General features: G+C 52.8%; 43 protein-coding genes and 1 other RNA gene (1 of these 44 cut by a window edge). 27 read left to right on the top strand and 17 right to left on the bottom strand.

Going from position 1 to position 43,041, the window contains the following annotated elements:
* Positions 1-171: 171 nt before the first annotated feature.
* The 4 genes from ACL7TT_RS07365 to ACL7TT_RS07355 form a co-directional block, all read right to left on the bottom strand.
* Complete coding sequence (locus tag ACL7TT_RS07365) at positions 172-498, bottom strand: hypothetical protein (protein ID WP_413394333.1); 327 nt, start codon at positions 496-498, stop codon at positions 172-174.
* Positions 499-506: 8 nt separating this feature from the next.
* Complete coding sequence (locus ACL7TT_RS20510) at positions 507-953, bottom strand: TreTu family toxin (protein ID WP_459564486.1); 447 nt, start codon at positions 951-953, stop codon at positions 507-509.
* A 205-nt stretch (positions 954-1,158) separates the two neighbouring features.
* Positions 1,159-1,614, bottom strand: a complete 456-nt coding sequence (locus ACL7TT_RS07360; RefSeq protein ID WP_413394331.1) for a hypothetical protein — start codon at positions 1,612-1,614, stop codon at positions 1,159-1,161.
* Positions 1,615-1,627: 13 nt separating this feature from the next.
* Positions 1,628-2,185 carry a hypothetical protein gene (locus ACL7TT_RS07355; RefSeq protein WP_413394329.1) on the bottom strand — a complete coding sequence of 186 codons (558 nt, stop codon included), beginning with the start codon at positions 2,183-2,185 and terminating at the stop codon, positions 1,628-1,630.
* A gap of 168 nt (positions 2,186-2,353) precedes the next feature.
* Here ACL7TT_RS07355 and ACL7TT_RS07350 point away from each other — a divergent pair, with 168 nt between their 5' ends.
* A complete protein-coding gene (locus tag ACL7TT_RS07350) occupies positions 2,354-2,659 on the top strand; it encodes a SymE family type I addiction module toxin (protein ID WP_413394327.1) in 306 nt (101 codons plus the stop codon).
* Positions 2,660-2,787: 128 nt separating this feature from the next.
* Here ACL7TT_RS07350 and ACL7TT_RS07345 read toward each other — a convergent pair whose 3' ends face one another.
* The 3 genes from ACL7TT_RS07345 to ACL7TT_RS07335 all read right to left on the bottom strand — a co-directional run bounded on the left by ACL7TT_RS07345 (position 2,788) and on the right by ACL7TT_RS07335 (position 12,820).
* Positions 2,788-3,198 (bottom strand): DUF6896 domain-containing protein, encoded by a 411-nt coding sequence (locus ACL7TT_RS07345; protein WP_413394325.1) that lies wholly within the window; start codon positions 3,196-3,198, stop codon positions 2,788-2,790.
* Positions 3,195-10,649 (bottom strand): RHS repeat-associated core domain-containing protein, encoded by a 7,455-nt coding sequence (locus ACL7TT_RS07340; RefSeq protein ID WP_413394324.1) that lies wholly within the window; start codon positions 10,647-10,649, stop codon positions 3,195-3,197. Before ACL7TT_RS07340 ends, ACL7TT_RS07345 begins: the two co-directional genes overlap by 4 nt.
* A gap of 1,751 nt (positions 10,650-12,400) precedes the next feature.
* Complete coding sequence (locus tag ACL7TT_RS07335) at positions 12,401-12,820, bottom strand: hypothetical protein (protein ID WP_413394323.1); 420 nt, start codon at positions 12,818-12,820, stop codon at positions 12,401-12,403.
* Between the two features lie 28 nt (positions 12,821-12,848).
* Here ACL7TT_RS07335 and ACL7TT_RS07330 point away from each other — a divergent pair, with 28 nt between their 5' ends.
* The 4 genes from ACL7TT_RS07330 to arsB are packed head-to-tail and all read left to right on the top strand — an operon-like array spanning position 12,849 to position 15,233.
* The gene (locus ACL7TT_RS07330; RefSeq protein WP_301416997.1) at positions 12,849-13,217 is read left to right on the top strand and encodes an ArsR/SmtB family transcription factor; all 369 of its coding nucleotides are present in this window, start codon (positions 12,849-12,851) and stop codon (positions 13,215-13,217) included.
* A gap of 11 nt (positions 13,218-13,228) precedes the next feature.
* Positions 13,229-13,702: an ArsI/CadI family heavy metal resistance metalloenzyme gene (locus ACL7TT_RS07325; RefSeq protein ID WP_413394320.1), complete on the top strand. Its 474-nt coding sequence runs from the start codon at positions 13,229-13,231 to the stop codon at positions 13,700-13,702.
* On the top strand, positions 13,699-14,109 hold the full coding sequence (locus tag ACL7TT_RS07320; protein WP_413394318.1) for an arsenate reductase ArsC: 411 nt from the start codon (positions 13,699-13,701) through the stop codon (positions 14,107-14,109). Before ACL7TT_RS07325 ends, ACL7TT_RS07320 begins: the two co-directional genes overlap by 4 nt.
* A 20-nt stretch (positions 14,110-14,129) precedes the next feature.
* A complete protein-coding gene (gene arsB, locus ACL7TT_RS07315; protein WP_413394339.1) occupies positions 14,130-15,233 on the top strand; it encodes an ACR3 family arsenite efflux transporter in 1,104 nt (367 codons plus the stop codon).
* A 233-nt stretch (positions 15,234-15,466) separates the two neighbouring features.
* Here the strand turns inward: arsB and ACL7TT_RS07310 are convergent, their stop codons facing one another.
* Positions 15,467-17,164, bottom strand: coding sequence for an ABC transporter permease (locus ACL7TT_RS07310; protein WP_413394317.1), 1,698 nt, complete (start codon positions 17,162-17,164; stop codon positions 15,467-15,469).
* A gap of 67 nt (positions 17,165-17,231) precedes the next feature.
* Positions 17,232-18,263, bottom strand: a complete 1,032-nt coding sequence (locus tag ACL7TT_RS07305; protein ID WP_413394316.1) for a Fe(3+) ABC transporter substrate-binding protein — start codon at positions 18,261-18,263, stop codon at positions 17,232-17,234.
* Positions 18,264-18,414: 151 nt separating this feature from the next.
* Between ACL7TT_RS07305 and ACL7TT_RS07300 the strand changes: the two genes are divergently transcribed.
* The 5 genes from ACL7TT_RS07300 (at position 18,415) to ACL7TT_RS07280 (ending at position 21,799) form a co-directional block, all read left to right on the top strand.
* The gene (locus tag ACL7TT_RS07300) at positions 18,415-18,846 is read left to right on the top strand and encodes a hypothetical protein (RefSeq protein ID WP_413394314.1); all 432 of its coding nucleotides are present in this window, start codon (positions 18,415-18,417) and stop codon (positions 18,844-18,846) included.
* A 123-nt stretch (positions 18,847-18,969) separates the two neighbouring features.
* Positions 18,970-19,248 (top strand): PepSY domain-containing protein, encoded by a 279-nt coding sequence (locus tag ACL7TT_RS07295; RefSeq protein ID WP_413394312.1) that lies wholly within the window; start codon positions 18,970-18,972, stop codon positions 19,246-19,248.
* Between the two features lie 225 nt (positions 19,249-19,473).
* The gene (locus tag ACL7TT_RS07290) at positions 19,474-20,919 is read left to right on the top strand and encodes a coniferyl aldehyde dehydrogenase (RefSeq protein WP_413394310.1); all 1,446 of its coding nucleotides are present in this window, start codon (positions 19,474-19,476) and stop codon (positions 20,917-20,919) included.
* Between the two features lie 201 nt (positions 20,920-21,120).
* Entirely contained in the window at positions 21,121-21,444 is a 324-nt protein-coding gene (locus ACL7TT_RS07285) for a hypothetical protein (RefSeq protein ID WP_413394308.1), read from the top strand.
* Between the two features lie 70 nt (positions 21,445-21,514).
* Complete coding sequence (locus ACL7TT_RS07280) at positions 21,515-21,799, top strand: high-potential iron-sulfur protein (RefSeq protein ID WP_413394306.1); 285 nt, start codon at positions 21,515-21,517, stop codon at positions 21,797-21,799.
* On the opposite strand, the gene ACL7TT_RS07275 is transcribed toward ACL7TT_RS07280, so the two are convergent.
* Positions 21,796-22,758 (bottom strand): AraC family transcriptional regulator, encoded by a 963-nt coding sequence (locus ACL7TT_RS07275; protein WP_413394304.1) that lies wholly within the window; start codon positions 22,756-22,758, stop codon positions 21,796-21,798. The genes ACL7TT_RS07280 and ACL7TT_RS07275 overlap by 4 nt on opposite strands.
* A gap of 169 nt (positions 22,759-22,927) precedes the next feature.
* Complete coding sequence (locus ACL7TT_RS07270; protein WP_413394302.1) at positions 22,928-23,263, bottom strand: hypothetical protein; 336 nt, start codon at positions 23,261-23,263, stop codon at positions 22,928-22,930.
* Between the two features lie 206 nt (positions 23,264-23,469).
* On the opposite strand from ACL7TT_RS07270, the gene ACL7TT_RS07265 reads away from it, so the two are divergent.
* The 9 genes from ACL7TT_RS07265 to ACL7TT_RS07225 all read left to right on the top strand — a co-directional run bounded on the left by ACL7TT_RS07265 (position 23,470) and on the right by ACL7TT_RS07225 (position 29,267).
* Positions 23,470-24,060 carry a GNAT family N-acetyltransferase gene (locus ACL7TT_RS07265; protein WP_413394300.1) on the top strand — a complete coding sequence of 197 codons (591 nt, stop codon included), beginning with the start codon at positions 23,470-23,472 and terminating at the stop codon, positions 24,058-24,060.
* 372 nt (positions 24,061-24,432) lie between these two features.
* Complete coding sequence (locus ACL7TT_RS07260) at positions 24,433-24,774, top strand: MerR family transcriptional regulator (protein WP_413394298.1); 342 nt, start codon at positions 24,433-24,435, stop codon at positions 24,772-24,774.
* A gap of 57 nt (positions 24,775-24,831) precedes the next feature.
* Positions 24,832-25,695, top strand: a complete 864-nt coding sequence (locus ACL7TT_RS07255; RefSeq protein ID WP_413394296.1) for a PhzF family phenazine biosynthesis protein — start codon at positions 24,832-24,834, stop codon at positions 25,693-25,695.
* An 804-nt stretch (positions 25,696-26,499) separates the two neighbouring features.
* Positions 26,500-26,745: a hypothetical protein gene (locus ACL7TT_RS07250; protein ID WP_413394294.1), complete on the top strand. Its 246-nt coding sequence runs from the start codon at positions 26,500-26,502 to the stop codon at positions 26,743-26,745.
* Positions 26,746-27,294: 549 nt separating this feature from the next.
* Positions 27,295-27,714 carry a hypothetical protein gene (locus ACL7TT_RS07245; RefSeq protein ID WP_413394292.1) on the top strand — a complete coding sequence of 140 codons (420 nt, stop codon included), beginning with the start codon at positions 27,295-27,297 and terminating at the stop codon, positions 27,712-27,714.
* Between the two features lie 338 nt (positions 27,715-28,052).
* A complete protein-coding gene (locus ACL7TT_RS07240; RefSeq protein WP_413394291.1) occupies positions 28,053-28,286 on the top strand; it encodes a DUF5062 family protein in 234 nt (77 codons plus the stop codon).
* Between the two features lie 140 nt (positions 28,287-28,426).
* Positions 28,427-28,690 (top strand): hypothetical protein, encoded by a 264-nt coding sequence (locus tag ACL7TT_RS07235; RefSeq protein ID WP_413394290.1) that lies wholly within the window; start codon positions 28,427-28,429, stop codon positions 28,688-28,690.
* Positions 28,691-28,728: 38 nt separating this feature from the next.
* The gene (locus ACL7TT_RS07230; RefSeq protein WP_413394288.1) at positions 28,729-28,923 is read left to right on the top strand and encodes a transposase; all 195 of its coding nucleotides are present in this window, start codon (positions 28,729-28,731) and stop codon (positions 28,921-28,923) included.
* Positions 28,924-28,970: 47 nt separating this feature from the next.
* Positions 28,971-29,267, top strand: a complete 297-nt coding sequence (locus ACL7TT_RS07225) for a transposase (RefSeq protein ID WP_413394286.1) — start codon at positions 28,971-28,973, stop codon at positions 29,265-29,267.
* A 211-nt stretch (positions 29,268-29,478) separates the two neighbouring features.
* On the opposite strand, the gene dnaJ is transcribed toward ACL7TT_RS07225, so the two are convergent.
* The 3 genes from dnaJ to grpE form a co-directional block, all read right to left on the bottom strand.
* A complete protein-coding gene (dnaJ, locus tag ACL7TT_RS07220) occupies positions 29,479-30,606 on the bottom strand; it encodes a molecular chaperone DnaJ (RefSeq protein ID WP_413394284.1) in 1,128 nt (375 codons plus the stop codon).
* Between the two features lie 264 nt (positions 30,607-30,870).
* Complete coding sequence (dnaK, locus tag ACL7TT_RS07215; RefSeq protein WP_413394282.1) at positions 30,871-32,817, bottom strand: molecular chaperone DnaK; 1,947 nt, start codon at positions 32,815-32,817, stop codon at positions 30,871-30,873.
* Positions 32,818-32,940: 123 nt separating this feature from the next.
* Positions 32,941-33,582: a nucleotide exchange factor GrpE gene (gene grpE, locus ACL7TT_RS07210; RefSeq protein WP_299941795.1), complete on the bottom strand. Its 642-nt coding sequence runs from the start codon at positions 33,580-33,582 to the stop codon at positions 32,941-32,943.
* 226 nt (positions 33,583-33,808) lie between these two features.
* Between grpE and recN the strand changes: the two genes are divergently transcribed.
* On the top strand, positions 33,809-35,479 hold the full coding sequence (gene recN, locus ACL7TT_RS07205; protein WP_413394279.1) for a DNA repair protein RecN: 1,671 nt from the start codon (positions 33,809-33,811) through the stop codon (positions 35,477-35,479).
* Between the two features lie 209 nt (positions 35,480-35,688).
* On the top strand, positions 35,689-36,294 hold the full coding sequence (locus tag ACL7TT_RS07200) for a 1-acyl-sn-glycerol-3-phosphate acyltransferase (RefSeq protein WP_299941800.1): 606 nt from the start codon (positions 35,689-35,691) through the stop codon (positions 36,292-36,294).
* 53 nt (positions 36,295-36,347) lie between these two features.
* On the opposite strand, the gene fur is transcribed toward ACL7TT_RS07200, so the two are convergent.
* Positions 36,348-36,758 (bottom strand): ferric iron uptake transcriptional regulator, encoded by a 411-nt coding sequence (gene fur / locus ACL7TT_RS07195; RefSeq protein ID WP_299941803.1) that lies wholly within the window; start codon positions 36,756-36,758, stop codon positions 36,348-36,350.
* A gap of 279 nt (positions 36,759-37,037) precedes the next feature.
* Between fur and ACL7TT_RS07190 the strand changes: the two genes are divergently transcribed.
* On the top strand, positions 37,038-37,382 hold the full coding sequence (locus ACL7TT_RS07190) for an outer membrane protein assembly factor BamE (protein WP_299941806.1): 345 nt from the start codon (positions 37,038-37,040) through the stop codon (positions 37,380-37,382).
* Positions 37,383-37,398: 16 nt separating this feature from the next.
* Here ACL7TT_RS07190 and ACL7TT_RS07185 read toward each other — a convergent pair whose 3' ends face one another.
* Positions 37,399-37,728 carry an RnfH family protein gene (locus ACL7TT_RS07185; RefSeq protein ID WP_299941809.1) on the bottom strand — a complete coding sequence of 110 codons (330 nt, stop codon included), beginning with the start codon at positions 37,726-37,728 and terminating at the stop codon, positions 37,399-37,401.
* Entirely contained in the window at positions 37,725-38,165 is a 441-nt protein-coding gene (locus tag ACL7TT_RS07180; RefSeq protein WP_299941812.1) for a type II toxin-antitoxin system RatA family toxin, read from the bottom strand. Before ACL7TT_RS07180 ends, ACL7TT_RS07185 begins: the two co-directional genes overlap by 4 nt.
* 193 nt (positions 38,166-38,358) lie before the next feature.
* Here ACL7TT_RS07180 and ACL7TT_RS07175 point away from each other — a divergent pair, with 193 nt between their 5' ends.
* The 5 genes from ACL7TT_RS07175 to ACL7TT_RS07155 all read left to right on the top strand — a co-directional run.
* A complete protein-coding gene (locus tag ACL7TT_RS07175) occupies positions 38,359-39,777 on the top strand; it encodes a sodium-dependent transporter (RefSeq protein WP_413394276.1) in 1,419 nt (472 codons plus the stop codon).
* A gap of 15 nt (positions 39,778-39,792) precedes the next feature.
* On the top strand, positions 39,793-40,272 hold the full coding sequence (gene smpB / locus ACL7TT_RS07170) for an SsrA-binding protein SmpB (protein ID WP_299941818.1): 480 nt from the start codon (positions 39,793-39,795) through the stop codon (positions 40,270-40,272).
* Positions 40,273-40,345: 73 nt separating this feature from the next.
* Positions 40,346-41,692 (top strand): sodium-dependent transporter, encoded by a 1,347-nt coding sequence (locus tag ACL7TT_RS07165; RefSeq protein ID WP_413394273.1) that lies wholly within the window; start codon positions 40,346-40,348, stop codon positions 41,690-41,692.
* A gap of 155 nt (positions 41,693-41,847) precedes the next feature.
* Positions 41,848-42,202, top strand: a transfer-messenger RNA (tmRNA) gene (gene ssrA, locus ACL7TT_RS07160).
* Positions 42,203-42,524: 322 nt separating this feature from the next.
* Positions 42,525-43,041: the 5' portion of a tyrosine-type recombinase/integrase gene (locus ACL7TT_RS07155; RefSeq protein WP_413394271.1), read on the top strand. It continues 110 nt past the right edge of the window; only the first 517 of its 627 coding nucleotides appear in the window; the start codon lies at positions 42,525-42,527; its stop codon lies off the right edge, out of view.

Raw genomic sequence — 43,041 nt, 5'->3', positions numbered from 1 at the left:
TGTCTCATGTCGACCTGCAAACTCAACAACGGTATTCTTATCCATAGCAGCGTATTCCTGGTTGGTTGACTGTTTGGCGACAACAAATCAACCAGATACGCTGCTTTCTTTCAAACCCTCAAACACCAGATTCGGTTATAACTCTATATTTCACTGTGGAATTATTCGCAGTCAGGTGGAGATCCTTCCCTTTTCTCTACATTCTTTCAATTTCAGAATGAGCGCATTTAAAACCTGCTCATATGATCTGGAGCCTATTACTTCCGTAGTATCCTCGACAAGCTCTGCTTCACTTTTATAGTCCATCAATTGAAATCCTAAAAATCCTGAACTCCAAAAATAAACATAACCCCCTAATGTCTCCGAATCGAACTGCACCCCATATAATTCCCCCAAATCGCCACCTCGCTCATCAATAAATTTGAGTTCAAATTCATTACTTAAGCAGGGCTTGAGAGTTGAATTAATCCATTTAAGGCCTTCGGATTTTACGTTCATAGCTCAATCTATTTTGATTCAATTATGTTTGACAGATTCTCAAAAGCAGGATTAGTTACCCCACCCTGTTTCCTTAATTTGAATAACTGCGACCTAGGTGCGTCAGGTCCAATTGTCTTAAACCAATCCACTCTCCCTCCCTGTAGTAAGCTATTTGCAGGGAGATCAAACTCCACATACACACTGCCATTCCTTGCTTGTGAGCGGAAAGAAGAGACCCCTGAATTCGCTACGAAAGTTAAGCCTCCACTTCCTTCTTGAACAACACCAGTAGCCCTCATTTTCGCCAACTCATCTGGCGACATCCATCGTTCAACCCTAACGTACCCTGGACTAGGCCCTGCTGCTGCCCTACCCCTTAGGGGCGTAAGGATTAATAACGCTCCAGCCGCAACCCTTAGATCTGATACTGCCCCATCGGCCACAGGGTTACGAGACTCAACCCAAGCATCCATGCGACCGAAGGAACCTGGCTCGCTATGCACAAAGCGTTCGGTCCAACCGGCAACGCCGTTGACTATATCAGGAATTAAATTGCCGATAGCTTGCGTCGCAGCATTACCAATGGTCTTTAAGGTTTCCCGTCCTATATCCGGGTCATACGTTCCTGCAGTGCTCGTAGAATCACCACTCTGGCCAGACTGACAATCCTGAGAATTATTACCACTTACAACTTGAACTTGAACATAAAGCTAAAGTGTTAAAATCTCCATTCAAGGAAACCCCAAGAAGACCCAATTCATAACTAAAATAAAAATTTACATTCTTTCCGTCCTGTTCGCTATCTATCCTTATATACGGCGTATCCGTTCCCAAAAACTTCAAGACTCCACTACCAGTAACGTTAAAGTCAAAACCTGAAAACTCCCATTTTTTACCTGGAATAGACCTTGGTGCAAAGAAAGAAAAATAATCACTAGAAATCTCACACCAGCCATTATCAGATCCGTATTTAGCTTTCATAGAGACATCTGATATGTTGATCTCCCCATTAGTCACATCTAAGGAAAACAAGCTCTTATCAGAGAATATTTTAGTGTACTCATATACATTAGAGAAAGACTCACTACTGAAAAAACAAAGCCAAAGAACTAGAATACCAGATATAAATTTCATTTATTCACCTTGCCTATAGCTCTCCACGCATGAGCTGTGTTGCCCACTTCTGAGCATCTTGCTCCCAACTTCGGTCCTTCCATTCCTTACTTAAGGTTTCTCTCAAACCGTTCCTTTTCAAAAGTGAATAATTATCTGTATGCAGGTGCCGAAACTCGTGAGCCATAGTATGACCTAGCAAAAAGCTGGAATATGTATTAAGTAATGCAGCCTGCCTATAGAAAGTTATTGACTGCCCTTCAAAACTTGCTTTACCAAATACATCACCATCACTGTCTACATTATCTCTATTTACGAAAGTCAGTGACATAGCATTGTATTTAGCTATTAGATCTGGATCTCTTAGCAAATTTAGTTTGCCTCTAAGTTCCGCTAATCCATAGATAATATTTGCAAGCGCCTTCTGCACAACTGGATCGTTCAACTCATCGATAGATAGATTTGCGTCCGGCAATCTTAATTCAGCTCTCGATCTAGAACGCTCACTCGCTACAGCAGCAGATCTCGTTACTGAGTTATCGTTACTAGCAAGTAAAAAGGCATCCTCACTAAATCCACTGCCCGGCTGCATCGAGCCTGAACCACTCTGGCCAGAAGAGTTGGTCCAACGTACTTACGCCGTTAGTTTCCCTACAACCCCAATGCAATCAACGAGTTAAAGAGCGTTTGCGCCAAGGCGCGTATAGATTATCAGGTTACAGCCCCCAGCTAATCACAACCAACTGCGAGAGAGTTGATTATGACTAAGCCAAAGGATACGTCAGGCCAGCGCCTGCGCCTGCGCCTGCGCCTGCGCCTGCGCCTGCGCCTGCGCCTGCGCCTGCGCCTGCGCCTGCGCAACAGTAAAATTTGTCAGGAACGCTACATTAAAGTCCAGGAGGCCTACTATGAGTACCGCCTCAAGAAACAGTCACCCTATGCTGCCAGCCGTTCCGTGCCATGGATCACAATCAGGGGCCACTGGCTTGAACGGGCCGGCTTTGTGGTGGATACGCCGATCAAGGTCAGGGTGATGGCGGGGTGTCTGGTGCTGACTGTTGAATAAGCCTGCTAAACATAAATCCCGACAGAGGGGTCTGTCGGGAGACTTTGAATTTGTGGTGCCAAGTAAGAATGGGAAGCAGAGTATCGTGTCAATATTTTACTTCGGCCCATTTATTACAAATTATCCGATTATGCATAGAAATACAAGTTACTGTAGGGATGATCTAATTGTGCAATCGCACTGGCTTCTATAGCGTTTTCAAACTCTTTCTTTAGTTTTTTTTCATCCTGGAAATAAGGGTATTTCTTTGCTCTGTTCGATACGTACAAGTTCAAGCGCCACAAATCAAATCCATCACTTCGATTATCAGGGCCAAAATCAAAATCAACTTCATACTCTGGAAAAATCAATACACACCCAATACCATGAAATTCATATTTAACATCGTCCGAAAGCTTGCCTTTCTGAGGAATATCTTTATTGCGCCAAGCAACTAACGGAGGAGTATCCCCAATTTTCGACTTAAATAAATTGATGCCTTTTTGTACTTCCCCAAGGTAATCATCAATAACCGTCTTTAAATTTTCATCGATCATCATCTAGGAGGCCTCAATCTGTCAGGTCCGACTGAATCAGCAGATTTCAAAACATCATCAATACTATTAAAGCTACTTGGGTGATTGGCTATATCATCGACAACATTTACGTTTACTTTTGTACCAGTCCTTCGTGCTGCCGCTGCTCGATGATGGCCATCAATAATAAAGCGCTGACCGTTGTACTCAACAACGTCAATACCGTTGCCAACAAAGCCATCATTACGCATACTTTCAGAAATTTGATCTACTTTTTTCGATGATCTTTTCCCGGAAATACTGTGTGTCCTCTGAAGGGTATTCGGGTCTACCCTCTTTACAATAACTCCTCTCCTTAGAGTCACTGCACCGAAAATACCCATCGCATGATTTCCAAACATGCGGGCATCACCTTCGGTCGCTGCATCTAAAGCTGCTGTACCTTCTGCAATAACTCCTTCATATAGGTTTTCTGGTAGCGTTCCAAGGCCCCATTGAAGCATTAAATTAAAATAGATTTCTTGTGAATGCGTGACGGTATACAAGGCATCCGACGCAAACCTTTGAATTGCCCCCAGTGAAGCATCGGCACCAACTTTCAGTCTTGACCCTAAATCCCCATTACTCTGGCCAGAAATATTGCTACGACTCGATTGCCCCCCAATATCCGGGGCTACGACTGCGCTAAAATTCCCCACTGACGCGGTCGCCGTTCCATTACCGTTGCCGGTTAAGGTTCCAACTTTAACATCTTGCTTGATTCGAGAGCCGGCGGTAACAGCCTGCTTCTGAGTAATGTCAGCTGTCTCCCCTTCCCCTAGGTTACTAACTACATCATTACACCCACCAGGATCTTCCACACTACAAGAGGCGGTATAGCCACTCGGATCCGTACCTGCTAACGGATTATTCATAATGTAGCTATACGGATTCAGACTCTGACTATTACCCGGAGCCTGAATAATCGGATCTACAGAAAGGAACCGGCCCAGGTTATAATCATACGCCCGCCCATTCATATGAATCAACTCAACGTCGTCCAGGTGCTCGTGGTCGGTAAATCCACGGGTGGTGAAAGCGCTGCCGAGAATAGCCGGGGTTTTGTCGAGAATATTGCCCAGCCGCGGTTTACCAAAGGGATCAAAGCTGTGGGTTTCCATCAGGTTGCCCTGGTGGTCTCCGATCGCTGTGGTGGAGCCGAGCCGATCTCTGTGGGTAAAACCGATCTCGTGGCTGGTGCTGCTGCCGGTTTCGGTGGTGGTGACCACGGCAATATCGCCGATAAAGTGCCGGTATTTCGTTTCTGCACCGGTGCTGATCTTCTCGAACAGCTTGTCGATATAGAGCGTGGTCTTGCCACTGCCCTGGTTCACCTGCTTGTAGCGCATCTGGTCGGCGCCGTAATAGAAGACCAGATTGGCGCCGTTGCGATTGATGCGAGTGGGTTTGTTGAAGGCGTTGTACCACACCTGCTGCGCACCGTTTTCGTGGGTGCGGTTGCCATTGGCATCATAACCGTAGGTTTTACTACCACCGCCAACCAGGCTGACGCTCTTAACGGCGCTGGGGCCACCACTGCCGCCGCCGGTGTAGCGGTAGCTGCTGGCAAAGTCATCCTTTTTCAGCAGGTTGCCGATGGCATCGTAGTCGTAGTCGATACTGCGGCCGCCGGTACGGGTGCTGTAGTCGAGCCGGTTGAGGGCGTCGTACCGGTAGGTTTCACTGTTGACGGCGGGACTTTGGCTAGGGATGCCAACAGTCTTGTCGGTGAGGTTGCCAAAAGCGTCGTAGGTATAGGACAGGGTCTGGTGGTTGAGCGCCAGGCTGTCAAAGGCGGTGCCGACCATCTGCCCGGTTTCATTGTGGAAATCACGGCCCATGGTGTAAATACCGCCGGCCATATTGGCAAAGCTCCACTCGCCCCAGGCATCCATCTGAGTGATTTCGCGGTAGCTGTAGCCACTGGCAGCATTGCTGGTACGGAACTGATAGCCCGCGTCATTATAGCCGTAGCGCAGAGTGAGGCCGGAGGGGTAGCTCAATCCCTTGAGGCGACCATAATGGCTGTCGAAATGGCTATACGTGGCAAAGTCTTCGCCGTCGATCGTAGTGGTGACTTTGTAGGGGCGGCTCAGGGCATCATAGCTATAGCTGCGCGCATAGTTGGCATCGCTTCGGCTCTCCCGTGCTGGCAGCCCCTTGCCGTTGGTGGCGCTGTCGTAAATCCAACGGGCTTCCTCTGTGCCATTCACACTGCGGCTATCCATACGCCCGAGGCAGTCGTAGGTAAAGCTGGTGATATCCAGGTTGCCGTCAATCTCGGTTTCCACTTCCCCAAAGCCGGTATAGGTAAAAGACTTGGAGCCCATATTGGGGTCATCCACCCAGTCTTTCTGGCCGAGGGCGTTGTACTTGGCGGTGATGCGATTGCCGGCAGCATCCTGCAGTACGATGGGATTGCCGGCACCGTCATAGGCATAGCGGGTGCTGCCACCGAGGGCATCGACGGTTTCGGTCAGCTGTTGCAGGCCGTTATACGTGCGGCTCATGGTGCGCCCGTTGACCTGGATACTGGTGGTAAAGCCGCTGCCCTGTTCGTGGGTGTAGATCACATCCAGTTGCTGGCCGTTGGTCTGGTTCACCGTTTTGCGCAGGGCGCGGCCGAAGGTGTCGTAATCCAGGTAGCGAGTCCCGTAACTGGTGCCGCTGATGGCGTAGTGCGGTACCGATTCATAGGTGGTCTGGCCCAGGGGGTTATAGGTTACCGTGCGCGCGATCCAGTTGCTGCCGTCGAAAGCCTGTACTTCGGTGCGGATCACGCGGCCCAGCCTGTCGTGATAGGTGATCTGCGTGGGTGTGCCGGCCTGCTGCTGAAGGGTTTTAAACACGGCAGCGGGCGCGCGGCTACAGCCGGAGCTGCACCACTGCAAAGCGGTATGCCTGTCCGGTGCGGTTTTCAGACCGAGAGCGGAAGGCGCGGTAACCTGAGTCGCGCGGCCAAAGGCATCGTAGGTATACCGGGTGGTGAGGCCATTGGCATCGGTGACCGAATCCGGCTGGCCAAACTTTGCATTGGTCGCGGTGGTGACCGTATGGCCCAGGGCATTCTTCACCGTTTTGGGGAAGTAACCATCCGCGCTAAAGGCGGCGGTCTCCACTACCCGTGTCTGCGCCTCCCCTGCTGCGGAAGTGGTAACTTTGGTGGGCAGGCCATAGCTGTTGTAAAGCGTATCCACCTGGGTCCATTTACCGCTGGAAGGAGTGGTTTTTACCCGCTTGGGTTTGCGGGCATTGCTGTCCCATTGCAGGAAATCCACCACCACAGATTGCTGTACATCGGTGCCGGAAGCAATGCTGACGCCGGTTCTACTCTGAATACTGTGTTTGGTTACCGTTTGCCGCAGCGGCCGATTGATCCACCAGTTGATTTGGTCCGCGGCCACATATTGGGTATTGGTGCTGCTGGAGACACGATGTGAACTGTTGGCCTCCTCGTAGCTGCTGCTGGCCGCCAACACATTGCCCCATCGATCAAAGGTGTTGGACTGGGTTTGAGTGTACAGGGCTCTGCGGGCACTGCCGGAGCGATTTAACGTCCGCTGCACGGTGCGCTGCTGGTCGAGGCCGACAAAATAGGGCTCGTTGGCGGCCACCGTCCAGTTATCCGTTAGAGCGTCTACGACAACCGGCGAAGCGTGCCTTCCCTCGGGCCAGAACTGCCACTCGAAATTGGATTCCTTAAACGCGGCGACACCACTGGTATCTGCTGACCGGTCCCCCAACTCCCATTGGCGTTGTTTATAAAGCTTGCCTGCCAGCGGGAATATCTGGTGAAAGTCGGACTGGGTCTCAATATCCGCGGCGAGGTCCTCTTCGATAATGGTGTGGAAACCCTGGAAGCCGCGGCCTTTACTATTAAAGACAGCCCCTTTGTAGCGGTACTGTTTTTTATTCAGGCCATTCACCCCATTGGACTGGCGGTGCTCCGCCACCACGTACATGCTGGAAGCAAACTCTATATACCCCTCTCCCTGTGAGCCGGATACACTTTCAATATAGGAACCGCGCTCATAAAATGGACGGCTCTGAGAATGATACCGGTCATCGTCCGATGACAGAGGACGATAAAACCACTCATCGATGACACCAAGTGCATTTTCCGATGACTTGAGCATATCTCCGGCATTGTAGAGCTCGCTCCCTGTGGCAGACCCCCGATTCCTCGTCAAGTAGGTGCCATCAGGTAAATCCGGGAGTCGATTGGAAAAACGACAGTACCGCGCTGCTTCCGGGCAGCCAACCGTAAACACAAAATCCGAAAGACCATTCCCGAAGGCATCTACAACCGCTGAATCATAGGCAGATCCGATATAGTCTGTTTCGACTCTTTCAGCTTTAAAACTACCATCTGTCTGCTCTACAAACCGAATCGCATCAAACTGGTAAATACTTTTATCCACAAGGTGCACGCGGATATTGGCCAGTGATTCCTTGAAGTCGCTTGGATCAAGATCTATAGATGAATAAAGCCTGTCACCACAAAATTCCGTCAACTCTCCATCATGGTGATTTTTAGTGCAAGCTGTCATTATTCTGGTCGAAGGGAATAGCAGCTCAAGCCGGCCATCGGCGCCAATATCGATTTTTTGTAAGGCGCCATCGTATTTAAGCGAAGTATAGTACGCCGAGTCATTCCCATCAGCTTCGGTATAGCCAAACTGCCGCGTTTCCATGGCGACTTCTGAGCCGGCTGAATGCCAACTGGTATAGTCGCCACCCCCTTTGTTCATCCGGTAATAAAGCGAGTTGCCGGTAGAGCGCCAGTTTAACCAGTCGTCAAGACCGTCACCGTTAATATCCATGCTGTAGAAAAAATCATAACCAGATAACCCGGCATTAGTGCCCGAGGTGATCTTCGAAGCATTTTCAGTTAAAAACGTGACGCCTGCTCCATTGGCTGTGGCATAGTAGATGTATGCCATTATTGGTTGACCAAAATTTGGCGCCCCAACGTCAATACCCACCTCATACTTATCGGCAACCTGGTTAAAAATCAGATCGGGTAACCCGTTTCCATCCATATCCCCCATAAATTGGACATCCCGCCGAAAACACCTGCAATCATCGCGGTAGTCAAACTCAGCAACGCGTTGCCCCGAAGAGCTATAAGGATTATTGGGGTTGCCGGTATGGAGGTAAAGATCGAGATAATTTTCTTGGCGCCGGCTAGCAGCCTTGCGAACAAACAGATCCACCCATCCGTCGCCGTTATAGTCCGCTGCATGAACCACCTGATCGGCATCCACCAGGGCAACCGCGGTGGAAAACCATGCACCAGCACCACCACCACTTTGTGCAAAAGCGACCTGAAAAGAGTTATTATTCTTTCTCCAATAATCGCTCAGACCATCATTATTTAGGTCTACTGACATGCAGAATTTAGTTAGTGTGTATATATTGGTGTTGGCGCAAGCTTTATCCGGGGGCGTAAAGTTGCCGACGCTCTCTCCCTCAGCGTTTACAAAACGTCCCAGCCAATCTCTAACACCATCGCCATTATAGTCCCCAGTGGGCAGCAGTTTTTCAATATCCCTAATATCGCTAAAAAGCGGGGTAATGGTGCGACCATCTTCCACATGATTACTGGCCGAATAGGAGGAGTACCCAAAGGTCTCCAATACCAAAGAGTCTGCCGCATCATTCCAGGAAAAGTTTGTCGGCCTTTGGCATACCCCACCCGCTCCGCACTCCTGAACCGATTGAATCAAGCTGCGACCAGTAGAGGCACTCTGCTTATAATTAAAAATATACTTTCGAATTAGCGATCCTTGAAGGTTCACACGCACTTCAGAGACACGTTTAGTTTGCCGGCTGAGACCGCCGGCCATATAGGCCGATGACAGATCAGGCCTTGCTGCATAGAGGATTTCAACTTCCCGGCTCCCTATTGAAGACGCCGAGCCCGTATAAAAAACCTTACTCAGTAAATGTTCCCCTTGCGAGAAACTTGCATATTCATAAACAATCGTATTATTCGCGGTTGAATCTCTCTCTCGAGTCAAGGCCCAGGACTTGATATAAGCAACACCTGAGTCTCTGTGTCGGGAATCCGCGCTGTAGCCATATTCCCGCACCATGCCATTTTTAAGCTCAACCTTAAACTGGGTGGACGAGCCATTGATCGCGCCAGTTTGAGTGATGCGGGCAAAAGTATCTTGTTCAGTGCGGTACCTTGCCCCGGAGTATCCATACGTTCCGCTGACGAGTATTAACCGCTGGCCATCCAGACAGAGTCGATCAGACACCAGGTATTGGACCGGTTCCATTTGTCCATCCTGGGCAATGGTCTGCGGGCAACGGCTGATGGCGGAACCTGCATTCAGGCCCCACCCCATACCCAGGGTGCCATTCCCAGCACGACTGGAGTAACCGATAGAGATTGCTGGCTGAAGACCATTTCTTCCGGGGGGCAAGGTAATGGGAATGGTATAGGAAGCCGCTCCACCGGTAACCGACCCCGCTCCTTGCAGTGCACCCACAGCGCTATCGTGAGTTTGTGGGGTAGTTGCACTCACCGCGGCATCTTCAGGAACAACGATGCTCTCAGTCAATATCCCTACCCAATCGTGATTACTATACGACACATTGCGATCTTCCAGCTCCAAGCCATCCACCACAGACTCCGGCAAAGTGACCGCAACCGGTGGCAAATAGCCCGTCTCACCACCTACAGCGGTCCCATAAAGGACATAGTTAAGCGCTTCTGCCGATGCAGGCAGCAGAATAGGCGTTATCACTTCACCATGTAAAAGGATAATCTGACGGGGGTACTGAAAATAAAGGTCATCCAGCCCATCACCATTGATATCGCCGCGATAAATATCGTAGCCATTATCGGGTCGATGCTCGGGGTTTTCCAGATCGTACACCTTGATCCAAGGGCTCAATACGGATTTGCATTCAAAACTATTACAGGCATACAACTTGTAGCGATAACTATCGGGGGCACTGGCCCCATCAAAGTAGTGGGTATCCGCTGTACTGTCTACTACCGTCCGCCAGCAGTTGCCATCGGATTCCACAACACAGCCACTCTCATTTTGCCCCAGGCGTATCCGCTTCAGCCGGTAACTGTTGGCGCCGACATTTACCCAAGTGATGGTTTGAGCCAGGTTGTAAAAGTGATCGGGCAGATCACCGGAAAACCTGGGCGTGGGTGGTATAGGTGGGTTGAGTTGTTTAATTGACGACCAGGCACCACAGCCGGAACTGTTACAGGCCCTGGTTCTGAACTTATAGACAACGGCGGTGATATCCCGACCGGTATTCGCCTTGCTGATGGTGACCGATGTGGTTTTCCCAAGATTGGACCCATCGAGACTGCCCACAAAAGGCACATAGCCATAGCCGCTGCCACCCACACTCCACTGCAGCTGATAATGGGTGATAGGGTCCGAGGCATCGGGGTTACCCACAGAACTCCATTTTAATGGAAAACTGGGGCCGGGCAGTGTACTGCCACCGGGCTCCACCCAACTGCCAACCTTGCCTGGAAGATGCTTAACAGTAATTGCGGGAGAAGTGTGCCAACTGCTGTAATTGTAAAAATTACCAACTTTGGCATAGGCGCGAACCCTGTATCTGTACTGGCCGCTAGGCAGGGTGCCAGTAGAGGGGAGCGCTACTGATCGGGTACCAAGACTCACTTTCGGGCAAGTGCTTTCAGCCTGCCATACCCCATTTTTTTCCTGGCACCATTGGTAGCCGCTAACTAGAGGGCCCTGTGAGGATGCCCCCCACTGCAAGGTGTATTTGCCATCGGTATCGGTGGATCCATCCTCTACGGTGCTGGCGTTATAGCCGATGCTAGGCGGGGTGTTCGGTTTAAAGGCAACGTTGACTGTAAGTGTGTCAATTTTTGACCTTATGAACGAGGTTCCAGGACAGGAGCCTGCAGCCTCAGTCTGCAAGTTTGAACCAAACCGGCTATCATCAGGATCGCCTCCAAAGCCAGGATCACCGGGGGGGGGGTTGGGATCTCTCCGACAAGTTTCGTACCAGTACTCGTAGCGGTATTGAGCTGAAGAGGTTACCGAAATTGATTTGCTGAGAGCTCCTTGCGGAGAATATCTGAACAACGAAATATTGCGGGTAAATACTCCATTTTTATACTCTTGAAGATAAGCGCTCAAAGTATAGTAACGGGAAATCGACCCAGTTGGCAGGGTATATGTAAGAGTGTATTTACCATCCGTGTCGTTACCTGGGCCATTCAAACTATCTGCCGAGGCATTCGATACCGAAACACTCAAAAAAAAGATAAAGCAAAATACAATATACTTCATACACCCAACCACTATTTTATTTTTTATCCTTACGCAGATAGGCGGGAATTCTACTTTTATAGAAAGTAAGTTGCAACTTTTCAGTATTTCCAATTTTTTCTCTAAAATGTCGCCATTGGAAAAATTCGCGTGATCTTTGGTTCAATTTTGGCAACTCACCTAATTTTGTGTAACGTTGAGTATGTTTTGAATAGTTATCCCTAGCTTTTTCTTCACCGATATAGGTGAATTGGTACAATTAACTACTAGAAGTCCGCCTTAGACCTTTGCGAAGCTTTGGCCGTGACCACATTAATTTTCTTCTGAATCATATCCAGCGTCAACTGCTTATCCTTGCGCAGAATATCCTCGGCCAAAGAGTCCCCTTTCACCCCCCCCAATCACCACAAACATTCGGAACAACAAGCAGTCATCTCAGCCTTATACACCTCAAAATCGCTTCCAGAATAAACTGATAGTTCGCACCCTGCCCGAGATACATGGCAGGCAGCAGACCAAACCTATCCCCTCCCAATAGTTGTGCATGGATTAACTGAAAGTTGGGATCGGCATAAAAATCGACAGGAGGATCAATTCCGGCAGTATAGATGCGGGTTCGCCAACCTGGCTGGATAATTTCGCCGGCGCTTAAACTGTGGTGAATTGCTTCCGAGAGCTAATAGCCGGGGCTATCTGTAACGTTCGGCACCTCATATCCACCAACCGCAGTGGCAGCGCCTCAGCAACCTTTTGAGCAATCCATACAGGTACACTTGGCATCACGCCGCCCGCCTTTTGGAAAACCTACCGGATATGGCCAGTTTGAGAGACGCAATACAAGACCCGAAAGAGGTATACGTCCGAAGCTTCTGATAAGGCTCTAGTTGGAACTTTTTTGTTTTCTAAATGGCCCGAGCCTCCGATTCGATCAACTCAGTACCGCCATCTCCCCGCCGCCAACTGATGGCGCGCACCAGGGGGGGGATGGACTGCCCACAGGATCTGCCAGCTGTTGCAGCCCCAGATCCCCGCGCCCACTCGCCCTGGCGACGGCTGCCATCGGGGGCGTATTTGAAGCGGTCTCTGGCTGTCAGGGTGCTGTCGTTCTGGCTGCTGCCCAGCACAATCTCCCTGGGCAACTGTCGCGCATTCCAGCGGATCCATTTGTCGTCGCCTGTGGCGGTATCCTCGGGTTCGATGGTGCCGTTGGCATCGTAGTGCAGGCTGTGGGCCACGCCATTGGTGGCCATATGGCTGTGATCTTTTCTGGGAACAGTCAACTTTCCCGCAACTCTGCCAGTTATGTCGATTTCTGTTGACATATTAATATAAGTCCATTATTCTGGACTTATGGACTTAAAAGATACTATCCCCCTATTCGCTGCCCTCTCTCAGGAAACCCGGCTGAGGGCATTTCGCCTGCTTGTGCAGGCAGGTCCAAATGGCCTGCCTGCAGGAGCCCTGAGTGAGAAACTGGGTACGCCGCACAACACTATGTCCTTTCATCTGAATCACCTTTCCAACGCAAAGCTCATTTCCTCACACAAGGAAGGCAGATCCGTGATCTATTCCGCTAACTACGATGCAATTCGGGATTTGATCGGGTTTATGGTCAAAGACTGCTGCAGCCTTGATCTTGCCAGCATCCGTGAAGACAAACGTAAAGGATGTTCAATCATTGAAATGGCTGGTTATTGCTGTGAGCCCCAGCCGAAATAAAGGGTTCTGCTATGAAGCGTCTGCATATACACATTGGCGTCGAAAATATCACTGACAGCATTAAATTCTATAGCGCTCTCTTCGATGCCAAACCTGTAAAAATAAAACATGGCTATGCAAAGTGGCTGCTTGATGATCCATGCATCAACTTTGCAATTTCAACCTACGCAAAAAGCGGTGTCGATCACCTCGGATTACAGGTGGATGATAAGCGTGAACTGGGGTTAATAAGAAAGCGGCTTAAAAAAGCAGAGATGTCACTCTTCGATGAAGGCGAAACCCTCTGTTGCTATGCCCACTCAGACAAATCCTGGGTCACTGACCCTGCCGGAATTGCCTGGGAAGCCTACCAAACCTTGAAAGACATACACTATTTCTCCGGTAATGCGTCTTCGGGAGAGAAGGCCAATGGCAAGTCACAACCCAAAGGTCAGCCAGAGTGCTGCAAAAACCCCTCAAAAGCAATGGACCGTTGCTGTTTATGAAAAGTGTACTCGTGCTTTGCACAGGAAATTCATGCCGTTCGATCATCGCCGAAGCGCTCATCAATACGCTTGCCGAAGAAAAGTACATTGCCAAAAGTGCCGGCAGTACACCTGTTGGAACCGTACATCCCAAATCTATAGAAATCTTAAAACAGCATGGAATTAATACAAAAAATCTCCGCAGCAAATCGTGGGACGAGTTCAAGGGCATGCATTTCGATGTGGTAATTTCCGTCTGCGATCAGAATGACAGTAAACCTTGCCCTATATTTTTTGGGAAGCACAAAAAGCTGAATTGGAATACCCCTGACCCTGACAAGACGGAAGGCACAAGGGAGGAAATCCATATAGCGTTTACAAAAACCTTCATTTTTCTCAAGGGCAAAATAGAAGGAGAGTTGTTGTGAGTGCCGAATCGCCCTCTCCAATGGGTCTATTTGAACGCTATCTTTCCTTATGGGTTGCCTTGTGTATATTAATCGGAATCAGCCTTGGAGCAACCTCACCGGATACGTTTCAGACAATAGCCTCCACCGAATATGCCAATGTTAATCTTGTAGTAGCCGTACTCATCTGGGTGATGATTTACCCAATGATGGTTCAAGTCGATTTTTTTTCGATTAAGGATGTTGGGAAGAAGCCAAAGGGCCTGCTCTTGACATTGACCATTAACTGGCTGGTGAAGCCCTTTACAATGGCGGCGTTAGGTTGGTTTTTCTTTCGTATTGTTTTCGCCGATTTTGTAGATCCCCAAACTGCGACTGAATATATCGCCGGTATGATTTTACTGGGTGTCGCTCCCTGTACCGCCATGGTGTTTGTTTGGAGTCATTTAACCAAAGGAGATGCCAACTACACCTTGGTGCAGGTTTCCGTCAATGATCTCATTATGATTTTTGCCTTTGCACCCATTGCAGGATTTCTTCTCGGTGTTACCGATATTACAGTTCCCTGGACGACATTGCTATTATCGGTTCTGCTGTATGTTGTTATCCCACTAACGGCAGGTATTATAACGCGCAATTTATTGGACACCCCACTAAATCACGCACGCTTGAGCCATTTCGTACACAAATTGAAACCGCTCTCTGTTGTCGGTCTTCTCGCTACTGTAGTACTTCTTTTCGGGCTCCAGGCAGGCGCCATCTTGGCACAACCCATGGCGATTGCCTTTATTGCTATTCCGCTGTTGATACAAACTTACGGAATCTTTGCGGTTAGTTATGGAGCGGCTAAAGCATTGAATCTGCCGCACAATATCGCTACGCCCGCTTGTATGATAGGCACTTCAAACTTCTTCGAGCTGGCTGTAGCTGTGGCTATCTCGCTTTTTGGCCTGCACTCAGGTGCAGCACTGGCTACGGTTGTGGGCGTTTTGGTAGAGGTACCTGTTATGCTCACATTGGTGGCTTTCGCCAATCGCACCCGCCATTGGTTTGATGGGAAGTGCGTTGACTCGACTGTTTCGGACAGATCGGTGCGGAAAATTGATATAAGGGAAAGTGTGTCAACCAGCCTAAGCAGAAAATAGGGTATCTTTACTAACAAGTCGGAAGGGAAGAATACCCTTTTCTCGGGACCGTATGAGGCATGGACGCCAATTACGAGCGTACAGGGAGGTATTCACAGCATGTCCCGAGAGGAGGGTATGCTTCCCTTCCGACCCGGTAGTAATTCATGAAAATACTAATTCTTGTCCTGCTTCTCCTCACCACCCTCGTCTTTATCCGCTCGGCAGGCCGGTGACAGGCCCTGTCTTATGTTCTAAATTGCCGGAGCCTCCGACTCCATCAGTTCGGCACCGCTATCCCCCCGCCGCCAGCCGATAGCGCGGCTGAGCAAAATAACCGGGATCAAACCCACCAGCACAATCAGCAGAGCGCCCAGTGCCGAGCGCTCCAGCATCTCGTCGGCGGCAAACTGGTACACGTAGGTGGCGAGCGTATCAAAACCAAACGGGCGCAGCAGCAGGGTTGCCGGCAACTCCTTCATACAGTCCACAAACACCACCAGCCCACCAGTCAGCAATCCGGCGCGCACCAAGGGGAGATGTACCGCCCACAGGGTTTGCCAACGGTTGCGCCCCAGCGCGCGGGCGGCCCGGTCCATCGAGGGGGTCACTTTCTCCAGACTGGTTTCAATCGCCCCGGTGGAAACCGCCAAAAAGCGCACCGTATAGGCAAAAATAATGGCGAAGACACTGCCACTGAGCAGGAGTCCCACGGAAATACCGAAATGCTCCCGCAGCAGTGCATCCACTGCGTTGTCGAAAGCGGCCAGGGGAATCAAAACCCCAATCGCCATCACGGCCCCCGGCAAGGCATAGCCCAGCTTGGAAAAACCCACCAAAAATTGAACCGGCCTGCGCGGCTGCAAGCGCTTGCCATAAGCCAGTAAAAGGCCCAGCAACACCGACAGCAACGCGGCACCGGCAGACAACAACAGGCTGTTGCGGGCTATCTCAATAAAGTCATCGCTCCAGTAACTGGAGAAATTCCCCAGGGCATAGCCTGCCAGTACCAGCAGCGGCACCACGAAACCACCCATCAACAGAAAACCGCATAAAAGCACCGCAGCCAGGCTGCGCCAACCACCCAGCCAGTAGCGGTCGCGGTTGGCTATTGGCGCTTGCACAAAGTGTCGCTGACGCGCCCGCCCAATACGCTCTAGCGCAATCAATAAAACCACAAACAGCAGGGTGCTGCAGGCGATCTGCGCCGCCCCGCCCAGGTTGCCGCGGCTCAGCCAGGTATCGTAAATACCAACGCTGAGGGTACGCACCGCAAAAAAGTCCACGGTACCGAAATCGTTCAGGGTTTCCATCAATACCAGGGACAAACCCACCGCAATGGCCGGGCGCGCCATGGGCAGGGAGACTCTCAGGAAACTTTGCCAGGGCGAACACCCCAGGGAGCGGCTGGCGGCGCGAATACTGCCGCACTGTTCCAGGAACGCGGCGCGCGCAAGCATATACACATAGGGGTAAAACACCAGTGATAACATGGCGATGGCACCGCCCATACTGCGGATCTCCGGGAACCAGTAATCCCTCGCCGTCTGCCAGCCAAACCAGCCGCGCAGGGCCTTTTGTACCGGCCCGGCGTACTCCAGCAGATCGGTATATACATAGGCGATCACATAGGCGGGCACGGCAAAAGGCAACAGCAGTGCCCACTCAAAAAAAACCCGCCCGGGAAACCGGCACATGGACACCAGCCAGGCACTGCCCACCCCTGCCACTAATGTGAGCGCAGCCACCCCAAAAGCCAGGATCAGGGTTGCGGATACATAGTGCAACAACACGGTGTCCAGCAGGTGTGGCCAGATGTTTTCCTCGGGGAACAGGGCCAGCCAGAAAATGGACAGCACCGGCAGCGCAACCACTATGGCAATAGTGGCAACAAGGAAAAACCAGCGAAAGCCGGATAAATTTGCACGGGAGGCTAAGGGTGTAACAGTCATCGTAAAAAAACGCGGTCCATACCTCTCGGCGGGACCGCATTTTGCCAGTCAGTAAAAGGAGTACACTTTAGAAGTCGAAGCCCACTTCGTCTACCAGTCGCGATGCTGCCGGGACATTAGCCCCGATTTCGGTCAGGCTCAGGTTGTCCTCCTTGAACTCTCCCATATACCTGTTGATCAGCTCGGATCGCGGCGTTTCGGGGCGCACCGGGAACTCAAAGTTCTTCTCGGCGTAAACGTACTGGGCTTCGGCACCGCTGAGAAATTCCAACAGTTTGATGGCATTGTCGCGGTTGGGTGCGTGCTTGGTCAGTGCCGCACCGGAAATAAACATGTGGGTACCGCGGTCGGCCTGGTTCGGGAACACCAGGTTGACGGACTTGGCCCACTCGACTTGTTCTGGCTGCTTCTGGTTGGTAATCATTTTTCCGAAGTAGTAGCTGTTGCCCAGAGACAGGTCACACACACCTTCACTGATGGCCTTTACCTGGGTCCGATCATTGCCCTGGGGCTTGCGCGCCAGGTTGGCCTTGACTCCCTTGAGCCACGCTTTGGTTTCCGCCTCGCCGTGGTGGGCAATCATGGAAGCAATCAGGGACAGGGTATAGGGGTGCTTGCCGCTGCGGGTACAGATACGACCTTTCCACCTGGGTTCCACCAACGCTTCGTAGCGGGTAATCTCGCCGGGTTTGACCCGGTCCTTTGAGACGTAAATCAGGCGCGCGCGGGTGGTGAGGCCAAACCAGTTGCCCGCCGCATCGCGAAACTGTGCCGGGATATTTTGTTCCAACACCGCGCTCTTTACCGGCTGAGTCAACTGCTTATTGAGCAGGTCCATCAGGCTGCTGGTATTGGAAGTCAGCACCAGATCCGCGGGGCTATTGCGCCCCTCCCTCTGCAAACGCTCATTGAGCCCTTTGCTGGCGTAGACTACCTGGGTCTCAATACCGGTTTTCTTGCTGAACTCTTCCAGTATCGGTTCGATCAGGAAGGGCTGGCGGTAGGAGTAGATATTCACTTGCTCAGCGGCATTGGCGCCTATGGCGCCAAGCAGACCAGTGATGACCACCAATTTCTGTAACAGAACTCTGAAAAACATGGCGCTTCCATTAATGTCAGATTTAATTGAGAAGTATTCTCATTAAAGGCGGCAACAATGTCAACCAAAAGCTTCCCATCAATCGCCCATCGCGCGAAGTCGCAAAAACCCACCTATGCTTAATTTCGAGCCGGTCATTTACAGAGGTAGCATGCCCCGCTTGGTCCCCATAATCGCTGTGATGCTTGCCCTTTGTGGTTGTGGTCGTCAAAGCGATACCCGCAGTTCCCCAGAGCCGGTGGCGGCACCTGCCGCCAGTGAGACAGCCACCGATGAGATGAAACACCCCATTGCACCGATGGCAGAAATCGACCGCTCCAACGGCTCTACATCGGGCAATGGCAGTGCCAGCATCTGCACCCCCGAGTGGTTCGCCTGGGTACAAGCGCAGCTAGTTACCAGGCAAAATGGTGACCTGGCTAAACTCTATCCGTCCGGTCTGCCCCCTGTGGGCAGCAGCGAGTGGTTCGATGCAGTGACAAGACTGACAGGCGGAAACCTGAACGGAACGATTTCCGGCAGCACTGCGTGGTGTGAGGCGATCCAAAAGCGCCTGCTCCCAAACGGGGCGCAAACGCCTTAGGTCCAGGCTAGGCAGTACATGCCGGCGCCAGCTTTAGGCCGGTGCAGACCAATCCGTTCAGGAGCACTGTTTAACCATCGGGAAAACAAGCATCGCCTGTTGATACAGTGAGGAATTGTGATCATGAAGGCCCTTAGCAAGCTGATGCTGGCCGCAGTCGCCGCCACGGCCCTACACCCGGCCATTGCCAACGAGAAACCGCCCCCCGGCGCCATGGCGCTGTCCACAATACTGACCAAACTCGAACAGCGAGGCTATACCCCCATTGTCGAAGTGGACCTGGAACATGGCCGCTGGAAAATAGGGGCTTACAAGGGTGACGAAAAGCATTGGTTATCGGTGGACCCGAACTCCGCGGAAATTCTTTCCGACAAGCCCCAGGAAGGTGATAGTGACGATTGAACGCACGCAGACGACCCCACCGTGCCGGCTGCTACCCCTGCCTATCACCAACTGGTAAGGTAATTGTCTCTTGTGCCCAGGCCCCGAAACCGGGCGACCTATCCCAAGTAATCGTTGGAACAAGCGTAAAAGTGCGCAAGTGGCCTACTCAGTGACACGTTTCGTCAATCTCTTGGCGAAAAATTCGTTTACTCTGGGTAACGGTTAACGCCCAAGGATAACAAGATGACCACCCAGACCCTCACTCGTCAGACAGCGGATACAGCGCTACTCCAGAACCAGCTCGATCAGCAGCGCCGAGCCTATAACGCCGACCCAGTACCCGACTACCCCCAGCGGATAAAAGACTTGAAGGCGCTGGCGCGTATGTTGCGCGAGCAGCAGGAGCCTATTATCGAAGCCATCTGCGCCGATTACGGCAATCGCTCCCGTGAAGAGACGCTGCTGTTTGAAATCTATCCCACACTCGCGGGCATTAAGGAGGCCATCGGCAGCCTGAAAAAATGGATGAAACCCCGCCGGCGCCATACCGACTTCAAAGCCTACCCCCTGTCAAAAAATACGGTCATCCCCCAGCCGCTGGGTGTGGTGGGTGTGATCGTGCCCTGGAACTTCCCGGCAAACCTGAGCTTCTCCCCCTTGACCAATATTTTCGCGGCGGGCAACCGGGCGATGGTGAAGATGTCCACCAACTCAGGCCGCCTGGCTGAACTGCTAAAAGCGGTCAGTAGCCAGTATTTTCCCCAGGACAAGCTCGCCTTTATTGCCGACAGTGGCGACATTGGCCCGCTGTTTTCCAGCCTTAAGTTCGATCATCTGATTTTTACCGGTTCCAGTGCCACCGGTCGCGCTGTTATGCGCTCAGCGGCGGAAAACCTCACCCCGGTAACCCTGGAGCTTGGTGGTAAATCCCCTGCGATCATCGCGCCCGACTATCCCATTGAAAAGGCGGCAGAACGCCTGATTTATTGGAAATTGATGAATGCAGGGCAAATTTGTCTCACCGTAGACTACCTGTTCCTGCCGGAGAACAAGCTGGAATCCTTTATTGAACATGCCCAGCGCCTGGCCAGTAAACGCTTTCCGGACTGGCAAAGCCCCGACTACACCTCCATTATTGATGCGCCGTCCCATCAACGCCTGTGGAAAACCCTGGACGATGCCTCGGACAAGGGGGCAAAGGTTTTCGACCTGAGCGCAGGCCAATTGGATCGCGATAGTAACCTGCGTAAGTTTCCCCCGCATCTTCTGGTGGATGTCCACAGTGATATGCTCATCATGCAGCGGGAAATCTTCGGCCCGCTCCTGCCGATCATTACCTACTCCCACCCGGAGGAGGTCATCAGCTATATCAATGAGCGCCCCCGCCCATTGGCCATCTACCCCTATACCCAGGATAAAAACCTGCAGGATTTGTATATCGAGAAAACCATGTCCGGAGGCGTATCGGTCAATAACTGTGTGTTACATGTTGGCCAGCACGATATTCCTTTTGGCGGTGTGGGCGAAAGTGGTATGGGGCACTATCACGGCTACGAGGGGTTCCTGACCTTCTCCAAACTGCGACCGGTATACCGCCAAGGCCCGGTCAACCTGTTGAAATTCCTGCAGCCCCCCTACGGAAAGCGCTCCGATGCTCTCTTGCGCCTGATGCTTAAAATGACCCGTTAGGCACCCGCCCGACAAAGGGATTGCCGGGCTTCTCGTGACGCCGGGACTGCGCGAATGCATTCGCCAAAACCGGCATTGTGAAAAGAGATCGGCAAGGGAATAACTGGCACTGTGATCACTCCCCGCCCACACTGGTGATAGTGCCCGGTTTAATGCACCGGCAACCTGGCTCGCTGCCGGATGCATCCTGTGGAGCCGCACATGGGTTTTATCGCAACCATCCTGCTCATTAGTAACCTGACAAATCCCATCCCCCCGGGGCTGAATCCCGGAAAACCAGCCCCCATCTATGACAGCCCCGATTTGTACGGTGCCGAACCTTCAGTCATAGCACTGGCGCTCCCGGCGATCATAGCCAAACTGCACTACCTCGGTTTTCGCCCAGTGACCCGCGTGCGGTTTGTGGGCGGGCGCTGGAAGATGTTGGCCGTTTATCACGGAAAGCTGAGAGCCCTTGAAGTGGACCCCGACAACGGAAGGATTATTGCCGATCGGCCGGCAGAAATGCGAAGCATTTCCAATTGAAGCAAATCTCGCCAGCCCGGCTACTCTGAAATGCAGAAGACTTTTTCCATACGCTATGGATCCTGCCCAAATGGATAAGCAGCACGATAGTTCGCGCAGACGATTTCTCAAGCTGACCGGCTGTTCTCTGGCAATACTGCCAGTCGCATTAATCGCAACAGACCGGGCAAGTGCACAAATCAAGGCAAAGAAGGCGGCGGTCAATTACCAGGACACGCCAAATAACGGCCAGAAGTGCGTAGACTGCCAGCTATTTCAGCCGCCCAATGCCTGTATTGTGGTGGAGGGGGATATCAGTCCAGAGGGCTGGTGCAGCCTGTTTGTGCTCAAACAGGGTGGCGCCACACAAGGCTAAGCTGGCACGCCCCGCTGTTCACCACGTAATTTACTGACGTCTGCGCGCGGCGGCAAACCGAACATGCGGCTGTATTCACGGCTGAAATGCGACGGACTCTCGTAGCCGACACGGTAGCTGGCGGAAGCTGCCTCCAATCCCTCCGTGAGCATCAGGCGGCGAGCCTCGTGCAGGCGCAGCTTCTTCTGAAATTGCAAAGGCGACATGCGCGTGATCTGTTTAAAACTGTGATACAGGGAGGACTCGCTCATATTGGCCCGCTCCGCAAGCTCACTGATCCGTAGCGGCTCACAAAACCGACCTTTGAGCATCTCGATCACCCGCGATACGCGATTTGCCTGGCTGTCTGTCATCGCAAATTTGCGCATCCGTGCCCCAATTTCACCCATCAGGGCACGGTAAATAATTTCCCGTCGCACCAGGGGTGCCAGTATTGGCGCATCTGCCGGCGTTTCCAGCAGCTGTACCAGCCGACTCACCGCCTCCAGCATGCCCTGGTCCATCTGCGTCATACAGAGCCCGCAACTGACCTCTGGGCAGTCCTGGCCTCCTGCCATTGGGGCTTTATCCCCCAGCTCCAATACCAGATCCGCCACTTCCTGGGGATCGATCACCAGTTTGATGCCGAGAAATGGCGTATCCGCAGAGGCCCTCTCCACCCGTCCCAGTATGGGTAGATGCACCGAAGTGGCTACATAACTCAACGGCGTATAGGCAATTTTCCTGTCCCCAAGCTCAAGAATTTTATTGCCCTGGATAATGAATTTGAGCGATGGCGTATAGACCGAGAAAGTGCAGGTAACAGGTTCATTGCAGCGAACCAGCGCCAGACCTTCGAGGACAGTATCGGTCAGCCCCTGCTCGGGAACCTGCTCCAGCAGAGTCTGGACCAGCTTCTGCCGAGTCAATTCCAGGTCTCTGCCGTTAGATACCGCTTTTACCCTGTGTTCTGTACGCATAAATTCCCCTTTACGCCCGTAATTCACCGGGCAACATCAAATTGGAAGGCGGCCAGTATATGGAGTTTTAGGCAACCGTGACCGGTCTCTGCAGGATTGGGCAATCACTGTGTAGTAATCTGCAAAACCACACAATCAGTACAACTCACGTCCAAATGCTGTTTTGACCCTATGTGATCGACACCTCGTTATATGTACAGTTCAACTTATCTGTTCCCGGAACGATGCTTTCAAAGCGACAGGCACAGGCACAGGCACAGGCACAGGCACAGGCACAGGCACAGGCACAGGCACAGGCACAGGCACAATAGAAATGGGCAATCAATCGTGAGGGGATGCCACCACCTGCCCGCGCTCCCTGCCACAATGTATCGGGGAGAGGGTACCCAGCGCAGCTGGAGTAGGGGATCAGCGAGACCCCGGATTCCATAGCGGCATCGGCGACCCCTCGCCCCGAACGCAAGCGCGCCACGCCCACTGCATGCAAGCGGAGCTGTCCTGCCATGATTGCGGGGGAATCCACTGACCAGGTAAGCTGCTGCGCCGGATGATCGGATTTACAGCAGTGAACCAAGTCTGTGGCATGATCCGGATGGCATGGAAAGTTTGCAGCGCTGGTGCAAAATGGCTTCCGGGGTGGCAATCAGGATCATAGCGCCCGCGCTGATCACTTGATAAAGGTTAAGGCTTTGCGGCCTCCAGAGAACATTGATGAAGCAATTCCAGTTTAAAAATAATCAAAATATAGACCTCCAGAACCTATTGATTCCCGGGGATACAGTTCAGTTGGTTTCTGTCTCCGAGAAGTTTGCTGAGGCGATTTTTCGTGAATTCACGAAAGAAATAACTCGCTATAGGATTCCCAGCCCGGCAAAAAACATTTCAGAAATCCATGACTTTATTGCACGCTCCACTGAGGGAATGAACAATCAACAGGAGCTTGTGTTAGCCATTACTTCAACTCAAGAGGCGTTTATGGGTTGTGTTGGGCTACACGCTAGAGGGCATGGTTGCACACCGGAACTGGGGGTTTGGGTAAAAAAGTCAGCCCATGGCAATGGGTATGGCCGGCTCGCAGTTTCCAGTCTTTTTCGCTGGGCGCTGGAAAACATTGTATTTGAATATGCAATTTATCCGGTTGATCGATCCAATATACCCAGTCGCAAAATCCCTGAGTCCCTTGGTGGAAGGGTTTTCAAAGAAGCCATAGTCACTACGGCCTCTGGTCGCACACTGGATGAAGTCATTTACAAGATACCGGTACCAACACAAGCCCTAGATATCCAGGGCATGGAGGGCTGATGCCCAGGTGCGCGGCAAACAGCTTCACCAGTTGGGAGGCACTGAATTCTGTGTCGCCTAAAACTTCAGCCTGATTGAATCCTTTTCAAAAAGGCATTACGGTAAGTCTGCTGCTACAGTAACTGGGCGCTATACCGGTTCAAGTACAAAAAAGATAATGAGTACCACAACGATCATCATACAACCCGTGGAGCGCCCTGTAACGGGAGCGCTCGCGGGAAACCAATAACCACAGCAACCTGTTAAAAAGTTGCCATATTCGCTGGTGAAGTCGGGTCATCACAAAGCAAGGCAAAACCGTTCTGCAGGCTTAACGCACTAAAAGACGCCATCCCCTACGGCATGAAACTTTGAGTCACTATTATATAAACAATGAAAATAGGAATTATAAGCAGTAGAACAGGCCTTGGTATTCACACAATCAGGTATTATGAGAAACAGGGGTTGATCAAAAAACCTGAAAAGGATCAAAGTGGGCATAGGGCATATAAAGAAAATGACATTGAACTATTAAACTGGATTTCCTGCATGAAAACTTCAGGCATGTCTCTTAACAAAATCAAAGAGTACACAAAAGCCTTCTACACTGAGGATGAATTGGCTTGCATAGCCCTCCTGCAAGAGCATTTGGATAAGTTACTTACTCAACAAGAAAACGTCACGCATTACATCGATGTAACAAAAAATAAAATTCTAAACTTCAAAAGCTCTTGACCTAGAGTATGGTCTAGGTAGTTAACCTTATTATTTTTGCAAAGAGGGAGTGTGAAAATGAAGGTAAACGTAGCAATCGTAGATGCTTTTGTAGATGGCGATACTGGAGGGAATCCTGCTGGAGTTGTCCTGGATGCAGATCATTTATCAGACAAACAGAAGCTTTGTATAGCAAGGGAGGTTGGCCTTTCTGAAACCGCCTTTGTCTCGCAATCCAACACAGCAGATTTTAAACTGGACTTTTATACACCACAAAAGCAAATAGCGCACTGCGGGCATGCAACTATAGCCGCATTCAGCCTTTTATCCCAGCTTGGTTTGGTTCAGGGAAGAAATACATCTAAGGAAACCATTGATGGTGACAGGGATATAGAGGTGTTAGCTAATTTTGCATACATGGAACAAACAGAGCCCCAATATAGGTATTTAGAGCATGATAAAGTCGATATTTTTAATTCTGTGGGCATTACTGAAAAGCAAATAATATCAGACCCGGTCATTGTCAATACAGGAAACTCATTTCTCATTTTTGGCGTTAAATCTATCAAGAACCTGGAAACAATAATCCCAGACTACACAAGAATTGAATCTATCTCAGAGAAATATAACCTGATTGGATTTTATATATACACCCTTGAAACCCATAATACAGAGCGGGATGCCAGTACCCGCATGTTTGCCCCACGTTATGGCATTGAAGAGGAATCGGCAACAGGAATGGCCGCTGGGCCTCTGGCTTGCTTTTTGCACGACTTTATGAATTTAGATAAAGAAAAATTCTATATCGAGCAAGGACATACAATGCAGCCCAGTTCTCCAAGTTGTATAGAGGTCGTCTTGTATCGGGAAGGTCAAAAGATACGAAGATTAAAAGCCGGAGGGATCGGAAAGCCCTCTAGATATTTGGAAATTGAGATTTAACCAGGTAAGGGCGGGTTGCCAGCCCGCCCTCCCCCACTTACGAACAAAAGAGCCCGCGTACCACGATTCATTAAAATAGGCTGCTCGGATGATGGAAATTTCACCCAGATACCCCTTGCCGAACAAGCCCAGAGACCCCGGGCACGGATGGCTGATCCCCTGGTACACAGCAAATGTCTTCACCAGCCGGAGGAGGAACTAAACTCAGCGTCGCCTAAAGCTTCAACTTGATTGACTTTCTTTGCAAAAAGCGATTAGGGTAGGTTTGCTACCCTAGCGCCCATTCGCTTAACTGGCGCAAGCAAAGAAAAAACAGATAAAAAAACAGCGCAACGACCAGTATTCAGTCCGCGAAGCGCCCTGTACCGTGAGCGCTCGCGGGAAATCCACACGTAAAATAATCATACAAAGAAGGACCGCATCATGACCGCGTAAATGAGAGAAAAACGCCACCTCCCAGTGCTGGAACACCGAGAGATGGCTAACCCCAATAGATAACATGATATCTAGTGAGGCTGTCTTGAATGATACGCCATACACTCGCTCGTCTTCAATCAACGTCTCCCTGAAGGCGAGCTTTTCGAGTCACTTCCGCCCTCGGCGGCGGAGTGTGCTGTGGCGTTGCGTGATGATGGGTGTGGTCTTTTACTTCAGCCGCGCACCGCCTGTCTGGCTGCGCACCCTTTCTGCAAGTTTCCCTTTTCTTTTCCCCACAAGGATCACGCCTGCGGCGAAAGAAACCGTGCAAAGCGATGTGCTTTTTCTGCACCTTTCCGCCACAGGTGACTCAAGGAGCCTATAAAGATGCCTATATTACCCTGTCGATTGTTTCAGCCGTTGCACCTGGGTGGGTATTTTATTATCACGCCGGTCGCCATCAGAGATAAGGTTGTGGACCTGCACATTGCGCCCGGCAAGGGTAACCGGGTGATGCGGGCCGTGCGTTTACTGCAACTGTTGGAAGAAGCCTGGGCGCTGGAGGAGGACCCAACCGATCAGCCCCCGGCCACCCTCAGGCCATTCAAGCACCGCCCCAATAAAAAGACGTAGTGCTAAGCGGGCACCTAGAAAGCCTGTGCAGCCCCAAGCAGCACCGCAAACGCTTACCTTCTCGCACGCTCCCTGGGAAGGTAAGCACAGTCAAGACGGCAAGCCAGTACTCTTCTGCTCCACATTGGTGCCGCTGTAGATGCGCAAGGCTTGATCGCTGCAGGCGGTGCTGCCGTGGCTGTACCGGAAAGGCGTGTCAACGGGCGAGAGGGAAGACTCTTTAGCGATACGTACATCTGGGTGGTGGTGCAGTTTTACAGGCAATATGACCAAATACGAGCCGGCATTGCGATCACCGTGACCGTTATTTTCAAAGTGAAGGCTTATTCCCCTTAAAAACTAATAAATACAAGGGGTTACATTCGATGGTGGTTTTTGGGATACTGGTCGTAGTGATCATTATCCCAGGTGGCTCGACAGTACTAAATTGTCGTATCAGATTAATTTAAAGTAATGTATTAATAGATAGTTTGGTATGAAAATAATCCAGAAATACTGGTTAAGGAACTACTGATCATGGTGATCAGTATACAAATGTTAGGCATCCATATGAAACTCGAGCTTGCAAAAAGTGATTGGATGGGTATTGGGATTGGAGCAGTAATTGGCCTCTACCAAGGTATCGTAGTCTTCAATAGCGAGATCGGAAGAGGATTGGAAAACGCTACAATTATGCCTGTTATTCTTTTCGGTTTATTCGGTCCTGCCGTATTGGCGCTTTTAAATAAATTTTTACCGATACGAATGCCTGGCTTCTATAAAACTATCGGCAAGTACGTTAATACAATTTTCTTAATGGCTGCATTTGGCATCTTTACTGGAATATCTGGTTTTACTTATTATTTGTTAGTGGGCGGGCCTAATAGTGTTCTATTTTTGTTGTCCTTCTTTAGTTCAGCAGGTGTGGGCTTCTTCTTTGCTTACCTCATATACCCTGAACTAGCATTTAGGCCAGATTCAAATACCTAACAAAACGGTCAATGTCGCTTGCGGCTGAACAACGCACTGCGTGCTTTGTCCATTACCTTGGCGTTCACCTTGCGAGGATATACCTTGTGCTAACTCGCCCCCGGAGTTTGGCTTTATATACGATTTCTGTTCGTCGACTCGCAGGTTTGCGCTCGGGCCACCTCCAGACGACTCCTCGTGAGGTTGCCCCTGCCGTAGGCTAGTAGTTATGATCACCGGTACCCGGTGAGCACACCCTCCTACTGAGGACTTTCACCTCATTAGTTCATGCCCATGCTGGGCGTACACAAGTGCAGGCATTGGGTGAGTAAGACCGACGAACCCTTTGAGATATAAAAATGAAGAAACTCAAAAACGAAAAGGAGCTAGTAAAGAAAGCTCTAGTTCTTGGAACCGCATACGGCACTAAACGAGGAGTTGTTGAGTTTGAAGCAACCGATTCAACTACCGAAAAACTTGAATATATTTATCGTCTCCTAGTGCATGACAAGGTCATTCAGCCTCTTCAAAAAGATAAGATTTCACAAAAGTCTATTAAGCATAGGTTGGCAATTTGGGCATCAAAACAATGAGGGCCTTATTACTTTTTCCACCTAATTGGGTAAAGGCGGGTTTCTAGCCCGCCCTCCCTATACCACCATACATGCGGGTCCGCATACGGCGCTTCATTGGTCTTTTTGCGTTTCGGAGGTATAAATCAGCTACTTTGCGATTGTTGTCTCTACCAGACACCCAATCCCCCAAACCGGCCACTGAGCCGGTTTTTTTAACGCCTGGAGAAAGCTACTTCCCCAGGTCTCGCAATCTGGAGCTACTGAGGGGACACGCCTATGAGCTGTTGATCCATGTACTGAAAGAGGGATTTACCGGCATTGGTGTAAAGCAAAAGGGCTCACACAAGGACCGATTCCTGCACAAGGATGATCTTGAGCCTATACCAGATGAACGCACCCGCCCCACAATCTGGGCCTACTGAGGAGAGAGCGTATAGATGCGTAGCTATTACGACAGCCATTGCTTCATGCCACTCTATGTCTTCTGTGGGCGGCACCTGTTGGTGAGTATTTACGCCACTGCCGACAAGACGCTGCTAAGCACCGTTGGGCCATTCTCGCTTTGCTGGTTAAAGCCCTACGTCAGCAGTGGCTCGAGGTGGAGATCCTTTTTCGAGGCGACAGAGGCTTTTGCCATCACTGGATGCTCGACTGATACAATCGTAACCGAGTGAAATACATTGTCGGTATCGCCCGACATAGGTGTCTGGAAAGGTCGATCAGTGGCAACTACTAGTTTCAGCCCTGGCATGGGTACTGCTCGAATACCTGCGGGACCACCAGCACAACACCAAGCTTGCCAAGGCATCGGTAGCCACATTACGTAATCGTCTAATCAAAATTGCCGCTGTGGTCATCAAGAGCACACGCCGCCTGCGCTTTCTGTTACCAACAGCGACGCCGGACAGGGAATCTTCTGCGCGCTGGTATCTCGTCTGGTGCCGACATAGTCAGAAAGTGTGCTATTCCCGATACAGAAAACAATGGGGTAAGGGGTAGTTGTACCCAGAAAAAACTGAACCGCCTTAAATTTGATCAAAGAGAACAAATGACAACCAGCCCTCGCGCTGCTCAAGCGGATCATTGGCTGTCAGAATAATATTCTGGCCAGGTCAGATTATTGATGCAAAATCCGGATTAGCGGGCCAAAGCCCCTGGCACCCATCAAACTGCTTGAGCAAGCCATTGTCGTTTAGGCACCAGGGAAAAATTACAGCTTCATCTCTCCGAAGAAGCTCTTAACCCCTTCAAACCAGCCGGTCTGACGTGGTGCATTCTTCTTCTCACTGAGAGTACTGGCAAACGTTTGCAACAGCTCCTTCTGCTTGCCAGAGAGGTTCACCGGTGTTTCCACCACAACCCGGCACAACAGGTCGCCGGTGGCACCGCCGCGCACTGGCGCTACACCCTTGCCACGCAAGCGGAACAGCTTGCCAGTCTGGCTCTCTGCCGGGATTTTCAGTTTCACCTTGCCCTCAAGGGTAGGGACTTCCAATTCCCCGCCGAGCGCAGCAGCGGCAAAGCTGATCGGCACTTCGCAGTAGAGATTTTTACCGTCGCGCTGGAACAGCTCGTGCTCCTTGACAACCACCTGTACATACAGATCACCGGCGGGACCGCCGTCAGGCCCCGCCTCACCCTCTCCAGACAGGCGAATGCGATCGCCGGTATCCACACCGGGAGGCACCTTGACCGACAGGGTCTTGGTTTCCTCCACCCGACCGCGCCCGTGGCAGCGGCCACAGGGGTCGGATATAATGCTGCCGCGACCGCGGCACTTGGGACAGGTCTGCTGCACAGAGAAGAATCCCTGCTGCATACGCACCTGACCGGCCCCGCCACAGGTAGCGCAGGTTTGCGGCGAAGAACCGGGCTTGGCACCGGAGCCATGGCAGATATCGCAGGCAGCCAGCGTGGGTATACGGATCTTCACGGTCGTGCCGCGCACCGCGTCTTCCAGGTCCAGCTCAAGGTCGTAGCGCAGGTCGGAACCGCGCGCCGGCCCGCCGCGGCGACCACCACCGCCACCACCGCCAAAAATATCGCCAAACACATCACCGAAAATATCGGAGAAACCGCCGAAACCACCACCGCTGCCACCGCCCATCTGGCCTTCCACACCGGCGTGACCAAACTGGTCATAGGCGGCGCGCTTCTGGGAATCCGCCAGAATCTCGTAGGCTTCGTTGGCCTCTTTAAATCGGTTTTCCGCTTCCTTGTCATCGGGGTTGCGGTCCGGGTGAAACTTCATCGCCACCCGGCGGTAAGCCTTCTTCAGCTCTGCATCCGAAGCGCCGCGTTCGACACCCAGGACTTCATAATAATCGCGTTTCGACATAAAGCTCTATTCTCTGGTTCGGCTGCAACAACAGCCAAACTCAATTTTCTAATTTTCAGTCCCTAACGAACCCCCGCACTGTTACGGGGCTCTGCCAAGCCGCAAGGGACGGCACCACTCTGGCAGGTATCCAAAACCCTCGGCTTTAAATCCATCCACCTGAAACAACACAGGGCACGGGGCCTTAAGAGGAAGGCACCGCACCCCTGGGTTTTCCGGCAGCCACAGTGAGCAATAGCTGCCGTCAAAATGAACCGTAGACGTCTACTGACCTTCTTTCTTGTCGTCCTTTACCTCTTCAAACTCGGCGTCTACCGCATCGTCACCCGCGGAAGACGGTTGCTCACCCTGAGCCTCCGCGCCAGCGCCCCCTTCGGCACCGGCCGCCTGGGCCTGCTCGGCGTACATCTTCTGGGCAACCGGACCAGAGGCTTCGGTCAGCTTGGTGGTGGCAGCTTCCATCGCAGCCTTGTCGTTGCCTTTCACCGCCTCCTCCGCTTCCGAGATAGCCGCTTCAATTGCGGACTTTTCCTCTGCAGTCGCCTTGTCACCGGCCTCTTCCAGGGTTTTCTTGGTAGCTGAAATCAGGCTATCGAGGGTATTGCGAGTTTGCACCAGTTCCTCGAACTGCTTGTCCGCTTCCGCATTGGCTTCCGCGTCAGCAACCATCTTGTCGATCTCCTCCTCGGACAGGCCAGAGGATGCCTTGATCACGATAGACTGCTCCTTGCCGGTGGCTTTGTCCTTGGCGTGAACATGCAGAATACCGTTGGCGTCGATGTCGAAAGTGACTTCGATTTGCGGCATACCGCGCGGTGACGGTGGAATATCAGCCAAGTCGAAACGGCCCAGGGACTTATTCTGGGAAGCCTGCTTGCGTTCACCCTGTACCACATGGATGGTCACGGCAGTTTGATTGTCTTCCGCAGTGGAGAAAACCTGGGACTTCTTGGTCGGGATAGTGGTGTTCTTGTCAATCAGCGGTGTTGCCACGCCACCCATGGTTTCAATACCCAAGGTCAGCGGGGTCACATCCAGTAGCAGTACGTCTTTGACATCCCCAGACAGCACCGCACCCTGAATGGCCGCACCTACGGCAACGGCTTCGTCCGGGTTGACATCTTTGCGCGGCTCCTTGCCGAAGAACTCGGTGACTTTCTGTTGTACCAGCGGCATGCGGGTCTGGCCGCCCACCAGGATAACTTCGTCTACGCCGGAAGCGGACAGATCGGCGTCCTGAAGAGCAATTTTTACCGGCTCCAGGGAGCGGGTAACCAACTCCTCCACCAGGCTTTCCAGCTTGGCGCGGGTCAATTTAACCACCAGGTGCTTCGGACCGGTGGCATCGGCGGTGATGTACGGCAGATTAACTTCGGTCTGCTGACTGGAAGACAGCTCGATCTTGGCTTTTTCCGCAGCCTCTTTCAGACGCTGCATGGCCAGAGGATCGCCTTTCAGGTCGATGCCCTGGTCTTTCTTGAACTCTTCCGCCAGATAGTCGATCAGGCGCAGATCGAAGTCTTCACCACCGAGGAAGGTGTCTCCGTTGGTGGACAGCACTTCAAACTGCTTCTCACCATCCACGTCCGCGATTTCAATAATGGAGATATCGAAGGTGCCGCCACCCAGGTCGTAAACCGCTACGGTGCGGTCGCCACCCTGCTTGTCGAGACCGTAGGCCAGCGCAGCAGCGGTCGGCTCGTTGATAATCCGCTTCACATCCAGTCCGGCGATACGGCCGGCATCTTTGGTGGCCTGGCGCTGGGAGTCGTTGAAATAAGCCGGTACCGTAATCACCGCGGCTTCCACTTTCTCACCGAGGAAATCTTCCGCGGTTTTCTTCATTTTTTTCAGGACTTCGGCAGAGATCTGCGGCGGCGCCTTCTTATCGCCCTTGGCTTCCACCCAGGCGTCGCCGTTATCGGCTTCAACGATCGAGTAAGGCACCATTTTAATGTCTTTTTGTACAACATCGTCTTTGAACTTGCGCCCGATCAGGCGCTTGACCGCATACAGGGTGTTCTTGGGATTGGTCACCGCCTGGCGTTTGGCAGACTGACCAACCAGGATCTCATTGTCGTCAGTGAAGGCAACAATGGAGGGCGTAGTGCGATCACCTTCCGCATTCTCGATGACGCGCGCTTTGTCACCATCCAGTATCGCCACACAGCTGTTGGTGGTGCCCAGATCGATGCCGATAATTTTTCCCATCTGTAAAATCCTCGTTTGATGCGCGCCGCCAGCTCTGTTCTGTATGTATCGCGCGAATAATTCCTGATGTCAGCTATATTGGTGCCGACCGATAAAATTCAAGGCTGCCTCACACAGGCGCCATTACGGTGCCTTGCTGACCACTACCATGGCCGGGCGCACCAGGCGACCGTTGAGGCGATAGCCCTTTTGAAACACTTCCAGGACCGTATTCGGTTCCACGTCCCCGTTGGGTATCTGGGTCATGGCCTGGTGCAGTTCGGGGTCGAAAGGCTCGCCGACTGGATCGACAACCTCCACTGAATTTTTCACCAGGGTATCAGTGAAAGATTTGTGGGTCAGCGCAATGCCTTCCGCCAGCGCCTTGCTGGTCTTGTCTTCGGTGTCGATGGTGGCCAGGGCACGCTCCAGGTTGTCCACCACCGGCAGCAAGTCCTGCAGCAGTTTCTCCACCGCAAACTTGCGCGCGCGTTCAACATCCTGCTGGGCGCGGCGGCGGGCATTCTGCCCTTCGGCCTGGGCACGCAGGGCGAGGTCTTTCTGTACCGCCAGTTGCTCCTGCAGCTTGATAATTTCATCGTGTAGGGCATCGGCACTCTCGGCCTCTTCCAGCAAGGTTTCCTCGGCCTGCCGGCGCTCTGCTGTGGAAGGGTCCTCAATCTCGGCGGAAGCCGCCTCATCGGTCTCTGCCAGATGCTCGTCCGCCAGCGCTTCCGGCTGCACGCCCTCTGTGATCTGATCTTCTTCGCTGCGCTCTCTAGCCACTGCTCTCTCCGTCGCATCAACTCTGTCAGTAATGGAATGGGCCCGCCCAGCGGACACTGGGGCTATATGGGGTCAACACCGCACAGTTCAAGGGGTTTTTCCTGCACGCACCTGTTGGCAGGGTAATGTGGTTCTGGCGCTATAGCTAACGGGAGATAAATACTGTATAAATAACCACTAAGCAGGCCGAAGTGCCCTCACAATAAAAGACACAGAAGCGATTCCTATGTTGCTGCATTTGTCTATCAGCCAATTCGCCCTGGTGGACCAACTGGAGTTGGAACTCGGCCCCGGTACCAGTGCCCTCACTGGCGAAACCGGCGCGGGGAAGTCCATTACCCTGGATGCACTGGGACTGGCCCTGGGCGGGCGGGGCAGTGCCGAATTGGTGCGTCCCGGTGCCAGCCGCGCCGATATCAGTGCCACCTTCGATATCAGCGACCACCCCAGCGCCGAACACTGGCTGGTATCCCGGGAAATGGATGCGGGGCAAGAGGTGATACTGCGCCGTACCATCGGCGCCGACGGCCGCTCAAGGGCTTATATCAACGGCCAGCCGGTGCCCCTCCTGCAGCTGCGCGCTTTTGCTGAACAACTGATCGATATCCACAGCCAACACGAGCACCAATCCCTGCTGAATAAAGAAACCCACTGTCGCCTACTGGATGAATTCGCCCAGGCCCAAACACTGGCCACGGATACCCGCAGCCTTTACAAGACCTGGCAGGACCAGTACCGCCACTACCGCACCCTGGCAGACAGTGCCGAGGAGAGCGAGGCGCGGCGTCAGCTGCTGCAATACCAACTGCAGGAGCTGTCCCGACTGGATTTGAGCGCGGGGGAGATAGAAGCGCTGGAGCGCGAACAACGCCAACTGGCCAAAGCCGGTGACATACTCAACGGCGGCTATCAACTGGCGGCGCTGTTGTCCGGCGGCGAAGGGGATATCGCCGAGCAACTCCACTGCGCCCTGCAGCTGCTCTCAGCCATACCGGATCAGGCCCCGGCCCTGCTGGAGGTGACGCAGATGCTCGACAGCGCACGCATTCAGGTGGATGAGGCGGCAGACACCCTGTCGCGCCATATAGACCGCTTCGAGGTGAACCCGGAACGTTTGGCCGAGGTGGAGGCACGCCTCAGTGCGATCTACCAGGCGGCCCGCAGGCACAGGGTACAGCCACAGGAACTGCCCTTTCTAAAGCAGCAATTACAGGCGGAATTGGATGATATAAACACGGCAGATACCCTTGAACGACGCGCTGCAGAGTGTGAGAAACTGGAGCGGCAATTCCGCACAGCCGCCGGAAAGCTGAGCAAACGGCGCACCAAAGCCGCACACCAGTTGGCCGAGGCTGTGAACCGACAAATGGCGGAGCTGGCCATGCCCCATGTGCGCATGGAGCTGGCGTTGCACACACTGGCGAAGCCCAACAGCCGCGGTCTGGAGGACGTGGAGATGCTTATAACCACCAATCCGGGACAGCCGCCGCGCCCCTTGGGCAAAATCGCTTCCGGTGGAGAGCTTTCCCGGGTGAGCCTGGCGATCCAGGTTGTGACGGCGCGGACCTCCCGCACCCCCACCCTGGTATTCGACGAAGTGGATGTGGGAATCGGCGGCGCCACCGGGGATGTGGTCGGGCGCCTGCTGCGCCAGTTGGGCGAGATGCAAAATGGCCGCAGTGGCCAGGTGATCTGTGTCACCCATCTGGCCCAGGTGGCTGCGCGGGCCCACCGCCATTACCTGGTAGAGAAGCACTCCGATGGTGAAAGTGCCTTTGTCACCCTGCGCGAACTGAGCGGTGGCAAACGCCGCGAAGAAATCGCCCGCATGCTTGGGGGAGAGCCCACAGCCCAGTCCCTGGCCCACGCCGAAGAGATGCTATCGCGGGTTGTTTGATCACGCGAATGGTGCAGACAGCCCGGCTTCCGCTCGTATTAAGCGCCTTCCACCTTGCCTTAAATAACCGTCACACCACCAATCGGGCGAAGTAGCTGGTTTGTCAGAGACATAGGCCAATTTAGGGCAAGCAGGCCAGAATTAACTGGGTTTGGCGGCAGAAGTCACCATATACTTGGCGGTCCATCCAACTGGCATCGACCAAGTTTATGCAGAAAACGATTTTTAACACCCCAATAGTCACACCGCTGATGCGCCAGGTCGCCAGACTGCTACTGAGGTTGCATGGCTGGCGCGTAAAAGGCAACCAACAATCGTTGAAGTTGAGAAAGTACGTGCTCTTGGGGGCTCCCCACACCACCAACTGGGACGGTTACTTCTTTATATTGGCCGCGCTTAAACTGAGGCTCACCCCGCAGTGGATGGGCAAAGACAGGTTGTTCAAGTTCCCATTGGGCGGGCCCATGCGCTGGTTTGGCGGTATTGCAGTGAATCGTAGCAAGGCCAACAATTTGGTGGAGGCCACCATCAAGCAGTTCAAGCTGAATAAGGAGCTGATTATCGCGATTCCCCCGGAGGGCACTCGCGGTATGGCGGAGCGTTGGAGAACCGGCTTCTACCATATCGCGCGCAATGCCAAGGTGCCCGTAGTGCTGGGCTTTATCAACTTCAGTAAGAAAGAGGTGGGCATTGGTCCAATCGCGCAGTTGGGTGAAAATCTGGAGGTGGAACTGAACAAGTTACGGATATTCTACGCGGACAAAATCGGCAAATTCCCGCAACGTTACGCGCCCCCCTGCCAGCCACAGCAATAACCTTTGGAGCCCGCTGGGAACCCGGGTGTGTCAAATGCCACACCCGGCGGTGCCTACTGCGCTTTTTCTTTGACGTAAAGCACAAGGCTGTGGCCGGTCAGTTCATAGCCGTGCTCTTCAGCAATCTGGCACTGTAGCTTTTCAATTTCCTCATTGTGAAACTCAATCACTTTACCGGTATCGGTACATACCATGTGATCATGGTGATCCCCACGGTCCAGCTCAAATACGGAGTGGCCACCATCGAAGTTATGGCGCATAACCAGACCCGCGCTCTCAAACTGGGTCAGAACCCGGTAGACGGTGGCCAGACCCACATCCTCCCCCGCTTCCAGCAGCAGCTTGTACACATCCTCAGCACTCAGATGCTGTTCACTGGCACTTTCAAGCAGCTGCAGAATCTTTACCCGCGGCAGGGTGACTTTGAGACCGGCCTTGCGCAATTCCTGGTTTTCGTTTGACATGAATAGAGATTTCCCGACAGGATCTTAAGAATGGTCTTTACCTGAAACGGCCCGGAGCAGGGATCAATAATCGGCTAAGATCAAAGCGTCCTATCTGTCAGCGAGCCACCTCTTCGGGTATTATCCCATGTCCTGCGGAGTCAGCGAAACCCCGGCCATCCCTTATGGGGGCAAATCGCCAGGCCCGGGGGAACTTTCCCCCTCAATCGGGGCCTATTTGATCTGGCCAGTTAAAAATGGCGCAATAAACGCCTTTTTCAGCACATAATGGAGCAATGAATGCCGACTAGCCTGAAACTTCTCGCCATCGCCAGCCTGTGCACCCTCTTGGGCGCCTGTACACTGATCAAATTCCCCGGTGTGCACCGTATCGAGGTTCAGCAGGGCAACATCATCACCCAGGACATGGTGGATCAGTTGAAACCCGGTATGACCCGGCGACAGGTTCAATTCGTGCTGGGTACACCGCTGGTGGAAGATACCTATAATCCCAATCGCTGGGACTATGTCAATCGCCTCCGCGACCCCAAAGGCGGAGTGACCCAGCAGCGCTTTAGTGTCTATTTCAATGGCGATATCCTGATCGCCACGAGTGGCGACTGGCAGCCGACAGGCTGGCCCTGAACGCCCTTAGTGCCCTCTATTTCTTCCCGGCCAGGCGTCTAGCCTTCTCAGCGCGCTGTTTACGCGCCTCCTTCGGATCGGCGATCAGGGGACGGTACACTTCAACCCGGTCACCGGGCTGTAATTCGTAGCGCTCCGCCGGCGGCAAGCCCTTGCTGCCCAGCACCTGGGCATAAATCCCCATTTTGACGGTATTCGGGTCCACCTCCGGATACTCTTCCGGTATCCCCGAGCGTATCAGCGCCTCACGCGCGGTAGTACCGCGTTTGACCAGTAAACGCATCAGACGCTGCTCGTGGGGCAAGGCATAAACCACTTCCACTGAAATCGTCTTGTTTTCTGTCATCGCGGTTTTCCGTATATCGTATCAGCTCGCTCACACATCACCGCAACCATCTGGTTGGCCAGATCGCTGAACAGCTTGCCCACAGCTGCGGCAACCAGACGGCTCTTGAGGGAAAATGCCAGGGAAAAGGTCACCTTGCAGGCACTTTCAGCCAGCGGACTAAACTGCCACTGCCCGGTGAACTGCTCAAAGGGGCCATCGACCAGAGTCAGGGTCATACTGTGCGGTCGCTGCAAGCGGTTGCGCGTGACAAAACTCTGCCGAATGCCTGCGCGAGACAGTTCCAGGCGCGCCTCCAGAGTTTCTTTATCGCGGTGCAAGACCTCCGCACCACGGCACCCCGGTAAAAACTGCGGGTAGCTGGCCACATCATTGACCAGATCAAACATTTGCTCTGCACTGTACATCACCAGCGCGCTGCGCTCTATTTCAGTCATTCCTGCTATCCAAGCCAGTCTACTTGGCAAAATTGCCTGGGATTGCCATTCACCCGCTAATTTTGCCAGCCGACGCTACTCAAGCAAGGCAATTCCTGTAACAATCGCGTTTTTGCCGGCGAGCCGCACTCGGCACCAGCCGGGATAACAACGAGACAAGCCGTATCGGGTACAGAATAATAGTGAGAGTACTATGACCGCAGTAAGAGAGCATTTTGGGTCAAGACTGGGTTTTATCCTGGCCGCCGCGGGTTCCGCAGTAGGCATTGGCAACCTGGTGGCCTTCCCGGTAGCCGCCACCAAAAGTGGGGGCGGCGCCTTCCTGTTGATCTACGCTCTTTTCGTCTTCCTGATCTGTCTGCCGGTCATGATGGCGGAGTTGGCCTTGGGGCGACGCTCCGATAAAGACCCGGTTGGCGCCTATCGCGAACTTTCCAACGGCTCCCACCTCTGGCGCATACCCGGATGGCTGGCCTTGGCCACGCCATTTATGATCGCGGTGTTTTACCTGGTGGTCACCGTGTGGGTACTGGGATACTTGATTGAAACGGTAACCGGCAATCTGGACAAACTCGCCACCCCGGATTTCTTTATCCAGTTTATCAATACTCCACAGATATTTATCTATCTGGTGGCCCTTATGCTGGTGATCAACGCCATTCTTGCCATGGGCGTCAAGGACGGGATAGAACGCGCTGCGAAAACTCTGATGCCGATGTTGTTCGTCATGCTGCTGGGATTGGTGATTTTTGTACTGAGCCTGGAGAACGCCTCTCTCGGCTTAAAGTATTACCTTGTTCCGGACTTCAGCAAGGTCGACGGCAATGTGATCAGCAAAGCCATGGCCCAGGCTTTCTTCTCCCTCTCTCTGGGCATGGGTATTATGATCACCTACGGCTCCTACATGAAGCGGCAGGACTCCATCCCCGGCTCCTCCCGCGCAGTGGCCATCACCGACACCCTGGTGGCCTTCACCGCCGGCCTGCTGATACTACCGAGTATCTTCCACTTTAATCCACAAATAGACCCCTCTGAGCTGAGTGAATCCTCCGCAGGCATGATCTTCCAGTTCCTACCCAAGATCTTCCTCGCCCTGCAAGACGGTATCGGCTATGTTGGCGCAAGCGCAGTGGCTGCAACCTTCTTCTTCCTGGTGCTGGTTGCGGCGATCACCTCACTGGTTTCCATAATCGAAGTGCCCATCGCCACCCTGCGTGACGAGCGGCGCATGGAGCGCAAAAAAGCCATCTACCTGATTGCCGGGGTACAATTTGTACTGGCAATTGCTTGCGCCGTATCCTTTGGCATGGTCAACTGGACCACTGATTTTGTGCAACTGGCCGGCACCAACAAGTCCTTCTTTGATTTGGTTGAGATCATCTTTTACGACACCATTTTGCCCCTGAACGGCCTGCTGGTGTGTCTGTTTGTGATCTATAAGTGGAGGAAGGCAAACTTTGACAAAGAACTGCAGGAAGGCGATGAGAACTTTGCCGGCTCCTTTTCACAGAAATACGTCAACTTCTCCCTGGGCACCTTTATTCCATTGATACTGTTGCTGATTTTCATCAACACCGTGGCCCTGAAGTTTTTTGGACACAGTTTTATCTAGTCATTCGAAGTTTTCATGACCCAGAAAAAGAAAGCGCAAAGACCCAATACCATTGCCCTGAACAAGAAGGCCCGCCACGACTACTTCATTGAAGAGAAGTTTGAGGCGGGTGTGGAAATGCAGGGATGGGAAGTAAAGAGCTGTCGCGAGGGCAAGGCCCAGCTGACGGACAGCTATGTCATTTTTAAAAATGGCGAAGCCTGGCTACTGGGTGCGCGCATACAGCCGCTGCCCAGTGCATCCACCCATTTTGTCACTGAGCCCGACCGCACCCGACGCCTGCTGCTCACCAAGCGAGAGCTGTCCAAACTGATCATTGCAGTGGAGCAGAAAGGCCACACGGTGGTGGCCACCGCGCTGTATTGGAAAGGGCACCTGATCAAATGCGAAATTGCCCTGGCCAAGGGCAAGGCGACGCACGACAAACGCGAAACCGAGAAAAAGCGCGACTGGAACCGCGAGAAACAGCGCCTGATGCGCGCAACGCACAAGTAGTGTGCCGTATTAATACCCCGGTATCCAAATAGGTTACCAGGGTAGTACCAGAAGAATAATGACAGGATTTATCATGAGTGCACCGCGAGGACAATTCAGTTCGAATATTGGCTTTTTGATGGCCGCGGCGGGGTCCGCCGTGGGCCTTGGCAATATCTGGGGCTTCCCTACCAAAGCCGCCAGCAATGGCGGCGCCGCCTTTGTGGTGGTCTATCTGTTCCTGGCCTTTGCACTCGCCTACCCTGCCCTGATGGCCGAGCTTACCATAGGCCGCTACGCGCGCCGCAATATGGTGCAGGCCCTGCGCGCCATCTCCAATGGACCAATCAGCCGTTTCTTCGGCGGTCTCACCGGCTTCGGCGGCATTCTGGTAGCCTCGCTGATTCTGAGCTTTTACGCCATCGTAGCGGGCTGGATGGTAGCGCATCTGGCCGAACCCTTTGCCACACTGTTCGGCGCTCAGGATGCCGCGCAGTGGCTGACTGGCAGTAGCACCGAGCGCAATCTGCTCTTCACCGCCATTTTCAGCGGCCTTACCATGCTGATTATCGCCAGCGGTGTAGAAAAAGGGATTGAGCGCTGGTCCACCCTGCTGATGCCCGCACTGATCATTCTTCTGCTGCTGTTGATTGGCTATGTGCTCACCCAGCCCGGCGCCCTTTCCGGCCTTGAGGTATACCTGATGCCGGACTTCAGCCATTTCACGCCCAAACTGCTGATCTCCGCTTTGGGTCAGGCCTTCTTTTCCCTGTCGCTGGGGGTGGGCACTATGCTGATCTACGGCTCCTACCTGAGCCAGCAAGAGAGCCTGCCGCGCCTGGGTGCGCTGGTGACGCTGATCGACGTGGGTATCGCCTTTACCGCCGGCCTGCTGATTTTGCCGGCTATGTACGTTGCCCAGGAAGCCGGCTCACAGATTTTCTCTGCCAGCGGAGAACTGGTCGCCGGACCCGATCTCATTTTACAGGTGCTGCCTGCGCTGTTCGACACCATGGGGGAAGCCGGTATCGTTGTGGCCATCACTTTTTTTGCCCTGATGGTCATCGCCTCTCTGACCTCCTCGATTTCCATGCTGGAGGTGCCGGTGGCATTCTCCATTGAAAATCTGGGCATTCCGCGGCGCATCGCCACCCCCGTGGTGGGCCTGATCATCTTCGGCATCAGCACGATCATCATCACCCACTTCGATACCCTGTTTGGACTGGCGGTTAGCATTAGTACCGAATACGGGCAACCGCTGCTCGGCATCGCCCTGTGTATCTTTGCCGGCTGGGTCTGGCGTCGCGACCAATTGCTCGCCGAGTTAAAGAAAGGTCACCCAGACATTGAAAAGACTCTGTTTTGGAAGATCTGGCCCTGGTATGTACGCATTGTCTGCCCACTACTGATCCTGACCGCCTTCGTACATTCGGTCATATAGGAAATCCCAACCACCCGCTCCCGGCGCCTCCGCCGGGGCCTTTCCCACAGGTTTCTCTTGTCTGAACAGCGACCGGCCTGACTGCCGGGCCAATCCGGTGTATTGCCGGGCCGCCAATTGAGGTATACTCGCACGACACGAGAGTGTTTCTGATCGGGGATGACTTGGATTCGACGCCGGTGACGAAACCTTGGGTGCATGCCGTGATGGCAGCCAATCACGTTAATCCAAAGCTGTACTTTACTAGTTGCCAACGACGACAACTACGCTCTAGCGGCTTAAGCCCGCTAGCAGTCTGCTGCAAGGTTCCAGTATCGCGCTGCAGGCTGTAATACAGAACTGGATCGCTGTGAGCCGCGCCTGTCGGGGATCGGTTAAAAACTTCTCAGGCTCGCCTTCTACGTCCTGACCGCCGGGCTGTAGCGGGCTAAATCAATAGACGGAGCTAAGCATGTAGAGCCTCTGGCAGAGTGCTGACGGACGCGGGTTCGACTCCCGCCATCTCCACCAAATCGCTGTCTCAGACAGCCCACAAAAGCCCCGCAAACGTTGAGTTTCCGGGGCTTTTGCTTATCTGACCAATCCCAGTTGATCTAAGCTAACCCGTCCAAATCCAGCCTCAAGTGGACGGGTTATTGAACGGGTTGATTGCAGTGCGACCGTCCAACCCGTCCAAATTCTATGGAAGGTGAGCTATGCCGCTGTCTAACACTAAGGGCCGCGCCCTCAAGCCCCGCGAAAAGAAGTACATCGAGTCCGATGAAAAAGGGCTGACCATCGAAGTCACTCCCACCGGGGCCAAGCGCCAGGTCTGCCGCGGGTGGTGCTCAGCGTGGATGAAGTGGAGCAGGTTCTGACCACTCCCGACACCGACGACCCCAGCGGCCTCCGCGACAGGGCCATGCTCGAACTGTTTTATGGCACCGGCATCCGCCGTATGGAAATGGCCAATCTCAGCGTCTACGACCTCAACCCCGGCCGCAAAACCCTGCTGGTGCGCGAAGGCAAAGGCAGAAAGGACCGACTCTTGCCGGTGGGCGAGCGAGTCCTGCACTGGGCCGAACGCTACCGGCGCCAAGTGCGCCCGGAACTGGTCAGCGGCAAAGACAGTTGTTACCTGTTCCTCACCGACCAGGGCCAACCCTGGCCGATCAACACCCTCACCGTCCTGGTCAGAAAGTACCTGCGCCAGGCGGGCCTGAACAAGAGCGGTGCCTGTCACCTGTTCCGCCACGCCATGGCTACCCACATGCTCGATAACGGCGCCGACATCCGCTACATCCAGACCATGCTTGGCCACGCCAAAATATCGACCACACAGATTTATACCCAGGTCAGCATTGAAAAGT

Origin of the sequence: Microbulbifer jejuensis (assembly GCF_047289955.1) — a bacterium.
Taxonomy (GTDB): domain Bacteria; phylum Pseudomonadota; class Gammaproteobacteria; order Pseudomonadales; family Cellvibrionaceae; genus Microbulbifer.
This window is presented reverse-complemented; position numbering and strand designations above follow the sequence as displayed.

What these genes read in the sequence shown, in the direction of transcription:
- ACL7TT_RS07365 (WP_413394333.1), bottom strand. Translation starts at nt 498, where the DNA reads ATGAACGTAAAATCCGAAGGCCTTAAATGGATTAATTCAACTCTCAAG.
- ACL7TT_RS20510 (WP_459564486.1), bottom strand. Translation starts at nt 953, where the DNA reads ATGGATGCTTGGGTTGAGTCTCGTAACCCTGTGGCCGATGGGGCAGTA.
- ACL7TT_RS07360 (WP_413394331.1), bottom strand. Translation starts at nt 1,614, where the DNA reads ATGAAATTTATATCTGGTATTCTAGTTCTTTGGCTTTGTTTTTTCAGT.
- ACL7TT_RS07355 (WP_413394329.1), bottom strand. Translation starts at nt 2,185, where the DNA reads ATGCAGCCGGGCAGTGGATTTAGTGAGGATGCCTTTTTACTTGCTAGT.
- ACL7TT_RS07350 (WP_413394327.1), top strand. Translation starts at nt 2,354, where the DNA reads ATGACTAAGCCAAAGGATACGTCAGGCCAGCGCCTGCGCCTGCGCCTG.
- ACL7TT_RS07345 (WP_413394325.1), bottom strand. Translation starts at nt 3,198, where the DNA reads ATGATGATCGATGAAAATTTAAAGACGGTTATTGATGATTACCTTGGG.
- ACL7TT_RS07335 (WP_413394323.1), bottom strand. Translation starts at nt 12,820, where the DNA reads ATGTCAACAGAAATCGACATAACTGGCAGAGTTGCGGGAAAGTTGACT.
- ACL7TT_RS07330 (WP_301416997.1), top strand. Translation starts at nt 12,849, where the DNA reads ATGGACTTAAAAGATACTATCCCCCTATTCGCTGCCCTCTCTCAGGAA.
- ACL7TT_RS07325 (WP_413394320.1), top strand. Translation starts at nt 13,229, where the DNA reads ATGAAGCGTCTGCATATACACATTGGCGTCGAAAATATCACTGACAGC.
- ACL7TT_RS07320 (WP_413394318.1), top strand. Translation starts at nt 13,699, where the DNA reads ATGAAAAGTGTACTCGTGCTTTGCACAGGAAATTCATGCCGTTCGATC.
- arsB (WP_413394339.1), top strand. Translation starts at nt 14,130, where the DNA reads ATGGGTCTATTTGAACGCTATCTTTCCTTATGGGTTGCCTTGTGTATA.
- ACL7TT_RS07310 (WP_413394317.1), bottom strand. Translation starts at nt 17,164, where the DNA reads ATGACTGTTACACCCTTAGCCTCCCGTGCAAATTTATCCGGCTTTCGC.
- ACL7TT_RS07305 (WP_413394316.1), bottom strand. Translation starts at nt 18,263, where the DNA reads ATGTTTTTCAGAGTTCTGTTACAGAAATTGGTGGTCATCACTGGTCTG.
- ACL7TT_RS07300 (WP_413394314.1), top strand. Translation starts at nt 18,415, where the DNA reads ATGCCCCGCTTGGTCCCCATAATCGCTGTGATGCTTGCCCTTTGTGGT.
- ACL7TT_RS07295 (WP_413394312.1), top strand. Translation starts at nt 18,970, where the DNA reads ATGAAGGCCCTTAGCAAGCTGATGCTGGCCGCAGTCGCCGCCACGGCC.
- ACL7TT_RS07290 (WP_413394310.1), top strand. Translation starts at nt 19,474, where the DNA reads ATGACCACCCAGACCCTCACTCGTCAGACAGCGGATACAGCGCTACTC.
- ACL7TT_RS07285 (WP_413394308.1), top strand. Translation starts at nt 21,121, where the DNA reads ATGGGTTTTATCGCAACCATCCTGCTCATTAGTAACCTGACAAATCCC.
- ACL7TT_RS07280 (WP_413394306.1), top strand. Translation starts at nt 21,515, where the DNA reads ATGGATAAGCAGCACGATAGTTCGCGCAGACGATTTCTCAAGCTGACC.
- ACL7TT_RS07275 (WP_413394304.1), bottom strand. Translation starts at nt 22,758, where the DNA reads ATGCGTACAGAACACAGGGTAAAAGCGGTATCTAACGGCAGAGACCTG.
- ACL7TT_RS07270 (WP_413394302.1), bottom strand. Translation starts at nt 23,263, where the DNA reads ATGGCAGGACAGCTCCGCTTGCATGCAGTGGGCGTGGCGCGCTTGCGT.
- ACL7TT_RS07265 (WP_413394300.1), top strand. Translation starts at nt 23,470, where the DNA reads ATGAAGCAATTCCAGTTTAAAAATAATCAAAATATAGACCTCCAGAAC.
- ACL7TT_RS07260 (WP_413394298.1), top strand. Translation starts at nt 24,433, where the DNA reads ATGAAAATAGGAATTATAAGCAGTAGAACAGGCCTTGGTATTCACACA.
- ACL7TT_RS07255 (WP_413394296.1), top strand. Translation starts at nt 24,832, where the DNA reads ATGAAGGTAAACGTAGCAATCGTAGATGCTTTTGTAGATGGCGATACT.
- ACL7TT_RS07250 (WP_413394294.1), top strand. Translation starts at nt 26,500, where the DNA reads ATGCCTATATTACCCTGTCGATTGTTTCAGCCGTTGCACCTGGGTGGG.
- ACL7TT_RS07245 (WP_413394292.1), top strand. Translation starts at nt 27,295, where the DNA reads ATGAAACTCGAGCTTGCAAAAAGTGATTGGATGGGTATTGGGATTGGA.
- ACL7TT_RS07240 (WP_413394291.1), top strand. Translation starts at nt 28,053, where the DNA reads ATGAAGAAACTCAAAAACGAAAAGGAGCTAGTAAAGAAAGCTCTAGTT.
- dnaJ (WP_413394284.1), bottom strand. Translation starts at nt 30,606, where the DNA reads ATGTCGAAACGCGATTATTATGAAGTCCTGGGTGTCGAACGCGGCGCT.
- dnaK (WP_413394282.1), bottom strand. Translation starts at nt 32,817, where the DNA reads ATGGGAAAAATTATCGGCATCGATCTGGGCACCACCAACAGCTGTGTG.
- recN (WP_413394279.1), top strand. Translation starts at nt 33,809, where the DNA reads ATGTTGCTGCATTTGTCTATCAGCCAATTCGCCCTGGTGGACCAACTG.
- ACL7TT_RS07200 (WP_299941800.1), top strand. Translation starts at nt 35,689, where the DNA reads ATGCAGAAAACGATTTTTAACACCCCAATAGTCACACCGCTGATGCGC.
- fur (WP_299941803.1), bottom strand. Translation starts at nt 36,758, where the DNA reads ATGTCAAACGAAAACCAGGAATTGCGCAAGGCCGGTCTCAAAGTCACC.
- ACL7TT_RS07190 (WP_299941806.1), top strand. Translation starts at nt 37,038, where the DNA reads ATGCCGACTAGCCTGAAACTTCTCGCCATCGCCAGCCTGTGCACCCTC.
- ACL7TT_RS07185 (WP_299941809.1), bottom strand. Translation starts at nt 37,728, where the DNA reads ATGACAGAAAACAAGACGATTTCAGTGGAAGTGGTTTATGCCTTGCCC.
- ACL7TT_RS07180 (WP_299941812.1), bottom strand. Translation starts at nt 38,165, where the DNA reads ATGACTGAAATAGAGCGCAGCGCGCTGGTGATGTACAGTGCAGAGCAA.
- ACL7TT_RS07175 (WP_413394276.1), top strand. Translation starts at nt 38,359, where the DNA reads ATGACCGCAGTAAGAGAGCATTTTGGGTCAAGACTGGGTTTTATCCTG.
- smpB (WP_299941818.1), top strand. Translation starts at nt 39,793, where the DNA reads ATGACCCAGAAAAAGAAAGCGCAAAGACCCAATACCATTGCCCTGAAC.
- ACL7TT_RS07165 (WP_413394273.1), top strand. Translation starts at nt 40,346, where the DNA reads ATGAGTGCACCGCGAGGACAATTCAGTTCGAATATTGGCTTTTTGATG.